This window comes from Paraburkholderia sp. CI3, from assembly GCF_050436505.1.
GTDB classification, from domain to species: Bacteria; Pseudomonadota; Gammaproteobacteria; order Burkholderiales; family Burkholderiaceae; genus Paraburkholderia; species Paraburkholderia tuberum.
Map to the genome: position 1 here is coordinate 2,590,001 of NZ_JBNDMI010000004.1, position 55,433 is coordinate 2,645,433.

Consider the following 55,433-nt stretch of genomic DNA (forward strand, 5'->3'; position numbering starts at 1 on the left):
GCCGCCCGCGCCCGGCATGATCCCGAGCTTGATTTCCGGTTGACCGAACTTCGCCGTGTCGGCGGCGAAAATGATGTCGCACATCATCGCCAGTTCGCAGCCGCCGCCGAGCGCGAAGCCCGCCACCGCGGCAATGATCGGCTTACGGATCGAGCGAACCGTTTCCCAATTTCGCGTGATGTAGTCGCCCTTGTAGACATCCATATAGGAGTACGACGCCATCAGCCCGATGTCCGCACCGGCCGCGAACGCTTTCTCGCTGCCCGTCACGACGATTGCGCCAATCGACTCGTCGCCGTCGAACTCGCGCAACGCTGCGCCTAGTTCGTCCATCAGCGCGTCGTTCAGTGCATTCAGAGCCTTCGGACGGTTGAGCGTAATCAGTCCGACCCGTCCCCGCGTCTCAACCAGAATGTTTTCGTAAGCCATGCCGCCTCCATAAGGGTTAATCGCACGCGAAAAACGCTTCGCGCATCGTCTGTGGTGATGCTACCATTCCCCAACCAACCGGTCGGTCAATTATTCGACAGGTATTTCCCCAACGTACAGCCGAGCCTCTTTGCCATGACACATCCGCTATTCACCAAGCACGAAGACACGCTGCACAAAGCGCTCGCCGCGCTCGAAACGCGCGGCTACTGGAGCCCGTTCGTCGAGATGCCCAGTCCGAAAGTGTACGGGGAAACAGCCAACGCGGACGGCGAAGCCGCGTTCAAGGCGCTTCTAGACAAAACGTTCGACCTGGACCAACCGTCGACGGGAGAGACCGTCGGCGCAGAGGTTTCGCCGTTCGGCTTCCAGCTCGGCGTGCGTTACCCGAAAGCCGACCCGAGCGCGCTCATCGCCGCATCTGCCGCGGCGCAACGCGATTGGCGCGCCGCCGGCTCGCAGGCATGGATCGGCGTGAGCCTCGAAATCCTCGCGCGCCTGAATCGCGCCAGCTTCGAGCTCGGCTACAGCGTGATGCACACGACCGGTCAGGCGTTCATGATGGCCTTCCAGGCAGGGGGCCCACACGCGCAGGATCGCGCGCTCGAAGCGGTCGCGTATGCCTGGGATCAGCTGCGCCGTATTCCCGCCGACGCGCACTGGGAAAAGCCGCAAGGCAAAAACCCGCCGCTCGCGATGCACAAGCGCTACACCGTCGTGCCGCGCGGCATCGGCCTCGTGCTCGGCTGCTGCACATTCCCGACGTGGAACGGCTATCCGGGCCTGTTCGCCGATCTGGCCACCGGCAACACGGTGATCGTCAAGCCGCATCCGGGCGCGATCCTGCCGCTCGCGCTGACCGTGCGCATCGCGCGTGACGTGTTGCGCGAAGCGGGCTTCGATCCGAACGTCGTCACGCTGCTGGCCACCGCCCCGAACGACGGCGCCCTCGTCCAGCAACTGGCCCAGCGCCCCGAGATCAAACTGATCGACTTCACGGGCAGCACCCAGAACGGCACCTGGCTCGAGCGCAACGCGCACCACGCGCAGGTCTACACCGAAAAAGCTGGCGTCAATCAGATCGTCATTGACTCGGTCGACGACATCAAGGCGGCCGCGCGCAACATCGCGTTCTCGCTGGCGCTCTACTCAGGCCAGATGTGCACCGCGCCGCAAAATATCTACGTACCGCGAGACGGCATTCGCACCGCGGAAGGCACGCTCAGCTTTGACGATGTCTCCCAGGCGCTTGCCGGCGCGGTGCAAAAGCTCGTCGCCGATCCGGCCCGCGCCGTCGAACTGCTCGGCGCGATCCAGAACGAAGGCGTCGTGCAGCGCATCGACGAAGCCGCCGGGCTCGGCCGCGTTCTCGTCGCGAGCCAGACGCTCGACCATCCGTCCTTTCCGGGCGCTCGCGTGCGCACACCGCTCGTATTGCAACTCGACGCCTCGACCGACCGCGCCCAGTTCACGAGAGAATGGTTCGGGCCGATCTCGTTCGTCATCGCGACGGACTCGACCGCGCAGTCACTCGACCTCGCTGGCGACATTGCTGCCGAGCACGGCGCGCTAACGCTGGCGGTCTACAGCACGGACGACGCCGTGCTCGACGCCGCGCACGAAGCGTCGATCCGCGGCGGCGTCGCACTGTCGATCAACCTGACCGGTGGCGTGTTCGTCAACCAGTCCGCGGCTTTTTCGGACTTTCACGGCACCGGCGCCAACCCGGCCGCGAATGCCGCGCTTGCCGATGCCGCTTTCGTCGCCAACCGCTTCCGTGTCGTTCAAAGCCGCGTTCATGTTGAACCGAAAGCGGCGCCCGCGGTAGCTGGCTGAACGGCATAAGAAGGCTTCAGCACAACGCACGACTTCGTCCTATGCCGTTCGGCGGATGGACCGAGTCGTGCGCTCTGACTAACATCAGACATCGGATCGGCATCACGCGCCGACGCTAGTCGAGCGACCGTGCCCATCGGCCAAAGAGAGTTTGAGGAGACACCCCATGTCATATGAAGCGATCCGGCTGGACATCGACTCATCGAGCCACGTCGCCATCATCACGCTGAACCGCCCGGACAAGCTCAACAGCTTCACGCGCGCGATGCATCAGGAACTCGGCGCGGCACTCGACCAGGTCGAAAAGTCCGGCGCCCGTGCGCTCGTGCTCACCGGCGCGGGACGCGGCTTCTGCGCCGGCCAGGATCTCGCCGACCTCGATTTCACGCCCGGCGCGATGACCGACCTCGGCGCCGTGATCGATGAATACTTCAATCCGTTGATCCGCCGTCTGCAAGCGCTACCGTTTCCGGTGATCGCCGCGGTCAACGGCACGGCCGCCGGCGCGGGCGCCAATCTCGCGTTGGCCTGCGACCTGGTGCTCGCAGCTCGCTCCGCGAGTTTCATCCAAGCGTTCGTGAAGATCGGCCTCGTGCCGGATTCGGGCGGGACGTGGTTCCTGCCGCAACGCGTTGGCATGGCACGCGCGCTCGGCCTCGCGATCACCGGCGACAAGCTCAGCGCCGACACAGCCGAAAGCTGGGGCTTGATCTGGCAAGCGCTCGACGACGCCGAACTGGCTCCGGCCGCGGCAAAACTCGCTGCCCAGCTTGCCCAGCAACCGACGCGCGCGATCGCCGCGATCAAGCAGGCGATGCGTGCCGGCACGACGCAAACGCTCGACCAGCAGCTCGATCTCGAGCGTGATCTGCAGCGCCAACTAGGCGCCTCGCACGATTACGCAGAAGGCGTGCAGGCATTTATCGAAAAGCGCGCGCCGCGCTTCGAGGGGCGTTGAGATGTCCACGCAAACCACCCGCCCCGACCAGATGACTGCCGACGAACTCGCCCGCGCGACAGCTGCCGCGATGTACGAAAGCGACGCCTGCAGTCGCGCGCTCGGGCTCGAGATTCTCGAAGTGCGCCCCGGCTATGCGCGGCTGCGCATGGCGGTGCGCGACGACTTCCTGAACGGCCATCAGATCTGCCACGGCGGCCTGATCTTCACGCTCGCCGATTCGACCTTCGCGTTCGCCTGCAACACCTACAACATCAATACGGTTGCCGCCGGCTGCTCGATCGAATACCTCCGGCCGGTCTACGGCGGCGACGTGCTGAGCGCCGAAGCGGTCGAGCAGACATCGAGCGGGCGCACTGGCATCTACGATATTCGCGTCACGAATCGCGCCGGCGAGACCGTCGCGATGTTTCGCGGCAAGTCGGCGCAAATCAAGGGCAACCTGATTCCCGCCGGCGACTAACATTGAGCGGCGGCAAGCCAGAGCCGCCCTCGCGGACAACTGTCTGCGCGGCTCTCTGACGCCAACGCGTTACATATCAGACTCAGATACTGAGGCAGCAAGGAGACATTCGATGAGCACCGCTCTTCCGCTCGATCCGATCGAGACCGCCAGCCGCGACGAGCTCGCCGCGCTCCAACTCGAACGGCTCAAATGGTCACTCACCCATGCGTATGAAAATTCGCCGGTGTACCGGCGCAAGTTCGACGAAGCCGGTGTTCATCCGGGCGATGTCAAGTCGCTCGCGGACCTCGCGCGCTTTCCGTTCACGACGAAGAAGGATTTGCGCGACAACTATCCGTTCGGCATGTTCGCGGTGCCGCAGGAGCAGATTTCGCGAATCCATGCATCGTCTGGGACGACCGGCAAGCCGACCGTCGTCGGCTATACGGCGCGCGACATCGACACGTGGGCGAATCTCGTCGCCCGTTCGATACGCGCCGCCGGCGCGAAGCGCGGCGACAAGGTGCACGTGAGCTACGGCTACGGCCTCTTCACGGGCGGCCTCGGCGCGCATTACGGCGCCGAACGCGCGGGGCTCACCGTGATTCCGTTCGGCGGTGGTCAGACCGAAAAGCAGGTGCAGCTGATCCAGGACTTCCGGCCGGACATCATCATGGTGACACCGAGCTACATGCTGTCGATCGCCGACGAACTCGAGCGCCAGGGTATCGACCCGGTTAGCTGCTCATTGCGCATCGGCATCTTCGGCGCTGAGCCGTGGACCAACGAAATGCGCGAGGCGATCGAAAAACGCATGGGCATCGACGCGGTCGACATCTACGGTCTCTCCGAAGTGATGGGGCCGGGCGTCGCCTCGGAGTGCGTCGAGACCAAAGACGGCCCGACGATCTGGGAAGACCATTTCTATCCCGAGATCATCGACCCCGAAACGGGCGAGGTGCTGCCCGATGGCGAACTCGGCGAACTCGTGTTCACGTCGCTGACGAAAGAAGCGCTGCCGATCATCCGCTACCGCACGCGCGATCTCACGCGCCTGCTGCCGGGCAGCGCCCGCACGATGCGGCGTATGGAAAAAATCACGGGCCGCTCGGACGACATGATGATCGTCCGTGGCGTCAATGTGTTTCCGACGCAGATCGAAGAGTTGCTGCTCAAGCAGCACGCGCTCGCGCCGCACTATCAGATCGTACTGACGAAGGAAGGGCCGCTCGACGTGTTGACGCTGAACGTCGAACCGTGCCCCGAAAGCGCGCCGGATACTTCCGCGCTAACCACCGCGAAAAACGCGCTGGCGTACGACATCAAGGCGCTGATTGGCGTAAGCGCGGTGGTGAACGTGCTGGCCGTGAATGGGATCGAGCGCTCGGTGGGCAAGGCGCGGCGGGTGGTCGACAAGCGCAGATCGGGGCTCTAAGTCAGGCAACCGGCAACGACGCGCAGCGTAAGAGCCCAACAAAAAACGGCGTCACGCACGGATCCTGATCCAAACGTGACGCCGATTTCCACGACTTCTATTAACGGCTTCGCGGCAGCCTCCAACCCGCCTCCCGAAAACCGCTGTAACTCAAACGGCAGCCACGCTTCCACCTGCGCCCCACCGCCTCACGAATTCGGCAGCAACAACCACATCCGGCCACCCTGCTTCATCTTGCCAGCCAGATCACCGGCATCGTCGCCGAGGCCCCAGAAGTAGTCGGCGCGCACGCCGCCTTTGATCGCGGTGCCCGTGTCCTGCGCGAACACGAGGCGGTTCATCGGCGAGTTCGTCAGCGGCCGCGTGGTCTGCAGGAACACCGGCGTGCCGAGCGGAATCGCGCTCGGGTCGACCGCAATCGAGCGCTCCGGCGTCAGCGGCACGCCGAGCGCGCCGATCGGGCCGTCCGCGCCGCCGCTCGGCATACGTTCGGCCGACGGCATCTCGCGAAAAAACACGAAGCGCGGATTGGTGTCGAGCAATCCATCGACGCGCGTCGGATTCGCGCGTGCCCATGCCTTGATGCCCTGCATCGTCGCCTGCGCGGGTGTGATCTCGCCATGATCGAGCAGCCAGCGCCCGATCGACTTGTACGGCTGATCGTTGGTACCGCCAAAGCCGACGCGCATCACACTGCCGTCTTCCATCACGATGCGCCCGGAGCCCTGCACCTGCAAAAAGAATGCTTCGATCGGGTCGTCGACCCACACGAGTTCGTTGCCGCTGAGCGCGCCCGAGCGTTCGAGTTGGGCGCGCGCCGGCAACGGCGCCCCCGCGCGATAGCCGGCGGGCCAGCGGTACAGCGCGGTCTGATATACCCCATGCCGCGTGCGCGAGCCCCGCAGCAGTGGCTCGTAGTAACCGGTGACCAGACCGTCGAGCGTGCCGTCGCTATTCGCGAGCTGGAACGGCGTGAAGTAGGCTTCGAAGAAGGCGCGCGCACCGGTGACGTCGAGATCGTCGATTTGCGCGGCGGCCGCGCATGCACGCGACCAGTTCGGCTGACGCGCGAGCCTCGTGCAGTTTTGCCGCAACGCGGCCGTCGCGCCGATCAGCGAGTCGTCCTGCCAGCCCGGCACCTGCTGCCACGCAACCGCGGTCAAGCGCGACGACGCGATCTGGCCGGGGATGATCGCCGCGCCGCTCGGCGGCGAAGGCCGGAGCGCGCCGCCGCCACCGCAGGAGGCAAGCAACACCGCAACCGACAATGCACCGACCCACGCGCCGGCTCGGCGGACAAACCGCATACAATGTTCGTTCTTGATGGAAACCGCCATGTCTGATTTGTTCGACGAATACCCGATGCTCATCTTCGCGCTGGAATCGCTGCTCGCGCTGTTCCTGCTCGTCTTTATCGTTGTGTGGACGTCGTCTGGCAAGAAAAAAGCGCGACGTGCCAAGCCGGCGGAACGGTCCCAACAGCAAAAGCCGCAGTGACCCCGGCCGGCGGGTTGCATACAGAACCGCGCAACCCCTCGTGCATCAAGCGCTCGTCTGAGCGCTCATCCAACCACCCACTCAACTGCCCGCCGCGCCGCGCGCCGATACGAACTCATTAAAGACCGCGCAACACCGCGCCGGTTCAATGCAACGTTCGCGGCATGCGCAACACGAACTCCGGCACCGGCGCCTCGAAGCGCTCACCATCCTCCGCCACGCAGAAGTAATCGCCGCGCATCGTGCCGACCGGCGTCGCGATCACTGCCCAACTCGTGTATTCGAAATGCTCGCCCGGCTTGAGCAGCGGCTGATGACCGACCACGCCCAGGCCTTTGACTTCCTGGACGGTGTTTTCGCTGTCGGTGATGATCCAGTGACGCGCGATCAACTGTGCGGGCACCTGGCCGGTGTTACGGATGGTCAGCGTGTAGGCAAAGGCGTACTGGCGACGCTCCGGGTCCGATTCTTCGGGCAGGTAGTGCACCTGCGCCGAGACGCTGAATTCGTACTGGCTCATCCTGATTCCGATCTGATCAAACGGGCTGTGAAAAATCGTGGAAGGCCCGAACGCCAATGGTCTGCGGGTGCAGCGGCGATGCGGCGCTCATGGAATGGCATTCTGCTTGATGCGCGGCATGGCCGCAACCGGATACGCCTTTCGGCCAGCTGTGTCTAAGACGTTGGGACACGGCTGCTTTGCCGCGCCCAGTCTCCATGTCGTTTTTGCGCCGGCACTTTGCGAAGTTTCATCGCGCGATTCCGCCACGCCAACCGCGGCCAGCGCCCCGGTCTGCAGGCGCAAAACCGGTAAAATGGCGCTTTCCCGCTTGCATCGGCCCCCTGTCATGACGCAATTTCGCATCGCCCCCAGCATTCTCTCCGCCGACTTCGCCCGCCTGGGCGAAGAAGTCCGCAACGTCGTCGCCGCCGGCGCCGACTGGATCCACTTCGACGTGATGGACAACCACTACGTGCCGAACCTGACCATCGGCCCGCTCGTATGCGAAGCGATCCGCCCGCACGTGGACGTGCCAATCGACGTGCACCTGATGGTGCGCCCCGTCGACCGCATCGTGCCGGACTTCGCGAAAGCCGGCGCGAACCTGATCAGCTTTCACCCGGAAGCGTCGGATCACATCGACCGCACGCTGTCGCTGATCCGCGACCACGGCTGCAAGGCCGGCCTCGTGTTCAATCCGGCGACGTCGCTGAACTATCTCGATCATGTGATGGACAAGGTCGATCTCGTGCTGATCATGTCGGTGAACCCGGGCTTCGGCGGCCAGTCGTTCATCCCCGAGGCGCTCAACAAGCTGCGCGAAGCGCGCAAACGCATCGACGCGTACACCGAGCGCACGGGCCGCGACATCCACCTCGAAGTGGACGGCGGCGTGAAGGTCGACAACATCGCGGAAATCGCGGCGGCCGGCGCGGACACGTTCGTGGCCGGCTCGGCGATCTTTGGCCAGCCCGATCACAAGGTCGTGATCGACAAGATGCGCGCCGCCCTCGCGACCGTCCAGCGTTAAAAGCCAGCGCCTCATGACCACTCCGTATCCCGCCCCGACGTTTACCGGCCCGCGCCTCGAAGCCGCGATCATCGACCTCGACGGCACGATGATCGACACGGCCGACGACTTCACCGCCGGCCTGAACGGTATGCTCGCGCAGCTCGACGCGGAGGAAACGACGCGCGAGGAAGTGGTCGGCTACGTCGGCAAGGGTTCGGAGCATCTGATCCGCAGCGTGCTTGCGCCGCGCTTCGAAGCCGAGCACGCGCAAGAGCGCTTCGACGAAGCGCTCGCGATCTATCAGGCCGAGTACGCGAAGATCAACGGCGTGCACACGCGGCTTTATCCAGACGTCGAGGCCGGTCTGCGCGCGCTGCGCGACGCGGGCCTGAAGCTCGCCTGCGTGACCAACAAGCCGCACCGCTTCGCGCTCGAATTGCTGCAGCAGTACCGGCTTGCACCGTATTTCAGCGTCGTGCTCGGCGGCGACAGTCTCGCGAAAAAGAAACCGGACCCGCTTCCGATGCTGACCGCCGCCGCGCAGCTCGGCGTCGAGCCGAGCGCCACGGTGGCGATCGGCGACTCCGAAAACGACGCGCTGGCGGGCCGCGCGGCCGGCATGGCGACGCTGACCGTGCCCTACGGGTACAACCACGGCCAAGCTATACAAACGATAAAATCCGATGGTATAGTTGCCTCGCTGCTCGACGCCGCCAGGGCGATCGCAGCGCATCAATCCACGACTTAACAGTCCTTCATCCTCATGTTTCTGAATAAAAAACGGAGTCTGATTAGCATCGACCGGGGAGCCTGGCCCTGGCGTCGCTGGTCGCGCTAACCTCGCCTGAGGTACGCTGAAGCTCGACTTCGGCAACCGTTTTTTACTTCGCTGCGCTCACGCGCTTTTTCCATCGATCTGTTTTTGCGCAGCTGCATCGGCTGATTGAGCCTGCGCGTACCCGCAAGGTACCGTTGCTCACCCGCACCGCTCGCACGCGCCGATGGAAGACCCGCGCCGGTCGGTATCATTGTGTCGAGAACGTCGACCCGCGCCCCGACCGAAGGCGCTTAGCCCCGCTTTGCCCGACGCTTGCTGCCGCCGGACCACCGTACAGGATCGGAACATGACCGAACTCGAATTCCAGTCCCTCGCCAACGAGGGTTTCAACCGCATCCCGCTGATCGCCGAAGCGCTCGCCGACCTCGAGACGCCGCTGTCGCTGTACCTGAAGCTCGCGCAGACCGAGCGCAACGGCGCGAACTCGTTCCTGCTGGAGTCGGTGGTCGGCGGCGAACGCTTCGGACGTTATTCGTTCATCGGCCTGCCGGCGCGGACTCTCATGCGCACGCGCAACGGCGTGTCGGAAGTGGTCCGCGACGGCAAGGTCGTCGAGACGCACGACGGCGATCCGCTCGCGTTCATCCAGCAATTCCAGGCGCGCTTCAAGGTCGCGCAACGCCCGGGGCTGCCGCGCTTCACGGGCGGTCTCGCCGGCTATTTCGGCTATGACGCCGTGCGCTACATCGAGAAGAAGCTCGCGCACAGCGCGCCGAAAGACGACCTCAGTCTGCCCGACATCCAGCTGCTGCTGACCGAGGAAGTCGCCGTCATCGACAACCTCGCCGGCAAGCTCTATCTGGTGGTCTACGCCGACCCGACCCAGGCTGAGGCCTACACGAAAGCGAAGCACCGTCTGCGCGAACTGCGCCAGCGGCTGCGCGTCACCGTCGAGCCGCCCGTCGTGTCGGCCAGCGTACGCACCGAGATCTACCGCGAGTTCGCGAAAGACGATTACCTGGCGGCCGTGCGCAAGGCGAAGGAATACGTCGCCGCCGGCGAACTGATGCAGGTGCAGGTCGGCCAGCGCCTGATCAAGCCGTACCGCGACAATCCGCTGTCGCTGTATCGCGCGCTGCGCTCGCTGAATCCGTCGCCGTACATGTACTACTACAACTTCGGCGACTTCCACGTGGTCGGCGCGTCGCCGGAGATTCTGGTGCGCCAGGAAAAGCGCGGCGAGGACCGTATCGTCACGATCCGCCCGCTGGCCGGCACCCGTCCGCGCGGCAACACGCCCGAGCGCGATGCCGCGCTCGCTACCGAGCTGCTGAACGATCCGAAGGAAATCGCCGAGCATGTGATGCTGATCGACCTCGCGCGCAACGACGTCGGCCGCATTGCGCAGATCGGCTCGGTGGTTGTGACCGACAAGATGGCGATCGAGAAGTACTCGCACGTGCAGCACATCGTCAGCTCGGTCGAAGGCAAGCTCAAGAACGACATGACCAATTTCGACGTGCTGCGCGCCACCTTCCCGGCCGGCACGCTGTCGGGCGCGCCGAAGGTCCGCGCGATGGAGCTGATCGACGAGCTCGAGCCCGTCAAGCGCGGCCTGTACGGCGGGGCGGTCGGCTATCTGTCGTTCACCGGCGAGATGGATCTGGCCATCACGATCCGCACAGGCGTGATCGCCAACGGCAATCTATATGTGCAGGCGGCCGCGGGCGTGGTCGCCGATTCGGTGCCCGAATCCGAATGGCAGGAGACCGAGAACAAGGCACGCGCGGTAATGCGCGCCGCCGAGCAGGTCCAGGACGGCCTCGATAGCGACTTCTGACCGGAGACACACCATGCTGCTCATGATCGACAACTACGACTCGTTCACCTACAACCTGGTGCAGTACTTCGGCGAACTCGGCGAAGACGTGCGCACCTACCGCAACGACGAAATCACGCTCGATGAAATCGCCAGGCTGAACCCCGAGCGCATCTGCCTGTCGCCGGGCCCGAGCAATCCGCAACACGCGGGCATCACGCTCGACGTGCTGCGCGAATTCGCCGGCAAGACGCCGATTCTCGGCGTGTGCCTCGGCCATCAGGCGATCGGCGAGGCGTTCGGCGGCCGCGTCGTGCGCGCGCAGACCATCATGCACGGCAAGGTCAGCACGATCGAAACCGACTGCAAGGGCGTATTCGAAGACCTGCCGAAGCACTTTACGGTAACGCGCTACCACTCGCTCGCGATCGAACGCGAATCGCTGCCCGACTGCCTCGAAGTATCGGCATGGACTGAAGACGGCGAAATCATGGGCGTGCGCCACAAGGAACTGGCCGTGGAAGGCGTGCAGTTCCACCCGGAATCGATCCTGTCCGAACACGGCCACGCGCTGCTCGAAAACTTCGTCAAGCAGTCAAAGCTCGCCGTCGCCGGCAAGGCCTCGCATCACGCGGCGCCGCGCAATGCCTGACACAAGGAGAGACGAGATCATGTCCATTACGCCCCAGGAAGCCTTGCAGCGGACCATCGAGCACCGCGAGATTTTTCACGACGAAATGCTGCATCTGATGCGCCTCATCATGCGCGGCGAGCTGTCGCCCGTGATGTCGGCGGCGATCATCACCGGCCTGCGCGTCAAAAAAGAGACCATCGGCGAAATCACCGCGGCCGCCACGGTGATGCGTGAATTTGCGCGGCACGTCGACGTGCAGGACAACTCGAACTTCGTCGATATCGTCGGTACCGGCGGCGACGGCGCGCACACGTTCAACATTTCCACCGCGACGATGTTCGTGTCGGCCGCGGCGGGCGCGAAGGTCGCAAAGCACGGCAATCGCGGCGTATCGAGCAAGTCGGGCAGCGCGGACGTGCTCGAAGCGCTCGGCGTCAACATCGATCTGCAGCCGGAGCAGGTTGCGGCATCGATTGCGGAAACGGGCATGGGCTTCATGTTCGCGCCGAACCATCATCCGGCGATGAAAAACGTCGCGCCGGTACGCCGGGAACTCGGCATCCGCACGATCTTCAATATCCTCGGGCCGCTCACCAATCCGGCCGGCGCGCCGAATCAGCTGATGGGCGTGTTTCACCCCGACCTCGTCGGCATTCAGGTGCGCGTGATGCAGCGCCTCGGCGCCAAACACGTGCTCGTCGTGTACGGGATGGACGGCATGGACGAAGTGTCGCTCGGCGGCGCCACGCTGGTCGGCGAGTTGCGCGACGGCGAGATCCGCGAGTACGAGATCCATCCGGAAGACTTCGGCATGCAGATGGTGTCGAACCGCACGCTCAAAGTCGCCGACGCGGGCGAGTCGAAGGTCATGCTGCTCGACGCGCTCAGCAATAAGCCCGGCGTCGCGCGGGAAATCGTCACGCTGAACGCCGGCGCGGCACTCTATTCGGCGAACGTCGCGGCCACGATTGCGGACGGCATCGAACTCGCGCGCGAAGCGATCGCGAGCGGCAAGGCACGCGCGAAGGTCGACGAACTGGTGCGCTTCACCCAGCAATTCAAGCAGTAATCACGTAGCGAGACATTTATGAGCGACATCCTCGACCGCATCATCGCGGTCAAACGCGAAGAAGTCCGGGCGGCCGAGCAAAGCGTGCCGCTCGAAGAACTGCGGCTCGAAGCGTCGTCGCGCGATCTCCGCGACTTCGTCGGCGCATTGCGCGCCAAGCACACGGCGGGTCTCGCCGCGGTGATCTCCGAAGTGAAGAAGGCGAGCCCGTCGAAGGGCGTGCTGCGCGAGCACTTCGTGCCGGCCGACATCGCGCGTTCGTACGAGAAGCACGGCGCGGCGTGTCTGTCCGTGCTGACCGACGTGCAGTTCTTCCAGGGCAGCGTCGCCTATCTGCAGCAAGCGCGCGCCGCGTGCCAGTTGCCGGTGATACGCAAGGACTTCATCGTCGATCCGTATCAGGTGGTCGAAGCACGCGCGATGGGGGCCGACGCGATCCTGCTGATCGCCGCCGCGCTCGAAACCGCCGAGATGCAGGACCTCGAAGCGCTCGCGCATTCGCTGGGTCTCGCGGTGCTCGTCGAAGTGCACGACAGCGATGAACTCAAGGAAGCGCTGACGCTGAAGACGCCACTGATCGGCATCAACAACCGCAATCTGCGCACCTTCGAAACCTCGCTCGACACGACGCTCGGTATGCTCGACGCGATTCCCGACGATCGCATCGTCGTGACCGAATCGGGCATCCTGTCGCGCGACGACGTCGAGCGCATGCGCGCACGGAACGTGCATACCTTCCTCGTCGGCGAAGCGTTCATGCGCGCGGACGAGCCGGGCGTGGAACTCGCGCGGATGTTTTTCTGAGCGTCGTATCGACGTATCGACGTATCGACGTATCGACGTATCGACGTATCGGCGTATCGGGCGCAGAGAAATCCGCGCAACAAGGACACCCAGCATGGGCATGGAACGCGAAATCAAGCTGGCGCTGCCGGCTTCGCAGGTGGAGGCGGCGACGCAGTGGTTCGCCGCGCGCGCCGGCAAGAACGGACGCGCGATCAAGCTCGTGAACATTTACTTCGATACGCCGCAGTTGACGCTGGCGTCGTCAAAGAGCGCACTGCGTCTACGGCAGACCCCGGACGGCTGGCTGCAGACCTTCAAGACGGTCGGCACGGCGACGAACGGCTTGCATAGCCGGCACGAATGGGAATTGCCGGTCGCGGGCGCGAAGCTCGAAATCGAATCGTTGCTGAGCGCTTGCGACGAACCCGCCGCCGCGGATGCACTGAAACAGGCCGCGCCTGCGCTGATCGAGCTGTTCCACACCAATTTCACGCGCACGCTATGGCTGCTCGACTCCAACGGCGCTCAGATCGAGGCGGCGATCGATCAGGGCGACGTGCTTGCCGAAGTCGACGATGAAGCGCGCCGCGCGCCGATCTCGGAGATCGAGCTCGAACTGAAATCGGGCGACGAAGCGGCGCTTCACACGCTTGCCGCCGAACTCGGCAAACGGATTGCCGGCCTCGCGCCGGATGACATCAGCAAGGCGCAGCGCGGGTATCGGTTGCGCGCCGGGTGAGCGCGTTGCCCGAAACCCGCGGCACCTCATGCGCTCGCTTGCCGCAACTTGAGCTAGTCCGCGTTTGCTGCGACACTTCCCCGCCATGACCTCCGCTTCCCGCACCCGCTCCAGTTTGCCGCAGGCATCGCTGTTCGACGAGGTCGCGCCCGCCCCGGCCTCCGCCGCCCCCACCGCCGCCCCGCCCACGCTCGAAGCACAATTCGCCGCGCTACCAGCGGCCTGGCGCGCACACCTGAAACCCTTCATCGACAGCGACACCTACGCGCCGCTGTGCCGCTTCGTCGACGGTGAGCGTGCCGCCGGCAAAACGATCTATCCGGCCGACGTGTTCCGCGCGCTCCGCCTGACGAGCCCCGACGAAGTGAAAGTCGTAATCCTCGGCCAGGATCCGTACCACGGCGAAGACCGCGGCACGCCGCAGGCGCACGGTCTCGCGTTTTCGGTCGCGCCGCACGTGCGGCCGCCACCGTCGCTGCGCAACATCTTCAAGGAAATCGCCGCGAGTCTCGGTCACCAGACGCCGCAGCACGGTTGCCTCGACAGCTGGGCCAAACAGGGCGTGCTGCTGCTGAACACGGTGCTGACCGTCGAGCGCGACAGCGCCGCGAGCCACGCGAAACGCGGCTGGGAGAAATGTACCGACACGCTGATCCACGAACTCGCGACGCGGCATCAGAACCTCGTCTTCATGCTGTGGGGCGCGCATGCGCAGGCGAAGCGCGCGCTACTCGGCGGCAAGTCGCACTATGTGCTGGAGGCGCCGCATCCGTCGCCGCTGTCCGCGCATCGCGGCTTTCTCGGTTGCGGGCATTTCGCGAAGGCGAACGAATATCTGTTGCAGCACGGCCGGGAGCCGATCGACTGGCGTCTACCGGACGACGCGCAAATGCTTGCGTGAGAGCGTCGTCGTCAGAAGATTGCGATACACAACGAAAACGCCACGGAGGGTGAACCCATCCGTGGCGTTATTCTTTTGACCGCTCGCGCCGCATCGAAGCTGCGCAATGCGGCAGGACAAACCCGCTTAGACCGCGGCGATCGCTTCGCGTGCCGAGCTCAGCGCGGCGTTCGCGGCGTCCGGACCCAGGTTCAGGCCTTCGGCGTAGATGAAGTTCACGTCGGTCATGCCGAGGAAGCCGAGGAAGCTCTTCAGATACGGCGTCTGGCTATCGTTCGGCGTGCCGAGATACTTGCCGCCGCGCGCCGACACGACGTGGACCTTCTTGCCCGTCACGAGGCCTTCCGGGCCGTTCGCGGTGTAACGGAACGTGATGCCCGCACGTGCGATGAAGTCGAAGTACGTCTTCAGTTGCGACGAGATGCCGAAGTTGTACATCGGCGCACCGATCACGATGACGTCGGCGGCTTGCAGTTCGGCGATCAGCGCTTCGCTGCGTGCGGCGATCGCGGCCTGTTCCGGGGTGCGCTGGTCGGCCGGCGTGAAGAACGCGCCGAGCACGGCGTCGTCGAGGTGCGGCAGCGGTTCGGCTTGCAGGTTACGGACGACGACTTGCGCGCCCGGATTCGACTGTTGCAGCTTTTCCGTCAGCTCGTTGACGAGAAGCGTCGAGTTCGCGCCTTGCGAACGGGCTGCCGAGTTGATTTGCAGGATCGTGGTCATGGTTGACTCCAGTAGGGGCGCGCAGTGTTGCGCGAGTGAAGTCATTGTGTTTTTTTACCGGCCGGCGAAAAAGCCGTCCGGCGGCGAAGGATTGTTGCATGGGTAGAACAATCAACCGCCCTCCTCCACCGATTGACGACGGGACAGGCGACGATCGGTGGACCGCCCGGTGCGGCCCACCACCACGCCGCTCACATCGTCAGCCAGCGCCCGAGGGCTTTGCGCGCGGCGGGACGGTGATCGCTGACCGTGAGCTTGTAGCGCGCCACTTCGGGACCGTCGAGCTTCACCTGCGTGACCCGCAGCTCGTCGCGGCGGAACGCGTGCACCTCGACCTTCGCACCCGGCTGATAGCGCGTCAGCAGAGCATCGATATTCCCGCCGGTCACGCGCAGACCATCGATCGCGATCAGCACGTCGCCAGCGGAGAGGCCCGCCTTCTGCGCGGCGCTGCCCTCGTGCACGGTCGCGAGCGCGCAATCCGCGCCGCCGCGTAGCCGCACGCCGAGCGACGGCTTGCCGTTCTTGTCGACGTCCGGCGCGAGCGCCACGCCGAACGGCGCGAGCAGCGCGTCGAGCGGCAGATCGCGCGTGCCGCGCACGCCCTCGGCGAACAGTTCGGCCAGTTGCGCGCCGCTCGCTTCCGCGAAAATCGCCTCGATCTCGCTTTCGTCGACGCCGACCGGCTTGCCTCGATAAAAATCACGGCCAAAGTGATTCCACAGCAGACGCATCACGTCGTCGAGCGATTTCTGGTTGCCGGTCTGCGCGCGGATCGTCAGGTCGAAGGCGAGCGCGATCAGCGAGCCCTTCGTGTAATAGCTGACGATCGCGTTCGGCGCGTTCTCGTCCTGCCGGTAGTACTTGACCCACGCATCGAACGAGCTTTCGGCGACGCTCTGCTTGAGGCGCCCGCTGCCGCGCTGCACCCCGCCGATCATCTTGCCGAGCAGGCCGAAATAGTCGTCCTGCGAGATCACACCGCTGCGTACGAGAATCAGGTCGTCGTAATACGACGTGAAGCCCTCGAACAGCCACAGCATCGACGTGTAGTTTTCGACGCCGAGGTCATACGGCGCGAACACGGCCGGCTTGATCCGCTTCACATTCCACGTGTGGAAATACTCGTGGCTGCACAGACCGAGATAGGTCCGGTAGCCCTCGCTCATCGGCTCGCGGCCCTGCACCGGCAGATCGGTGCGATTGCAGATCAGCGCGGTCGACGCGCGATGCTCGAGCCCGCCGTAACCGTCGGTGACAGCCTGCGTCATGAACACGTAGCGCTCGACCGGCGCCTTCTTCGACTTCGGTTCGAACAACGCGATCTGCGCTTCGCAGATGCGCTTCAGGTCCTTGCACAGACGCTCCATGTCGAGCCCGATCACGCGACCGCCGATCACGACGTCGTGCGGCACGCCGTGCGCCTTGAACGTCGCGAGCGCGAATTCCCCGAGCGTCACAGGATGGTCGATCAATTCGTCGTAGTTCTGCGCGCGGTATTCGCCGAAGCCGTAGCGCTTCGTGCCGCGCGCTTCCGGCAGCGCGGTCGCGACGCGCCAGCCGCGATACGCGGCGCCCTGCGGCTTCTGGATATCGACCACGCACTGCGCGTCCTCATGGCCGAGCGGTGACAGGAACACGCTGGTGCCGTTGAAAAAGCCGATCGTGTCGTCCAGATGCGCGGCGCGCACCGACAGGTCCCATGCGTACACCTCGTAGCGCAGCGTCAAGGCTCCCTTGACCGGCGCGGCCTGCCACGTGTGCTTGTCGATCTTCTCGACGCGCACCTTGCGGCCCGCGTCGTTCACCGCGCGCAGCGTGACGATGTTGCGCGCGAACTCGCGCACCATGTAGCTGCCCGGAATCCACACCGGCAGCATGAAACGCTGGCCGGCCGGATCGGGATCGGCGACGGTCACGGTGACTTCGAACAGGTGGGCGGCGGGGTTACCCGGAACGATGGTGTAGCGGATCGGCTTCATCGGCGGCGCTTGGGAGTGTCAGAAGAGTGACGCGGAGAAGTTCGGGGCTCGATGCGAAAGGAGGCGCTGCGTGCGCCTCCTTCAGTTTGAACCTTGCATCTGTTGCGCGCCCGGGGCGGGCGTGGCGCTGTGGCCAGCGCGCTGTTCAGTGCACGGCCGACAGTTCCTTGTCGAGCCGATCTGCCGGCACCGCGCCGGGCAGGCGGCGACCGTCGGCGAGAAACACCGTCGGCGTGCCTTCGACGTTCATCGAACGGCCGAGCGCGAGGTTCTTGTCGATCGCGGCGGTGTCGCAGGTGGCGGCGGCGGTCGGCGCCTGACGGTCCTGCATCCACGATTCCCACGCCTTCGCGCGATCGGCCGAGCACCAGATCGACTTCGACTTGGCCGTCGAATCGGGCGACAGCACCGGGTACAGGAACGTGTAGACCGTCACGTTGTCGATCGACAGCAGCGTTTTTTCGAGCTGCTTGCAGTACGGGCAGTTCGGATCGGAGAACACCGCGATCTTGCGCGCGCCGTTGCCGCGCACGACCTTCACCGCGTTGCCGAACGGCAGGCTCGCGAAGTCAATGCGGTTGGTTTCCGACAGGCGTGCCTCGGTCAGATTCTTGCGCGTCTTCGAGTCGACCATATCGCCGAGCATCAGGTAGTCGCCGCTCGCATCGCTGTAGACGATCTGCGTGCCGAGATTCACTTCGTACAGGCCCGCGATCGGCGTCTTCGACACGCTTTTGATCGTCACGTCGGAAAGACGGGTTTGCAAGGTGGCCTTGAGCTTGTCGGTGGTCTGGTCGGCCTGCGCCGAGCAGCCGAGCGTAGCGGCACCGATCGCGAGCGCGGCAGCGGCGATGCGGAAGGTCTTTTTCATGCTGGAGTCCTGGAGTCAGTCGCGCACCTGCGCGTTTTTTACGTTCCGGCCGCGAGTTTCGGCCGCCTATCTGTTCAATCAGGCTCGATCAGGTTCGATCGGGGGTCGGATAAGGGGCGGATCGCAGCGCTTCGATCCGGTCATGATACCTGTCCCGGGCGCCGGTGACCGGCCATCGGCTATCCGCCCGACGCCTCGTTGCGGTTTACCCCAGCGCGGCCGACACGAGCCAGCGCTTGATGAATGGCTGCGCGCCGACGAACGCCATGCCGGTATTGCGCACGGCGCGCGCGAGCGGACCGGGCACCGAGAACAGTTTCTGCAGACCGTCGGTGGCAATCATCAGCGCGCGAATGTCTTCGCGGCGCGCGCGTTCGTAGCGACGCAGCAGCACCATGTCGCCGAGATCGCGGAACGACTCCTTGCCGCCGATCGTGCTCGCGAGCGCGGCGACGTCGCGCAAGCCGAGGTTCATGCCCTGTCCTGCCAACGGATGGATCAGATGTGCGGCATCGCCGACCAGCGCGACCCGCGGGGCGACGAGCCGGTCCACGGTCTGCAACGCCAGCGGGAAGCCCTGCGCGGGCGTCACGCAGTCGAGCGCACCGAACTGTTCACCGCTCACGTGCTCGACTTCGGCGGCGAGCCGCTCGGGATCGAGCGCGAGCAACTGCTCGGCGTGTTCGGTGCGCGCCGACCAGACCAGCGACACGTGGCCGTCCGGCATCGGCAGCAACGCGATGATCTCGCCGTCGCGGAACCACTGATACGCGGTTTCGCCGTGCGGCTTCGCAGCCTTGAAATTGGCGACCACACCGATCTGTCTGTAATCGCGGCGCACCATCTTCGAGCCGATCTGCGCGCGCACCCACGAGTGCGCGCCGTCCGCGCCGACTACCAGATCCGCTTCGAGCACGCTGCCGTTCGCGAGGCCGACGCTCGCGTTGTCGACGGAGAAATCGAGCGCCTGCGCGCGCGCGTCGAACCACGTGAGATTCGGCTGGAAGCGCAGCGCGGCATCGAGCGCGCGCTCGATCACCGACGACTCGACGATCCACGCAAGCTGCGGTACCGATGCCTGAAACGCCGAGAAATGCAGCTCGGCGTGCGCGTCGCCGTAGACGCGCATGTCGTAGACGGGACCGAGCCGTGTGTGATCGAGCGCCTGCCAGACCCGCAGCCGCTCGAGCAAGGCCTGCGAACTCGACGACAACGCATAGACGCGCGAGTCGAAGACAGCACCGGCGGGCAGCACCGCGCAAGGCTGCGCGAGCAGTGCGACGCGCAGTCCGGCTTGCGTGAGCGCGAGCGCCGCGGTCTTGCCGACGAGCCCGCCGCCGATCACGGCGGCATCAAAGGTCTGGTGGTGTGCGTTCATGCGCGCATTATAGCCGCGGGGGTTGCGGGGGACGGATCGACGGGCGCGGCCGTTGGGCGGTGTGCGCGGGGCCTCGCGGGCTCGTGCCGGACATGGTGTGTGGGGTGAGAGCTTGAGGTTGTCGGCGGGACTGTGCGAGTCTGATGCCGACCGCTCGCGCAACCCGCACTTCATGCGTTGGCGGCCACGCGCATTTGAGTCCCGGGCCGGTGGCCGCGCGGCCTCGATGCGTCGTGCTAATGCGTCGCGGCGCTTGCCGCGAGCGCCGCGTTCGCCTCGCGCATGCGCATGAAGTCGCGATTGGACGAGAGGTTGCGCCACGCGGCCGCCTCAAGCTCCGCCTTGCGATCGCGCTGATCGCTGCGTACCGCGCAGTCGGGGAACACGCGGTCGAACACGCGCCATAGCGAGTCGTAGTCGTTCTTATCGGCGAACCGCGCGATGTCGGCGTGATCTTCGTGCGACAGGTGGGTCGTCAAACAATCGATGGTCTGCCGGTCCGTGGTGGCCTGCGCTTCGTCGAAATTCGGCGCGACCCATGTCGCGACCGAGCCCACCACGACCGCGGCGACGACGCCGATCCCAACCCATCTGATGATTCCCACGCTGCTCCCCCGGAAATTAAGCTCTGCCGGCTCTGAACTGACGATTCTACAGTGGCTTCGCGCCAATGCGCCGGCGGGTCCGCGCGGGCGAACGGGTTACAATTGCGCTTTCCGTGAAAACTCGCACTCAATCGTCGAGCCAACGCCCCGATTCGGTGTCTTGTCCGCTCCGCTGAGCCTGCCGCGCCCCACCTTGCGCGAAGGCTTTCCGAATCCGCGCGCAGCGTCGAGCGCATCACGCAACCTACTGATTCACTGAAGGATTTCCATGAGCCTCAAATGCGGCATCGTCGGCTTGCCCAACGTCGGCAAGTCCACCCTGTTCAACGCGCTGACTAAGGCGGGAATCGCCGCCGAAAACTATCCGTTCTGCACGATCGAGCCGAACGTCGGCATCGTCGAGGTGCCGGACGCGCGGCTGAAGGCGCTCGCCGACATCGTCAAGCCAGAGCGCATCCTGCCGGCCGTGGTCGAGTTCGTCGACATCGCCGGTCTGGTGGCCGGCGCGAGCAAGGGCGAAGGCCTCGGCAACCAGTTCCTCGCGAACATCCGCGAAACCGACGCGATCACGCACGTCGTGCGCTGCTTCGAAGACGACAACGTGATTCACGTCGCGAACAAGATCGATCCGCTGTCGGACATCGAGGTGATCAACACCGAGCTCGCGCTTGCCGACCTCGCCACCGTCGAGAAGGCGCTCGCGCGCTATTCCAAGGCGGCCAAGTCGGGTAACGACAAGGAAGCCGCGAAGAACGCGGCGGTGCTGGAGAAGGTCCGCGCGCAGCTCGACCAGGCGAAGCCGGTCCGCGCGCTCGATCTGACCGATGAAGAAAAGGCTACCCTCAAGCCGTTCTGCCTAATCACCGCCAAGCCCACGATGTACGTCGCCAACGTGAAGGAAAACGGCTTCGAGAACAACCCGCACCTCGACGCGATCACGAAGTTCGCGGCTGCAGAAGGCGCGCCGGTCGTGGCCGTGTGCGCGGCGGTCGAAGCGGAAATCGCCGACCTCGACGAAGCCGACATGGAAGTCTTCCTCGCCGACATGGGCATGCATGAGCCGGGCTTGAACCGCGTGATCCGCGCGGGCTTCAAGCTGCTCGGCCTGCAGACCTACTTCACGGCCGGCGTGAAGGAAGTGCGCGCGTGGACGATCCACGTCGGCGATACGGCGCCGAAGGCGGCCGGCGCGATCCACACCGACTTCGAGCGCGGCTTCATTCGCGCGCAGACGATCAGCTTCGACGACTACATCACCTACAAGGGTGAACAAGGCGCGAAGGAAGCCGGCAAGATGCGCGCGGAAGGCAAGGAGTACGTCGTGCATGATGGCGACGTGATGAACTTTTTGTTCAACGTGTAAGCGCGAAGCAGCGCAAACTGCGCTGCGCGCTCAAGGCCCGCGAACCCTCAGGGGTTGCGGGCTTTTTTGTTTGCGCGCTACGACTTCCGCAACGCGTCGAGACAACGGGCCTTGATATGCGGATTTGCAGTCGTGACCGCCGAAACAGCGCGCAACGCTTTGGCCTTGTAGTTTTTCGGCGCATCGACAATAAACGGAATGCCGCACACACGCGATATCGCGAGAACGTGACTGTCGCCTTCGAGAGGGTCTACGACCTTCAGCACAGCTGCGGGATTTCTCGGCAACGCCTAGGCAAGAGCGATTCCCAAACCTTCCGCGTTCGCGCCGTCGGCCCCTATGGCCAGTTTGGGCGCAAGTGCAACCTAATCTGCGCGGCCTGTCCCGATCCGTTCGAAAAGCCTATCGACAACTGCTTCGTCCAGCGACCTGAAAAACGCGCTTGCCCCTTGCCGGCGGATCGCCGCCGATACCTCAGCAGGCGTGTTGCCTGGCACGGCCCCCACTGCTCCTGACTCGCACACCAAGATCAGCGGCGCAAGGAATTTTTTCATCGTTCCACCCGAAGCACCATTGCCCGAATATCCGCGAGCGACCAGGTTGCCGTCTCGGGACAGGTTTCCCGAAGTCTGGCGATACGTCCAAGTCATGTTGGACACCTCAATATCAGATCGAGCGATCGAGCTTACGGTATCGCCAGATGGGCGAATGTCGAAAGTGGGCATGGTCCGGGGAGCGCATCTATGCGGCACCACTCCATGACCTGCATCACCCGTGATCTTGCCGAATAGATTGCCGTTTATTTCTTTTCCCTGACAGCCAATGCTAAATTTCGGCTTCCGGCGCGCCACCACCCTTGGTCTGCGCCGCCCGGCATCCGCCGCCGGAATGTCATCGAACACAACTAGAATCGCGCGATTCGCGTCCGCGCCCCTTCCGAACCGGAGACAAATCGATGAATTACAAGCCGCTGTTCCGTTCACTTTCCGTCGCCGCTGTATTGAGCATCGGCGTCAGCCAGGCGGCTCACGCCGCGACCGAAATCCAGTTCTGGCACGCCATGGAAGCCGCACTGGGTGAACGTCTGAACGACATCGCGAACGACTTCAACAAATCGCAAAACGACTACAAGATCGTGCCCGTGTTCAAGGGCACCTACGACCAGACCCTCGCCGCCGGCATCGCCGCCTATCGCAGCGGCAATGCGCCGGCCATCCTGCAGGTCTACGAGGTCGGCACCGCGACGATGATGCAGGCGAAGAAAGCCATCGTCCCGGTCACGCAGGTATTCAAGGACGCGGGCCTGCCGCTCGATCAGAAAGCCTTCGTGCCGACCATCGCGGGCTATTACAGCGACTCGAAAACCGGCGAACTGATCTCGATGCCGTTCAACAGCTCGACGCCGGTGCTCTACTACAACAAGGATGCGTTCAAGAAGGCTGGCCTCGATCCCAACCAGCCGCCGAAGACCTGGGCCGAGTTGCACGCCGATGCGCAGAAGCTGAAGGCCTCGGGCATGTCGTGCGGCTACTCGTCGGGCTGGCAAAGCTGGATTCAGCTCGAGAACTACAGCGCGTGGCATGCGGCGCCGTTCGCGTCGCGTAACAACGGCTTCGACGGCATGGACGCGCAGCTCGAATTCAACAAGCCGCTGCAGGTCGCGCACATCCAGTTCCTGCAGAACATGGCGAAGGACGGCACGTTCACCTATGTCGGCCGCAAGGACGAACCGGTGTCGAAGTTCTATAGCGGCGACTGCGGCATCATCACGAACTCGTCAGGCTCGCTCGCGACGATCAAGAAATACGCGAAGTTCAACTTCGGCACCGGCATGATGCCGTACGACGACAGCGTGAAGGGCGCGCCGCAGAACGCGATCATCGGCGGGGCGAGCCTGTGGGTGCTGTCGGGCAAGGACCCGGCCGTCTACAAGGGCGTCGCGAAGTTCCTCGCCTATCTGGCCACGGCGCCAGTCGCCGCGAAGTGGCATCAGGACACCGGCTATCTGCCGGTCACGACCGCCGCGTATGACCTGACGCGCCAGCAGGGCTTCTACGACAAGAACCCCGGCAGCGACACCGCGATCCGCCAGATGCTGAACAAGCCGCCGCTGCCGTTCACGAAGGGCCTGCGTCTGGGCAACATGCCGCAGATCCGCACCGTGATCGACGAAGAACTCGAACAGGTGTGGGCGGACAGGAAGACGCCGCAACAGGCGCTCGACTCGTCCGTCGCGCGCGGCGACGACCTGCTGCGCCGCTTCGAAAAGGCCAGTAACTAAGCATCGCCTGCAGGCAGGGTTCCGGCGCTCCCGCGCGGGAACCCGTCGTTGCAGCACACTCTGGACATTCCGATGGAAAAGCGCTCCTACTTCGGCACCAGTGCGCTGCCCTACCTGCTCGTCGCGCCGCAGTTGCTCATCACGCTCGTGTTCTTCCTGTGGCCGGCGGGCGTCGCGCTCTGGCAATCGACGCAAACCCAGGACGCGTTCGGTACGTCGAGCGCGTTCGTCGGACTCGCGAACTTCAAACAGCTGTTCGCAGACCCGCTGTATCTGGCGTCGTTCAACACGACGATCGTGTTCTGCACGCTCGTCACCGTGTCGGGCCTCGTGATCTCGCTGCTGCTCGCGGTCTGCGCGGACCGCGTGACGCGCGGCGCGAAGGCCTATCAAACGCTGCTGATCTGGCCGTACGCGGTCGCGCCCGCGATCGCCGCGGTGCTGTGGTCGTTCCTGTTCAACCCGAGCATCGGCCTCGTCACGTATGCGCTCGCGAAACACGGCATCGTGTGGAATCACGCGCTGAACCCCGGTCAGGCGATGTTCCTCGTCGTGCTCGCGTCGGTCTGGCAGCAGATCAGCTATAACTTCCTGTTCTTCTATGCGGGCCTGCAGGCGATTCCGCGCTCGCTGATCGAAGCGGCCGCGATCGACGGCGCCGGTCCGGTGCGCCGCTTCTTCGGCATCGCCCTGCCGCTGCTGTCGCCGACCACGTTCTTTCTGCTGGTGATCAACATCACCTACGCGTTCTTCGACACCTTTCCCGTGATCGACGCGGCGACCGGAGGCGGCCCAGGCCAAGCCACCCGCACGCTGATCTACAAGATTTTCGCCGAAGGCTTCCAGGGGCTCGACATCGGCAGCTCGGGCGCGCAGTCGGTCGTGCTGATGATCATCGTCGTGGCACTGACCGTCGTGCAATTCCGCTTCATCGAACGCAGGGTTCAATACTCATGATCGAGAACCGACGCGGTTTCGACCTGTTCTGTCACGCGGTGCTGATCATCGGCGTCGCGCTGGTGGTGTTTCCGGTGTACGTCGCGTTCTGCGCGGCGACGATGAGCGAGCACGAGGTGTTCACGGTGCCGCTGTCGCTCGTGCCGAGCACGCATCTGTTCGAGAACATCGTCACGATCTGGACGCAGGGCACCGGCAACGCCGCGGCGCCGTTCAATCGCATGCTGTTCAACAGCCTCGTGATGGCGCTCGTCATCGCGATCGGCAAGATCGCCGTGTCGATGATCTCCGCGTACGCGATCGTCTACTTCCGCTTTCCGTTTCGCACGCTCGCGTTCTGGCTGATCTTCATCACGCTGATGCTGCCGGTCGAAGTGCGGATTTTCCCGACCGTGCAGGTGGTGTCGTCGATGCATCTGAGCAATACGTACACCGGTTTGACGCTGCCGCTAATCGCGTCGGCGACCGCGACGTTCCTGTTCCGCCAGTTCTTCAAGACGCTGCCGGACGAGCTGATGGAAGCCGCGCGCATCGACGGCGCGGGCGCGCTGCGCTTCTTCTGGGACGTCGTGCTGCCGCTGTCGCGGACCACGATGGCGGCACTCTTCGTGATCACGTTCATCTACGGCTGGAACCAGTATCTGTGGCCGATCCTGATCACCAGCCAGCAGTCGCTGATCACCGCGGTGATCGGCATCAAGGGGATGATCGCCTCGGGCGATACCGCGACCGAATGGCATCTGGTGATGACGGCCACGCTGCTCGCGATGCTGCCGCCGCTCGCCGTCGTGCTGACGATGCAGCGCTGGTTCGTGCGCGGCCTCGTGGATTCGGAAAAATGATCCGGTATGGCGGACAGCGATAAGCACTCGAAATCAAAGGCTAGAACGGCATGGCTGCACTGACTCTGCAAAGCGTTAAGAAAACCTACGACGGCAAACAGTTCGTGTTGCACGGCATCGACGTCGACGTCGCCGACGGCGAATTCGTCGTCATGGTCGGCCCGTCCGGCTGCGGCAAATCGACCTTGCTGCGGATGGTCGCCGGGCTCGAGCGCATCTCCGACGGCAGCATTTCGATCGCCGGCAAGGTCGTCAACGAGTTGGAGCCGAAGGATCGCAACATCGCGATGGTGTTCCAGAACTACGCGCTGTATCCGCATATGAGCGTGGCCGAGAACATGGGTTACGCGCTGAAGATCGCGGGCGTCGATCGTGCGCAGATCGCGAAACGCGTCGAAGCCGCCGCGCATATTCTCGAGCTCGGCGCGCTGCTGCAGCGCAAGCCGCGCGAGTTGTCGGGCGGGCAGCGGCAGCGCGTCGCGATGGGCCGCGCGATCGTGCGCGAGCCGGCGGTGTTTCTGTTCGACGAGCCGCTGTCGAATCTCGACGCGCGTCTGCGCGTGCAAATGCGCCTCGAAATCCAGCGTCTGCATGCGCGCCTCAAGACCACGAGTCTGTACGTCACGCACGATCAGATCGAAGCGATGACGCTGGCGCAGCGCGTGATCGTGATGAACCAGGGCCACGCCGAGCAGATCGGCGCGCCGACCGAAGTCTACGAGCGGCCGGCCACGGTGTTCGTCGCGAGCTTCATCGGCTCGCCGGGGATGAACCTGCTCGAAGGCCGTGTCGCGGACGACGGCTCGACCTTCGACGTCGCCGGCAACGGCCCGAAGCTGCCGCTCGCGGGCGTGCCGTCGATCGGCCGCGAAGTCGCGACAGGCCGCGAGTGGACGCTCGGCATTCGCCCCGAGCATCTGAGCCCGGGCACGGCCAACGCACCGTTCGCGACACTGAGCGTCGATTCTTGCGAAATTCTCGGCGCGGACAATCTCGCGCACGGCCGCTGGGGCAAGCACGATGTGACCGCGCGGCTGCCGCACGCGCGTCGTCCCGCGGCCGGCGAGGCGCTGCAGGTCGTGCTGCCCACGCAGCATCTGCACTTCTTCGATCCGGCGACTGGACGGCGCGCGAACTGAGACGCCCGCGGAGCGCCGCGACGGCGGCCCGCCGCCGGAGCCCCCCTGCCGCCCGGCCCTCGCCGCGAAGTACAATGCCACCTGAACCACATGCCGCGCGCGGCAGCGTGCGCCGGCCGGCGCCGGGTGTTCCGCCCGGCCCTCACACCGATTACCCATTCACCCCCGACTGCCCGCCCGCACGCGGCCGGCGTCGTCAACGTCTACTGCAAGCTAATGGCCCAATACGTTTTCACCATGAACCGGGTCGGCAAAATCGTGCCGCCCAAGCGCCAGATCCTGAAAGACATTTCGCTATCGTTCTTCCCCGGTGCGAAGATCGGCCTGCTCGGCCTGAACGGCTCGGGCAAGTCGACCCTGATCCGCATCATGGCCGGTGTGGACACTGAGATCGAAGGCGAAGCGACACCGATGCCGAACCTGAACATCGGCTATCTGCCGCAGGAGCCGCAACTCGATCCGCAGAAAACCGTGCGTGAAGCGGTCGAGGAAGGCCTCGGCGACGTGTTCAAAGCGCAGAAGAAGCTCGACGAAATCTACGCGGCCTACGCGGAGCCGGACGCCGACTTCGACGCGCTGGCCGCCGAGCAGGCGAAGTACGAAGCGATCCTCGCAACGACCGACGGCAGCGCCGAGCAGCAGATCGAAATCGCCGCCGACGCACTGCGCCTGCCGGCATGGGACGCGAAGATCGAGCATCTGTCGGGGGGCGAAAAGCGCCGCGTCGCGCTGTGCAAGCTGCTGCTGCAAAAGCCCGACATGCTGCTGCTCGACGAGCCGACCAACCACCTCGACGCGGAATCGGTCGAATGGCTCGAGCAGTTCCTGACGCGCTTCCCGGGCACCGTGGTCGCCGTCACGCACGATCGCTACTTCCTCGACAACGCCGCCGAGTGGATTCTCGAACTCGACCGCGGTCACGGCATTCCGTGGAAGGGCAACTACAGCAGCTGGCTCGATCAGAAGGAAGAGCGTCTGAAGCAGGAAGAAGCATCGGAGTCCGCGCGCCAGAAGGCGATCAAGAAGGAACTCGAGTGGGTGCGCCAGAACCCGAAGGGCCGCCAGGCGAAGTCGAAGGCGCGTATCGCGCGCTTCGAGGAACTGAACAGCCAGGACTACCAGAAGCGCAACGAAACGCAGGAAATCTTCATTCCGGTCGGCGACCGCCTCGGCAATGAAGTGATCGAGTTCAAGAACGTCAGCAAGTCGTACGGCGACCGGCTGCTGCTCGATAACGTCAGCTTCAAGATCCCGGCCGGCGCGATCGTCGGCATCATCGGTCCGAACGGCGCCGGCAAATCGACGCTGTTCCGTATGCTGACCGGCCGCGAGCAACCCGATTCGGGCGAAATCGTGCAGGGTCCGACCGTCAAGCTCGCGTACGTGGACCAGAGCCGCGAAGCGCTCGCAGGCACCAAGACCGTGTTCGAAGAAATCTCCGGCGGCGCGGACGTGCTGACGGTCGGCAAGTACGAAACGCCGTCGCGCGCGTATATCGGCCGCTTCAATTTCAAGGGCGGCGATCAGCAGAAGATCGTCGGCAATCTGTCCGGCGGCGAGCGCGGTCGTCTGCATCTGGCGAAGACGCTGATCGCGGGCGGCAACGTACTGCTGCTCGACGAACCGTCGAACGACCTCGACGTCGAAACGCTGCGCGCGCTCGAAGACGCGCTGCTCGAATTCGCGGGCTCGGTGCTCGTGATTTCGCACGATCGCTGGTTCCTCGATCGCATCGCGACGCATATCCTCGCGTTCGAAGGCGACTCGCAAGTCACGTTCTTCGACGGCAACTACCAGGAATACGAAGCGGACAAGCGCGCGCGTCTCGGCGAGGAAGGCGCGCGGCCGAAGCGCCTGCGCTACAAGCCGATCTCGCGTTAAGAAGCGGGCGGACGACGGCCCGTCTGGCGCGATGCCGGACGGGCCGCGGGGCATGCGCGTTGCTAACCGTCGCTAGATGGAGGCGCGCGTGAAAGTCTCGCGCACGCGACAGACGGTCAACACAGCGCCGCGCGACGCGGCGACGAGGAGACGGGCATGGCGATGTCGAAGGGCAGGCGCTGGATCGTCATCGTGGGCGGAACGCTTTTGGCGTTGGTTCTGATCGCGATCGGCGCGATGCGATTCGCGCAACAGGAAGTCAAGAATCGCGTCAGCGCGGCGCTCGGGCCGCTCGGCAGCGCCGACAGTATCGACGTCGGCCTCACCTCGGTACGCCTCACCCACGTCGTGCTAAAAGCGCCGCCTGGCTGGCCAGCGGGTGAACCGCTACGCGCCGACGAAATCACGATCACCCCGGACGTGCGCGATCTGATCGCGCGGCGCATGCATATCCGCGAGGTCGTCGTGCGCGGCTTCGACATGGCCGTGTTACGCACGAAGGACGGCTCGCTGAATCTGCTGCCGAACCTGCGCGAATCGCTGAACCGCGGCGATCAGCCGGGCAACGCCGGCACGGCGCCGCCGATCCCGCGCGAAAAGCTGGTCGACCATGTCCGCTTCGAACACGGCAACTTCCATTTCTACGACATGACTGTCGGGCCGCCGCCGTTCAAGGTCACGGTCAGCGACGCGAACGCGAGCGTCGACCATCTGCATCTGCCGGCGCTTACCGAACCGACCCATGTCAGCGTTCGCGGCTCGATGAAGGGGCCGGCGCATACGGGCACCGTGACGTTCGACGGCTGGATCAAAATCGCCAGCCGCGATTCGCAGACGACCAGCACGCTGCACGGCGTCGATATTGCGATGCTCGATCAGTATCTGCTGAAGAAGGCCGGCACGCGCGCACAGGTGACGGGCGGCACCGTCGATCTGACGATCGAATCGACGGTGCGGAACTATCATCTCCATGCGCCCGGCACGGTGACAGTCCACAATCTGCAGCTCGCCGAATCCGACAATCCGCTCGAGACGTTCATGTCGATTCCGACCCGCGCCGCCGTCGCGGCGCTGAAGACGCATAACGGCAATATCACGCTGCATTTCGTGCTCGACGGCGATCTGCGCGATCCGAAGTTCTCGGTGCGCGAAGGGATCCTCACGCGCATCGGCGCGGGGTTTGCGCAGGCGCTCGGGGTCAGCGTCGAGGGCGTCGCGAAGGGTGCGGGCGAGACCGTCAAGGGTCTCGGCAATGCGCTGAAGAATCTGCTGGGGCAGTAGCGGCGGCGGTCAGCTCAAACCGGCAAGCCCAACTCGCGCAGCTCGGCTTCCGTTTGCGCGGCGCTCGTGTGATGCACGCCGTGCCAGCCGAGCGCCGTCGCGGCTTCGGCGTTCTTCGCGTTGTCGTCGATGAAGACGAGTTCGGCCGGCTCGACACCGGGCATTTGCAGTTCGATGCGCCGGCGCATCTCCGCGAAGATCGCCGGGTCGGGCTTCACGAGTTTCACGCGCCCCGACACGACGACGTCGCGAAACCGCCGCAGCACCGGATAGTGCTCCCACGCGTACGGAAACGTCTCGGCCGACCAGTTGGTCAGCCCGAAGAGCGGCACCTCGGCCGCTTCGAGCTTTTCCATCAGCGCGATACCGTCGTCGAGCACACCCGCCACCATCTGGTGCCAGCGCTCATAGAACGCGCGGATCAGCGGTTCGTGATCGGGAAACCGCGCGATCAGCTCGTCGGTGGCTTCGACGATCGGCTGACCGCCATCCTGGCAGATCACCCAGTCCATCGAGCAGACGTGCGTGAGGAACCAGCGGCGCTCGACTTCGTCGGGAATCAGCTCGCGGTACAGGTACTCGGGACTCCAGTCGATCAGCACACCGCCGAAATCGAACACCACTGCCTTGATCGCCATGCACCACGCTCCTTTGGAAGGTCGTCGCTATGCTCAGATGGGTTGCGTGCGCAGTTCCAGCCACGCTTTCGCGTCGCCCGATACATGCGGCGCGAGGCGCGCGCGCACCGTCTCGTGATACGCGTTGAGCCACGCGCGCTCGTCGTCGCGCAGCAGCGACAGCTCGATGCAGCGCGCGTCGATCGGGCACAGCGTCAGCGTTTCGAACTTCAGGAAGTCGCCGAATTCGGTTTTTTCCGCGGCCACGTTCAGCACGAGGTTTTCGATTCGCACGCCCCACTTGCCCGGCCGATACAGACCCGGCTCGTTCGACGTGATCATGCCCTCCTCCATCGCGGTCCACGGTTCGGCCGGCGCGTAGTGCGAGATCACCTGCGGGCCTTCGTGCACGTTCAGGAAGTAGCCGACCCCGTGACCGGTGCCGTGGCCATAGTCGGCGCCGGCCTGCCAGATCGGTGCGCGCGCGATCGCGTCGAGCATCGGCGAGCGGATGCCGCGCGGGAATTGCGCGCGTGACAGCGCGATCATGCCCTTCAGCACGACGGTGAAATCGCGGCGCTGTTCGCTGCCCGGCGTGCCGACCGGGACGACGCGTGTGATGTCGGTCGTGCCGCTCAGATACTGGCCGCCCGAATCGATCAGCAGCAGGCCGTTGCCTTCGATCACCGAATGCGACTCCTCGGTCGCGCGATAGTGCGGCATCGCGCCGTTCGCATTGAAGCCCGCGATCGTCGCGAAGCTCAGCGACACGAAGCCGGGACGGCGCGCGCGAGCTGCCGTCAGACGCTCGTCGATCGTCAGCTCGGTGATGCGCTCGCGGCCGAGCGCGCTTTCGAACCACGCGAAGAATTCGGCGAGCGCGGCGCCGTCCTGCTCCATCGTCTCACGCACGTGCGCGGCATCGGCGGCGGTCTTGCACGACTTCAGGAAAGTGGACGGATTGACCGCCTCGACCACCTTGACCGACGACGGCACCGCCTGCAGCGAGCCGTACGTGATGCGGCGCGGATCGATCAGCAGCGTGCCGCCGGCTGGCAGCGCGGCAAGCGCGTCGGCGGTTTTCGCGTACGGCTCGACGCCGATGCCGTCGCGCGCGAGCACTTCGGCGAGCGCCGGCGACACCTTGCCGTCGGCGATAAATAACGACGCCCGATCCACGCCGATCAGCGCGTGCGCGACGAACACCGGGTTGTAGCTGACGTCGGCGCCGCGCAGATTCAGCAGCCAGGCGAGGTCGTCGAGCGTCGAGATGAAGTGCCACTGCGCGCCTTTCTCGACCATCGCGCGACGCACCTGCGCAAGCTTGTCCGCACGTGTGACGCCCGCTTGCGGCGCGGCGTGCTCGAAGACGGCGTCGGCGGGCAGCGCCGGGCGCTGCGCCCAGATCGCGTCGAACAGGTCGAGGTCGGTGCGCAATTGCACGCCGCGCGCGTTCAGTGCGGCGCTCAACGCGCGCGCGGCCGCGACGCCCAGCACCGCGCCGTCCACACCGACCGTGCCGCCGCTCGCGACGTTCTGCGCGAGCCATTCGAAATGCGGCGTCGTGAGCTGGCCGCCGGTCATCTTCATCAGCTCGACACCGCTGCCGGCGAGCTGCGCGCTTGCCTGCTCCCAGTAGCGGCTGTCGGTCCAGACGCCGGCGAAATCGGCGGTGACGATCAGCGTGCCGGCCGAGCCGGTGAAGCCCGACAGCCACTGGCGGCCTTGCCAGCGCCCTGGCAGATACTCGGACAGATGCGGATCCGCCGACGGCACGAGGTAAGCGGCAATGCCTTCGCGCGCCATCGCGGCGCGCAGGCTCGCGAGGCGCTCGGGAATGGAGGAGGTTTCGGGAAGTCGGGCGTTCATGGAGTTACCTGCAAGGATTCATCGACGGATTGACCGGCGCGTTGATTGACGCGACAAGAGGCCGACCGTCACGGCGACGGCGATGAGCGCGACGGCGGTGCATACCGGCCATTCGAGCATGTCGCCGTCATGGAAGAGACTTGTCACATTGCCGGCCATCCGCGCGACGCTCGTGCCGAGCACACCGGCCAACAGGGCGGCCCACCAGCGGGCGCGGCTCGCGCGGCGCTGCGGATGCAACCACCAGCCCGCGAGGCCGATCACCGCGCCGAGTACGAGAATGCCTGGCCAACCCATCAGGCGTCGACTCCAGACTGGGCGCTCAAACACGGCAAGATCAATTTCGGATTCGTCTCATAGGCGAAAGGAGCCGCCAACGCTAGCATTTTTGCCTCCTCAACTATACAAGTTCAGCACGGCGCTTTCCGCATAGCGGTTGAGTTTAGGGATCGGGGTGTGCTTAGGCAAGTTGTAAGTCTGACGAAAACGCCTCATGCTTCGCCCGTTGCCAGGCTGACGCAGCGCCATGCGCATCGCCCTTATCGAACCCGACGTGCAACACGCCAAACTGGTTGACCGGCTCATTTTCGCCGGCGGCCACGCGTGCCAGCACTTCACCACTAGCGCCACCTTCCTGCAGCGCGCTACCGACGAATTTTTCGACCTGTTGATCACCGAAAGTTGGGCCGGCGACCATTGCGCCGAAGACGTGATCCCGCGCGCGCGCTCCATTCTGCCGGGCCTGCCCGTCATGATGCTGCTGAGCGCACCGCGCGAATGCCAGATTGTCGCCGCGCTGCATGCCGGCGCCGACGACTGTCTCAGCAAGCCAGTGCGCGGCCCCGAAATGCTCGCGCGTGTCGAGGCGCTGCAGCGCCGTGCGGGCCTGCGGCGGCCGCCCAACCGTCGACGCGACGTGATCGGCGGCTATACGTTCGACGCGGCGAATTTGGCCGTGACATTCCGCGACCTGACCGTGATCCTGACGCCGAAGGAATTCCGCCTCGCGCTGGTGCTGTTCAACAATCTCGCGCGGCCGGTGTCGCGCGCGCATATTCTCGAAACCGTGTGGGCTCGCCGCCGTGACGTAAAGTCGCGCACCATCGACACCCACGCGTCGCGCGTGCGCAGCAAGTTGCAACTGCGCCCGGAGCTTGGCTACACGCTGACGCCGGTCTATGGTTACGGTTACCAGCTCGACGCGATCCCGCCGGAGAGCCTGACAGGCGCGAACTGACGCATGCGGGATATATGGCGGGCAGAATGTGAGTATCGTGGAAACGCTATAATATATGGCTGAACGATAGCTCCCCCAAATGCAGCTTCTAACGATCGGAATCAACCATCACACTGCGCCTGTCGCCTTGCGCGAACGCGTGGCGTTTCCGCTCGAACAGATAAAGCCCGCTCTGGATACGTTCAAAGGCATCTGGCTGGGCCACATGGCCCCCAACGCGCCCGAGGCGGCAATTCTGTCCACCTGCAACCGCACTGAACTCTACTGCGCGACCGACGACCTCGCCGCGCGCGAAGCGTCGGTGCAGTGGCTGTCGAAGTACCACAACCTCCCGATCGATGAACTCGCGCCGCACGTCTATGCGCTGCCGCAGTCCGAAGCCGTGCGCCATGCGTTCCGCGTCGCGTCGGGGCTCGATTCGATGGTGCTCGGCGAAACGCAGATCGTCGGACAAATGAAGGACGCGGTGCGCACCGCCTCCGAAGCCGGCGCCCTCGGCACCTACCTGAATCAGCTATTCCAGCGCACCTTCGCCGTCGCGAAGGAAGTGCGCAGCACCACCGAGATCGGCGCGCAGTCCGTGTCGATGGCCGCCGCCGCGGTACGCCTCGCCCAACGCATTTTCGACAAGATCGCGAACCAGCGCGTGCTGTTCATCGGTGCTGGCGAAATGATCGAGCTTTGCGCGACGCACTTCGCGGCGCAGCATCCGCGGGAACTCGTCGTCGCGAACCGAACCGCCGAGCGCGGCATGCGGCTCGCCGAGCGCTTCAACGGCCGCGCCATTCCGCTCTCCGAGCTCCCCGCGCGGATGCACGAATTCGACATCATCGTGTCGTGCACGGCGTCCACGTTGCCGATCATCGGTCTTGGCGCGGTCGAGCGCGCGGTCAAGGCGCGCCGTCACCGGCCGATTTTCATGGTCGACCTCGCGGTGCCGCGTGACATCGAACCCGAAGCCGGCCAGCTCGAAGACGTGTTCCTGTACACCGTCGACGACCTCGGTGCGATCGTCCGCGAAGGCAATGCGTCGCGCCAGGCCGCGGTCGCGCAGGCCGAAGCGATCATCGAAACGCGCGTACAGACCTTCATGCAGTGGCTTGATGCGCGCAGCATCGTGCCGGTGATCCGCCACATGCACACGCAGGCCGACACGCTGCGCCGCGCAGAGGTCGAACGCGCGCAGAAAATGCTCGCGCGCGGCGACGATCCGGCCGCAGTCCTCGAGGCACTGTCGCAATCGCTCACCAACAAGCTGATCCATGGTCCTACGCACGCGCTGAATCGCGCGAGCAGCGACAACCGCGACAAGCTGATCGAGCTGATGAGCGGCTTCTACAAACACCCCGGCTCTACCGAGCGTTAGCGGCGCAGTGCTCGCCGCACCCCCGCGCGCCACCGCCGTGGCTCGCAAAGTGCTTCCGCCCCGGGCATTCGCCCGTTCCCCTGGCCGCATCCATTCCGGAGTCCGCTCCGCTACCCGCCCGATGAAAACGAGCATGCAACGCAAGCTCGACCAGCTGACCACCCGGCTGGCCGAACTGAACGACCTGTTGAGCCGCGAGGACATCACCGCCAACCTCGACCAGTACCGCAAGCTGACGCGCGAACACGCGGAGCTCGGCCCGGTCGTCGAGCATTATGGGCTGTGGCGCCAGGCGCAGAACGACGCCGCCACCGCGCAGGAACTGCTCGCCGACGCGTCGATGCGCGATTTCGCCGAAGAGGAAATCCGCGCAGCACGCGATCGTATGGAGACGCTCGGCGTCGAACTGCAGAAAATGCTGCTGCCGAGAGACCCGAACGACGAGCGCAACATTTTCCTCGAAATCCGCGCGGGCACCGGCGGCGACGAATCCGCACTGTTCGCGGGCGATCTGCTGCGCATGTATCTGCGCTATGCCGAGCGCAACCGCTGGCAGGTCGAGATGATGTCGGCGAGCGAATCGGACCTCGGGGGCTATCGCGAAGTGATCGTGCGAATTGCCGGCGATGCCGCGTATTCGAAGCTGAAGTTCGAGTCGGGCGGGCATCGCGTGCAGCGCGTGCCGGCCACTGAAACGCAGGGCCGCATCCATACCTCGGCGTGCACGGTCGCGGTGATGCCGGAAGCGGACGAGATCGGCGAAGTCGAGATCAATCCGGCCGATCTGCGTATCGACACGTTCCGCGCGTCGGGCGCGGGCGGCCAGCACATCAACAAGACCGACTCGGCGGTGCGCGTGACGCATTTGCCGACGGGCATCGTCGTCGAATGTCAGGACGACCGCTCGCAGCACAAGAACAAGGATCGCGCGCTGAAGGTGCTCGCCGCGCGCATCAAGGACAAGCAGGCGCACGAGCAGCAGGCGAAGGAAGCGGCGACGCGCAAGAACCTGATCGGCTCGGGCGACCGTTCGGAGCGCATCCGCACGTACAACTTCCCGCAGGGGCGCCTCACCGATCACCGCATCAACCTGACGCTGTATCGCCTCGACGCGATCATGGACGGCGATCTCGAAGAACTGATCGCGGCGCTCGTCAGCGAGCATCAGGCCGAACTGCTGGCTTCGCTCGGCGACGCCGACTAACGCCCCGACAATGACCGACGCCTGCCCGGCTCCGCTCGACCCCACCGCTCTGCCCCCCACGGCCGAGGCGCTATTGCGCGCATCGCCGCTGCCGCCGCTCGAAGCGCGGATTCTGCTCACGCATGTGCTCGGTTGGCGGCGCACGCAGCTGATCACGCGCGGCGAGGAGCCGCTCGAACGCGCAAGCGTCGAGCGTTATCGCACGCTCGAGGCGCGGCGCACGGCCGGCGAGCCGGTCGCGCAGCTCGTCGGTGCGCGCGAGTTCTTCGGGCTCGAATTCGAAGTGACGCCGCACGTGCTGATTCCGCGTCCTGAGACCGAGCTGCTGGTGGAGACCGCGCTCGCGGCGATCGAACCTCGGCCGCGCCCACGTGTGCTCGATCTCGGCACCGGGACCGGCGCAATCGCGGTGGCAATCGCGTCGATGCGGCCCGACGCGCAGGTCTGGGCGCTCGACCGCTCGGCCGACGCGCTCGCCGTCGCCGCGCGCAACGGCGCGCGCCTGCTCGACGTGAAACGCCCGGGGGGCGCCGTCGTTTTCCTGCCCAGCGACTGGTACGGCTCGCTCGACGCCGCGTTGCGCTTCGATGCGATCGTCAGCAATCCACCGTATATCGCGAGCGGCGACCCGCATCTGCGTGAGGGCGATCTGCGCTTCGAGCCGCGCGGCGCGCTCACCGACGAGGCCGACGGCCTCAGCGCGATCCGCGCGATCGTTGCCGGCGCCCCCGAGCGTCTCGCCGCCGACGGCACGCTTTGGATCGAACATGGCTACGACCAGGCCGAAGCCGTGCGCGCATTGTTGAGCGAACGCGGTTTCGCCGAGGTCCGCTCGGCGCGCGATCTCGCCGGCATCGAGCGGATCAGCGGCGGCGTGCTGCGCGCCGCTGCGGCCTGAGCGCGGTCGCCGAGGCTAAAACCCCAGGCGCGACGTGGCTGCGGCCGCCCGTAGCGAAATCCGCTATCATTTCAGCCTATTCCCATCCTTTATCGGAACCGCAAGGTCAGTCATGGATACGCAACAACGCATCAAGCAAATCGTCGACGGCAACAACGTCGTTCTCTTCATGAAGGGCACGGCCCAGTTCCCGATGTGCGGTTTTTCCGGCCGCGCCATCCAGATCCTGAAGGCGTGCGGTGCCGGTGAAATCAAGACCGTCAACGTGCTCGAAGACGACGAAATCCGTCAGGGCATCAAGGTGTTCTCGAACTGGCCGACCATTCCGCAGCTTTACGTGAAGGGGGAATTCATCGGCGGCTCGGACATCATGATGGAGATGTACGAATCGGGCGAACTGCAGCAGCTGTTCGCCGCGGCCTGAGCGTTCTACGCTTCGTTCGCTTCATCAGGCGCCGCAAGCCATGCAGCAAGCACGCACCGCGGTGCCTCGCCGGCTGGTCGTCGCGATCACCGGCGCCACCGGCGCCATCTACGGCATCCGGCTGCTCGAGACGCTGCGGCGGCTCGGCGGCGTCGAGACCCACCTGCTGATTTCGAGCGCGGGTTGGCTCAACATCCAGCATGAACTCGAGTTGGGCAAGGAAGACGTGCATCCGCTCGCGGATGTCGTCCATTCGGTGCGCGATGTCGGCGCGAGCATCGCGTCCGGCTCGCTCGCGACCGACGGCATGATCGTCGCGCCCTGCTCGATGAAAACACTCGCGAGCATCGCGCACGGTTTCGCCGACAACCTGATCACCCGCGCCGCCGACGTCACACTGAAGGAGCGTCGCCGTCTCGTGCTGCTGGTGCGCGAAACGCCGTTCAATCTCGCGCATCTGCGCAATATGACGGCCGTCACCGAAATGGGCGGAGTGATCTTCCCGCCGCTGCCCGCGTTCTATAACCGGCCTGCATCGATCGACGAGATGGTCGACGACACTGTCGCACGCGTGCTCGATCTGTTTGCGCTGGGGCCGGCGTTGTCGCCGGCGTGGGAAGGATTGCGCGGCGCGCAGGATTAACCGCGACAACGCGGATTAACAACGGCTGCGACGCAATCAATTCCCGCCGAACCCATTTATCAAGCTGGCGTGTGGACCCATATTGGTAGCAACCCAATTTCTCCGTGCCGTGCTTACACGGCCGCGTTGCTGTCATGAACCGCTTACCTTCGCTTTTCCTGTCTCACGGCGCACCCACGTTGCCGATCGATCCGTCGATGCCGTCCGCCGAGTTCGGCGCGCTCGGCACGCAATTGCCGCGTCCCGAGGCAATCCTGATGTTGTCGGCGCACTGGGGCACCGCGCAGCCACTCGCGAGCATCGCGACGGCGCCTGAAACCATCCACGATTTTTATGGTTTTCCGCGCCAGCTCTATGAAATCCAATATCCGGCGCCGGGCGCGCCCGACATCGCACGTAGCGCCGCCGCGCTGCTCGGCGCGAGCGGCATCGTCGCGGACGTGCAGCCGCACGGACTCGACCACGGCGCATGGGTGCCGATGCTGCTGATGTTTCCACGAGCGGACGTGCCGATCGCGCAACTGTCGATCCAACCGCACAAGGACGCCGCGCATCATTTCCGCGTCGGCCGCGCGCTGCGTGCGCTGAAAGACGAAGGCGTGATGGTGATCGGCTCCGGCCAGATCACCCATAACCTGCGCGCCGCCGATTTCTCCGCGCGCCCGGAAGACGCCGATCCGCGTGTGGCCGAATTCACCGACTGGTTCGAGGACAAGCTCGTCGCGCGCGATATTGACGCGCTGCTCGACTATCGCCGCCAGGCGCCGCACGCGGTGTTGATGCATCCGACCGACGAGCATCTGTTGCCGGTATTCGCCGCGCTCGGTGCCGCCGACGACGACTATTCGCTCGCGATCCAGTCGCTCGGCACCTACCAACGCTCGCTCGCGATGACGAACTACGTGTTCGGGACCGCCTGATCCGGCGCGGGGGTCGCGCACAAAAGTCAACAAAAAGCCCGCCTGATCATTGATCAGGCGGGCTTTTTATCGGCCCCGAAAGACCCGCGTCGAGCGGATCTTCGGTTTCGACCGGCGCTCAATGCGCGCCGATGCCTTCGAGCACTTCGTCGTGCACGAGCTGCTCGTCCAGATACTCCGAACGATAGCCGCTGTTCACGCCCCAGAAGTAGAACACCAATGAGAAGGCGATCACGACGAGCATGTCCCAGCCGTACGGCAGAATGCCGAAGCCGCCAAACTCCTTGCTGCCGATCAGCGACAGGATCGCCATGATCGGCAGATACGCGACCAGCCACCAGGCAGCCTTCAGGTCACGGCCCCAGCCCTCGAAGCCCGACTTGGCCTGGAAGTAGAAATACACCGGCAGCGCGACGACCATCAGCAGAATGATTTCGCCGGTCAGCGGCCACCTCGCCCAGTACAGGATCAGCGACGCGCAGACGAACGCGAACGGCGCGATCACCTTCATGCCGGCGATGTGCAGCGGGCGCTCGAGATCGGTTGCCGCGCGGCGCAGTGCCATCAGGCTGATCGGGCCGGTCAGGTACGAGATCACGGTCGCGACCGAAATCACCGCCGCGAGCGAACTCCAGCCGCGGAAGAAGAACAGGAAGATGAACGAGACGAGCAGGTTGAACCACATCGCGTTGCGCGGAACGCCATAGAACGGGTGCACGTTACCGAACATCTTCGGCATCGTGTTGTTGCGCTCCATCGCGTAGATCATGCGCGAGGTGGTTGCCATGTAGGTCGTACCGGTGCCGCTCGGGCTCACGAACGCGTCGACGTACAGCAGGATCGCCAGCCAGTTCAGGTTCAGCGCAATCGCCAGTTCCGCGAACGGCGAAGCAAAGCTGAAGTGGCTCCAGCCCTTCATCACGTCGGCCGGATTCACGGCGCCGATGTATGCGATCTGCAGCAACACGTAGATCACGAGCGCGAGCAGGATCGAGCCGATCACCGCGAACGGCACGCTCCTGGCCGGATTTCGCGCTTCACCGGCCAGGTTGATCGGGCTCTGGAAACCGTTGAATGCGAACACGATACCGCTCGTCGCGACCGCGGTCAGCACCGCCGACCAGCCGTACGGCGCGAACGTGGTCGTCTGACCAAAGTTCTCGGTGTGGACGCCTGTCATCATCAGGCCGACGATCGTTGCGCCCGGGATCAGGAACTTGAAGATCGTGATCGCCGAGTTGGCGCGCGCGAACAGCTTGACGCCCCAGTAGTTGAGCAGGAAATAGATGATGACGAGCCCGGCGGACAACAGCAGGCCGTTGGTCGACAACGACCCGTCGACGAACAGCGCATGCGCCCAGGGATAGGGCCAGGTACTCATATATTGAATCGATGCTTCGGCCTCGATCGGGATCACCGACACGATCGCGATCCAGTTGGCCCACGCGCTGATGAAACCGACCAGCGCGCCGTGCGAGTAGCGCGCATAGCGCACCATCCCGCCAGATTCCGGAAACATCGCGCCAAGTTCCGCGTAGGTCAGCGCAATCGCGAGAATCACGACCGCACCGATGATCCATGCGCAAATCGCAGCCGGACCGGCAATTTTTGCAGCCTTCCACGCGCCGAACAGCCAACCCGAACCGATGATCGAGCCCAGACCGGTCAGCATCAGCGCGAATGGCCCGATGTTCCGTTGTATAGAACTTTTCAAGTCTTCTCCTAAATCAGAACCATGTCGGCACCGCGTGACATCGCTTGTGGCGGTGGGGACGGGATGACGCGCATGTAAGCGCGTCCAGATGCGGAATAGGTGCAACCGACGCGCGGCGCGTAGTTTAACGGTTGCACCGTGTTACTGCAGCGAAACCGCAGCCGAACCAAGGGTTCTTCCTAGCAAAAAGTTGTCCCCCTGCGCAAGCTTTGTAAGAAAATTTCGGATCAGTCCGGCAAAGTTTCGTCTAGGCTGTTGACCTTCGTCCGAATTCGCCGTATAACGTTCGGGCAGGATTTCAAGTGGCGAGTGAAGTGGTTCTTTCGTAGTTCGCCCATCAACGGTACTCCGGTTGGTCCCATTACCCCCTTCCTTGATTTTCATGCACCCCGGGCTTCGGCCTTATTCACCATCTTTAGGAAAAAGTAATATGGAAACCGGTACCGTCAAGTGGTTCAACGACGCTAAGGGCTTTGGCTTCATCACTCCGGACGGCGGCGGTGAAGATCTGTTCGCGCATTTCTCGGAAATTCGCACTGAAGGCTTCAAGACGCTGCAAGAAAACCAGAAGGTCACGTTTGAAGTGAAGACGGGCCCGAAGGGCAAGCAAGCGGCTAACATCAAGCCGGTGTAAGCTCCGCGCTTCCTTCTGGACGCAAAAAAACCCCGCCTTGGCGGGGTTTTTTATTATGGCGGCCAATCTGAATGCGCCGATTAACTTCGCATGACTTCGCAATTCGCGGCGGATTATTTGCTGATTATCCGGGATTATCCGAATACGCGCCGCGCATGAATACCGAGGCCAGTCGCCACGCTCGCGAGACGATCGCCGAACACCGCTTGCGCGTCTGGAAACGCCGCGGCCAACGCGCCCGACAGAAACGCGAGGCCGGTCGACCCGCCGGTGAAATAGATCGCGTCGACATCGCGCGGCGCGACGCCCGCCGCCTGCAGCGTGTCGCGCGCGGCCTGCACGATGCGTCGCGTTTCTTCCTCGCCTGCTTTGACGAGCTGCGCTTCGTCGAACGCGAGACGCAGATCCTCTTCCACCTGCTCGAGATCGATCACGGTTTCGCCGCCCGCCGCCACGCCGATCTTCGCCTCTTCCGCGTGGGCGGCGAGCGCGTGCCCGAAACGCTGCTCGACCACGCGCATCAGCCGGTCGTGGTGCTTCGTCTCCGTGAAAAGGTGCCGCATCAGCGCGAGTTCGCTGACGCGCTTCGGCGTGTAGACGGTGTTGATCAGGTGCCAGGTCGCGAGATCGAAATAAATCCGGTTCGGGATTTCGCGCCCTTGCGGATCGAGCGACTGGTAGCCGAGTTCGCGCAGTATCGTGGTGAGTTCGACGCGGCGGTCGAAGTCCGTACCCGCGACGTGCACGCCGTGGTGCGCGAGCACATCGTCCTTGCGCTCGACGCGCTTCATCCGTTCCGGCCCCACTCGCACGAGCGAAAAGTCCGACGTGCCGCCGCCGATGTCCGCCACAAGCACGAGCCCCTCGGCGCTCAGGTGCGATTCGTAGTCGAACGCAGCTGCGATCGGTTCATACTGAAAGTGGATGTCGCGCAAGCCGGCCGTGCGCGCAGCGGCTTCGAGCTGTTGCTGCGCCATCTGGTCGGCGCGCGGGTCGTCGTCGACGAAGAACACCGGGCGGCCCAGCACTGCGCGGTCGATCGCGCCGCCGGCGCTCGCCTCGGCCGCGCGCTTCAGGTGAGTCAGGAACGTCGCGATCACGTCGGTGTACTTGATCGCACTGCCGTCGCCGAGATCGGTCGTATTCTCGGCGAGCGGCGAGCCGAGAATGCTTTTCATCGAGCGCATCAGCCGGCCGTCGAAACCGTCGATGTAAGCAGCGAGCGCCGCGCGCCCGAATTCGCTGGTGTGTTCGTCGGTATTGAAGAAGACCGCGGTGGGCAGCGTCGTGTACGCGCCTTCGACCGGCGCCAGCTTCAGCTGCGGGCCGATCGGAACCGCGACGGCCGAATTGGAAGTACCGAAGTCAATCGCGCAATAGTTCATGGCAGGAATGGCCGCTCACGGCTGGCGCGCAAAGAAAGGGGAGCGGCTTTGTATCACGAAAACTCCGGCAGCATCAACTGAAGCTGCCGGGACGGCCGCAAGATCGTTTGAAATCATGGCGCGGAATGGATCTTGCTGCGTCCGACCGGATATGCCGCCCCATTTCGCCACCGAGGAGACTTCGCGTCATGAGCGTGCCGCCCACCGCCGCCGTCGATGAACGTCACGCCACGCTGATCGAAACCGATCTGCCGTCGCGACTGGACCGCCTGCCCTGGGGCCGCTTTCATACGCTAATCGTAGTCGCGCTCGGCGTGACGTGGCTGCTCGACGGGCTCGAGGTGACGCTTGCCGGCGCCGTCGCGAGCGCGCTGAAAACGAGCCCGGCGCTGCGCTTTTCGAATGCCGACGTCGGCCTCGCAGGCAGCGCGTACATTGCCGGCGCGGTGCTCGGCGCGCTCGGTTTCGGCTGGCTGACCGACCGGCTCGGCCGCCGCAAGCTGTTTTTCATCACGCTGACGCTGTATCTGGCCGCGACCGCGGCGACCGCGCTGTCGTGGAATCTGATGAGCTTCATGCTGTTCCGCTTCCTGACCGGCGCGGGTATCGGCGGCGAATACACGGCGATCAACTCGACGATCCAGGAATTCACGCCGGCACGCGTGCGCGGCTGGACCGACCTCGGCATCAACGGCACGTTCTGGGTGGGCGCGGGGCTCGGCGCCGCAGGCTCGCTGGTGCTGCTCGATCCGCACCTGCTGCCTTCCGACTGGGGCTGGCGCGCGTGTTTTTTCATCGGCGCGGTGCTCGCGCTGGCGATCCTGCCGATGCGCATCTGGATACCCGAAAGCCCGCGCTGGCTACTCACGCACGGCGACGAGCGCGACGCCCGCACGATCGTCGAGGGCATCGAGACGCGTTTTCGCAACGACGGCCACACGCTTGCCGACGACGCCCTCACGCGGCTGCGCCTGCGCGCGCGCGACCATACGCCGTTGCGCGAGGTGTTCCACACGCTGTTCAACGTGCACCGGCGCCGCGCGCTGGTCGGTCTTACGTTGATGACCGCGCAGGCATTCTTCTACAACGCGATCTTTTTCACCTACGCGCTCGTCCTCACCGACTTCTATCACGTGCCGGGCGACGACATCGGCTGGTATCTGCTGCCTTTCGCGCTCGGCAATTTCCTGGGGCCGCTCGTGCTCGGGCGGCTGTTCGACGTGATCGGCCGACGCAAGATGATCGCCGCGACCTACGCGATGTCGGCGATCCTGCTGACGCTGTCCGGCTACCTGTTCGAGCAGCAACTGCTGAGCGTCGTCACGCAGACGGTCGCCTGGATGGTCATTTTCTTCTTTGCGTCGGCAGCCGCGAGTTCCGCGTATCTGACCGTGAGCGAATCGTTTCCGCTCGAAATCCGCGCGCTCGCGATCGCGGTTTTCTATGCGTTCGGCACCGCGCTCGGCGGCATCATCGGGCCGGCGTTTTTCGGTCGGCTGATCGATACGCATCAGCGCAGCGAGGTGTTTTCGGGCTATCTGGTCGGCTCGGCGTTGATGCTCGCGGCGGCGCTCGTCGCGGCGATCTGGGGTGTCGACGCGGAGCGCAAGTCGCTCGAACATGTGGCCGCGCCGCTGTCCAGCGTGATGGATGGTGAGAACGGCATGGACGGCGCTGCATGAAAAACGCGCGGACCGTGCCGCGCGTGCCTGACTGCTTCGTTGCTCATCGACTGCTTTCTTCGCTTTACGCGAAATCGCGCGGCAAGCGCGGCGAATCCATCGCTCAGAACGCCTTCTTCCAGGCGCCGGCGTACGCGATATCCGCGAGCGCCGCGCGTTGACGCGGCGCCTTCTCGCGTTCGCGCAGGACCGGGTCCAGTTTGTCGACGTCGCCGTAATGGCCGAGCGAGATCATCGCGATCGGCTCGACGTCCTTTGGTAGTTCGAAGGCGGTACGGAACGCGTTCACGTCGAAGCCGCTCATCTGGTGCGCGGCGAGGCCGAGCGCGTGCGCCTGCAGCACCAGCGACATCGCCGCCGCGCCGGCGTCGTAGAACGCGCAGCGGTTTACGTCGCCCTTGTTGGTCATGGTGTGCGCGGTCACCGCGATCAGCACCGGCGCGAGCGCATTCCAGCCCTGGTTGAACGGCACCAGCGTGGCGAAAGCCTTCTTGAACGCGACTTCGTCGACGCTGCGATCGAATACGACAAAACGCCAGGGCTGCGCGTTATATGAAGACGGCGCCCAGCGCGCCGCTTCTAGCACGGCGCGCAACTGATCGCGGCTCACCGGCTCGCTCGAATACGCGCGAGGGCTCCAGCGGCCTGCAATCAGCTCGTGAATGGCAACTTCGGTTGAGGCGGGTTTGGTGGCCATGCGCTTCTCTCGGTAGAAATTCATGATCGTCGGGCGGCTGCCCGAGGCCACATAGCATAACGGGCTTTCGGTGCGCGCTCCAAGTTGCGGCGCGGCGCTATGCGTGCTGGCTGAGAAAACGCGCACGGCCCCGTTATGGGGCCGTGCGTCGTTGCTTCGCTGACGGTGAATCTGCGCGGCGCGCGAGGGCGCCTCAGATTGCCTGCGGCGTCGGCACCTTGGCTGGGCGGTTGATGCGCAGCACGATCACCGCGGCGATCAGACACAAGCCGCCGGAAATCATCGATGCGACCGTGTAGGTGCCAAGACTCGCACGCAGCATGCCCGCGCCGAGCGCCGCGAACGCCGCGCCGAGCTGGTGGCCCGCGACCACCCAGCCGAACACGATCGGCGCCGATTCCTTGCCGTAGACGTCGGTCGCAAGACGCACGGTCGGCGGCACGGTGGCGATCCAGTCGAGACCGTAGAACACCGCGAACAGCGGCAGTCCGAAAAAGTCGATGCCGAACGCGTGCGGCAGATACATCAGCGACAGCCCCCGCAGCCCGTAATACCAGAACAGCAGCACGCGGCTATTGAAGCGGTCCGACAGCCAGCCCGACATCGTCGTGCCGAACAGGTCGAACACGCCCATCGCCGCGAGCAACGACGCGCCCTGCACTTCGGTCATCCCGTAGTCGCCGCACATCGCGATCAGATGGGTGCCGACATAGCCATTGGTGCTCGCGCCGCAAATGAAGAAGCTGAAGAACAGCAGCCAGAAGTCGCGCGTTTTGCTCGCCGACGCGAGCGTGCCGAATGCGATCGCGAGCGGATTCTGCCTGGTGACGGTCGTCGTGACGGGCGCGTCATGCGGTTCGCCGTACGGGCGCAGCTGCATGCTGGCCGGATGCTCGGGCAGCAGGAACGCGACGAGCGGAATCACGACCCCTGCCGCGAGCGCGACGACCCACACGACCTGACGCCAGCCGTAATGCTCGGCGATGGCCGCGAGCAGCGGCAGAAACACCAGCTGGCCGGTCGCCGAGCTGGCGGTCAGGATACCCATCACGAGACCGCGGCGTGTCGTGAACCAGCGCGTCACGACCGTCGCCGACAGCGACAGCGCCGCTACCCCCGTCGAGCCGCCAACCATCACGCCCCAGATCAGCACCATTTGCCACGGATGCGTCATCAGCGACGACAGCGCGACACCCGCGGCCATGGTGCCGAGCGCGCTCAGCAGCGTGGGGCGCACACCGAAGCGCTGCATCGCGGCGGCCGCGAAAGGCCCCATCAACCCGTACAGCGCGATGTTCACCGAGATCGCGAGCGAGATCGTCGCGCGGCTCCAGCCGAATTGGTGCTCGAGCGGCACCATCATCACGCTCGGTGTCGCTCGCGTACCCGCCGCCGCGAGCAACACCAGGAACACCACGGCGACGGTCAACCAGCCATAGTGGAAGCGTCCGCCTATCAGTCGCGCAGCCCAGTTCATCGGTTCTCCCATCGACGCGGCCCGGGTGGCGGCGTCGTTCGTATTATTACGGCCTCGGTGAATGACTTGTGACAGATCGGTCACAATAGTTGCGATCTTAGTTACTGGTCGGTAACATGTCAAGGCGTCAATCTCATTCGGGTGACTTGCCATGTCCGACAGCGAAACCCCCAAGCCCGCCCCTACTCGTGCGCGGCGCGCGCGCGGCGCACAGACCGCCGGGCCGCAGGCGCAGCTGCATCTGCTGCGCGCGGCCAGCGAGTTGTTCTATCGCGAGGGCGTGCGCACGGTCGGCGTCGATGCGGTGGTCGAGCGCGCGGGCGTGAACAAGATGAGTCTGTACCGGCAGTTTTCGTCGAAGGCCGAGCTCGTGATGGCGTATCTGGAGCAGAAGGACGAGCAGTTCTTCCGCTACGCCGAGAAGAGCTTCGCGAAGCATCCGGGCGAGCCGGCGAAGCAGCTTCAGCAGTACTTCGACGACCTCGCGGTGCGCGCCTCGGTCGACGATTACCGCGGCTGCCCGTTCGTGAACGTGTCGGTGGAGTTTGCGGATACCGCGCATCCGGCGCGGCAGTTCGTGTTCCGCAACAAGCAGCGCTTGATGGCGCGCCTCGTCGAACTGTCGACAGCGGCCGGCGCCGGCGATCCGCAAACGCTGGCCGATGGGCTCGGTCTGCTGATCGAGGGCGTGTACGCGGCGAGCCAGACTTACGGGCCGGGCTGCGGGCCGATCCTCGCCGCGCCGAAAGTCGCCGCGCAGTTGATAGCCGCCGCTTGCGCGGAGAAGCCGGTTCGCTGAGCCAGTCCGTCAGCTGGGTCCTTTAGAATTGCGCGTTTTCCCGTCACATCCGTCCGCCATGCCGTTGCCCGCCGAATCCCACGATGCCGTTATCGCCGCGACCCGTCATTGGCTGACGGAGGCCGTGATCGGCCTGAACCTGTGTCCGTTCGCGAAGGCCGTGCATGTGAAGGGGCAGATTCGCTATGCGGTCAGCGAAGCGGACACGCTCGAAGCGGTGCTGACCGACCTGGAAGCCGAGCTCCAGACCCTCGTCGCCGCCGACCCCGCCGCCATCGACACGACGTTGCTGATCCTGCCGCGCGCGTTCGAGGACTTTCTCGGCTTCAACGACTGCCTGTTCTTCGCCGACCGGCTGGTCCAGCAGCTACGGCTCGAAGGCGTCATCCAGATCGCGAGCTTTCATCCGCATTACCAGTTCGAAGGCAGCGAGCCCGACGATATCGAAAACTACACGAACCGGGCGCCCTATCCGATCTTGCATCTGCTGCGCGAGGACAGCATCGAGCGGGCCGTGCAGGCCTTTCCCGACGCGGAAGAGATCTACGAGCGCAATCAGGAAACGCTGCGGCGAATTGGCCTCGCGGGCTGGGATGCGTTGATGAAGCGCTAAATGAAGCGCCAGGCCGCGCCTCAGGCCGGCACGAAAAATCGCTCCTTCAGCGCATCGAGCCCGAGCGCGTCCAGCACTTCGCCGAGCCGCTCAGCGGGCCGGCGCCGCGGCAGGTCCTTGTACTGCGCGATGATCAACTCGTTTTTCATCGAGTGTTCCCAGCCGACCAGCTCGGTCACGCTGACCTGATAGCCATGCGCTTCGAGCTGCAGGCAACGCAGCACGTTCGTGATCTGGCTGCCGAATTCGCGCGTGTGCAGCGGATGCCGCCAGATTTCCGTCAGCGCGTTCTTCAGAGCCTTGCCCTTGTTCTGCCGCAGCACGCCGGCCACCTCGGCCTGGCAGCACGGCACGACGACGATGTACTTCGCGTGCTTTTCGAGCGCGAAACGGAGCGCGTCGTCGGTGGCGGTATTGCACGCATGCAGCGCGGTCACGATGTCGATTTCGGCGGGCAGCCGCGTCGACGTGATCGACTCCGCCACCGACAGATTCAGAAACGACATCCCCTTGAAGCCGAGCCGCGCCGCCAGCTCTTCGGACTTCGTCACCAGCTCTTCGCGCGTTTCAATGCCGTAAATGTGCGAAACCCCACCAGCCACGTCCTGAAACTCCTTGAAAAACAGGTCGTACAGGATAAAACCGAGATATGACTTGCCCGCGCCGTGATCGACGAGCGTCAGCGCCCCCTGCTGGTCCTTCAGGTCCTTGAGTAGCGGCTCGATGAACTGGAACAGATGGTAGACCTGCTTCAGCTTGCGACGGCTGTCCTGATTCATCTTGCCGTCGCGCGTGAGGATGTGGAGCTCTTTGAGCAGTTCGACGGACTGGTTGGGACGGATTTCGTGGGTTTTGCCGGACATGTATGGGCCGCCATCAATTGCAGTGCGAACGTGCGACAGATGACGGAAAAAGAGAAAAGTTGCTGCCAGTTTACCCAAAGTGCGGCAATCCCAGCGAGTACGCCGTCCGGATCACGCGAGACAGGCGGTCCACTGGGAACACTTCCTGCTCGCAATGCGCTGCGCGGAAGTGTCTCGAGAATGGCCGAAAACAGCTTGAGCGCCGGCTGAGCCTGCGGGTGCAAGCCGCGTCGCCGAAAACAGGAAGCTGTCCGGCCGTGCAACCGGACACGCGAACCGGATGCATGTGGGAAGAGCGGTCCCGCAACAAGGGGCGAACGTTACGTAACCAGCAGCGGCCGGCTTTGCAACGGGTCGCGCGCTCGGATGATCACAGAAGAGGCGGCAATGGATACGGTACCCAACGGAAATGTCGAACAGAAGTTTCAGGAAATGATGGCGAAGCTCACCGCCGCGCCGGCATGGTCGGAGAAACAGCAACTCGAACTGGAGATGGCTCGCGACATCTCCACGGAAATGCTGCGGCTCGCCGAGGTTATGCGTGACGGCAACGTCGACCTCGAGACCTGCCTGACGATGCTCAAGTACGCCAAGGTGCTCGACTTCGTGATGACGACGCTCGCGTCGCGACGCGACATCAAGCCGCAGACGTTGCGGGTGATCTTCAAGCTCGCCGGGCTGAAGGTCGATGAGGCGTATCCGGGTTAGCGCGTCGGCATCCTGGTTAGATTGGCTTGGTATCGCGTTTCTCGTGTCACCACAAGACTGCTGCAACACGCCCGCACGCGGGCGGCTGGATGCCGCTCGCGACGCGGGCTTCCACACTCCCCTTCCACGGGTGTCTCAAGCGTGCCGCGCCTCGACGGGCGGCGTTCCCTCATGAAATAGCGTCTTCAGCTGCTCGCGCAGCTCCGGCGAATCCGCGTGCTTGTGAACGCTGACGGCATGCTGGACCGCGGCTTCGAGCAGTTCGCCGTCGCTGTCGGCGGATAGCGCGACAGTGCAGTTCGTTTCGCTCGGAAACTCGCGACAGTCGATATATTTGCGGGTCATGGCAATCTCCTTGAACCAGACGATCGACTCTTCCACCGAATTAACAGGTGATTCGCGTCCGCTGCCGGCGCGCGGCAGTGAAGCGCGCCGCAGCGGCTGCGTCGCAAGCGACGTGATTGGGGATTGACGCGAGGAACGACGCGAACGGCGTCCGATGGAAGATGTTTGAAAAGTATAGGTCGCGTGCGGCACGAGCCAAGCGGTGAACGCGATGCGCAACGGCCGGGAGAAAGACTGAATCCAGTATTTTCCGGTCTGGGGCGATCGAGCCCGGTCGCCTGGCCGAATAGCCGCCTATTTGCCAGTACCGGGCACAGTTCGACAGAGTTTGTCGGCGTTTGCCGCGCGCCGCGCGCGGTGTGACAATAGCGCCCTTCGCGCCGCATATCCGTTCGGTCACCGCGGCGCACCGCCTTTTCTCCCCGTTGATCCGCTGAACCGCATGTCAATCTCGCTCGATTCCGCCCGCGTCGCCGTGATCGGCGGCGGCCCCGCCGGCCTGATGGCCGCGGAGACGCTTGCCGGGCGCGGCGTGCAAGTCCACGTATATGACGCGATGCCGTCGGTCGGCCGCAAATTCCTGATGGCGGGCAAAGGCGGCATGAACATCACGCATTCGGAAGCCCTCGCGCCGTTTCTCGACCGCTACGGCTCGCGCCGCGAGCGCATCGCGCCGTTACTCGACGCGTTCGGTCCCGACGCGCTGCGCACATGGTTGCGCGAGTTGGGCGTCGAGACGTTCGTCGGCAGTTCGGGGCGCGTATTTCCGTCCGACATGAAGGCCGCGCCGATGCTGCGCGCGTGGCTGCATCGGCTGCGCGAAGCGGGTGTGCAGTTTCATATGCGTCACAAGTGGAGCGGCTGGGCGTCAACATCCGAAGACGGTGCCGCCCACGCGTTGCGCTTCGACACGCCCAACGGTGAGCAGACGATCAGCTGCGACGCGGTCGTGTTCGCGCTCGGCGGCGCCAGTTGGCCGCGTCTCGGCTCCGACGCCGCGTGGGTGCCGCTGATGACGTCGCGCGACGTGCCGGTGACGCCGCTGCGTCCCGCGAACTGCGGCTTCGACGCGGACTGGAGCCCGTATCTGCGCGAGCGTTTCGCGGGTCAGCCGATCAAGACGGTCGCGATTTCCGTCACCGGTGTAGACGGAAAAGTCCACAATCGACAAGGTGAAATACTTTTGACCGAAACGGGCCTCGAAGGGAGCCTGATTTACGCGTTGTCGGCGCCGATCCGCGAGCGGATACTCGCCGGCGGCGAGGTCACGATCGCGCTGGATCTCGCGCCAGGCTTGCCGCTCGAGCGAGTCGTGGAGGAAGTGACGCGGCCGCGAGGCTCACGCTCGATCGCGAGTCATCTGCACGGGCGAATCGGAATCGGCGGGGTCAAGCTGGCGTTGTTGCACGAGATTCTGTCGAAAGAAGCCTTCGCCGATGCGCGCGGCCTCGCCCACGCGATCAAGGCGCTGCCGATGCGACTGCTGCGCGCGCGACCGATCGAGGAAGCGATCAGTACGGCGGGCGGAATCCCGTTCGAGGCATTGGACGCGCATCTGATGATCGACCGGATGCCCGGCGCATTCTGCGCGGGCGAAATGCTCGATTGGGAGGCGCCGACCGGTGGTTATCTGTTGACCGCCTGCTTTGCCAGCGGGCTGGTCGCTGGCCGGGGCGCGTGCGCGTATCTGGAAGCGCACGGCACGTCGGCGTGACGCGCGCAGTCGCCGTCACCGCGCCTTGAGCCGCCACAACGACGTGACCTCGGCCGCTCGCGCAACATACAACGGATCGTTCTGATCGCTGGCCTTCGGATGCCGTGGACGAATGTCCTCGCGTCCCACGACACTGAGCCCCGCGTGCTCGATCGCCGCGAGCAGCCACTCGCGCGTACGCAGCCCAAGGTGCTCGGCGAAATCCGAAATGATCAGCCAGCCCTCGCCGCCCGGCGTCAGATGATCGGCGAGGCCGTTCAGGAAGCCGACCAGCATGCGGCTGTCCGGATCGTAGACCGCGTATTCGAGCGGCGACGCGGGCCGCGCCGGCACCCACGGCGGATTGCAGACGACGAGCGGTGCCCGACCGTCCGGAAACAGATCGGCCTGCACGATCTCGACCTGCTCGGCGTAACCAAGACGCGCGAGATTTTCACGAGCACACGCAAGCGCGCGCGCATCCTGGTCCGTCGCGACGATCTTGCGCACGCCGCGTTTGGCCAGCAGCGCGGCCAGCACGCCAGTGCCGGTGCCGATATCGAACGCGAGGTCCAGCGACGGCAGCGGCGTGCGCGCGACCAGATCGACGTACTCGCCGCGCACCGGTGAGAACACACCGTAGTGCGGATGGATGCGCTCGCCGAGCGCCGTAATCTCGACGCCCTTCTTGCGCCATTCGTGCGCGCCGATCAAACCGAGCAACTCGCGCAACGACACGACCGACGCGTCGCCGCTCACCGGTCCATAAGCTTCGATGCAGGCCTGCCGCACGTCGGGCGCGCGACGTAGCGGAATGGCGTAGTCGGCATCGAGCGGAATCAGGATCATGCCGAGCGTGCGCGCGCGCTGCGACTGCGCCTGCCGATGCTGGTTGAACGCGTCGAGCGGTGTGGCTCCCTGTTTGCGCGGCTTGCGTTCGAGCCGGCGCGTGACGGCCTGCAGCAGTTGGCGCGCGTTCTGGAAGTCGCCGCGCCACAGCAGCGCGGTGCCTTCGCAGGCGAGGCGGTAGGCCGAATCGGCGGTGGTGCGGTCGTCGGCGACGACGACGCGCTTCGGCGGCGGCACGGCCGCTTCGGAACGCCAGCGTGCGGTGCACGGGCCGTCGGCTTCTGGCCAGGTGAGAGTTGCGGGGCTGGTCATGGTGCAATGGAGTCGATGTGACGTCGCCGGCGACGTGGACCGCGACAGCGGACCGGAATGTCCGGCGGCTGCCCGCCATCCCGGGCGACGCCCGAATAGTACCGTACCGCCGCCGTGCGGATTCGCGGCGCAGCATGAATTGGTGACGGTGATGAGGTGAGTCTAGACGCACCGAAAGTAGACAATAATGTCTACAATCGACAAGGTGAAAGAGATATCGTGGTTTTTGAGCCATCGCGCGGCTCACCTCGCGCTGCCTTCGCACGTTTTGACGTGCGTGAAACCCTCGTCGTAAACAAGCCGGGCCAAGGCTTCGGTGATCGGCATCAGCAACGATCCGGGCAATTTCCACCGAAAAAGAAAAACCCCGCCAAAGCGTGTGCTTCGACGGGGTTTTCTAGCATTTCCAGTTACTGCTGATAAAGCAATCTGGTGCCGGCTGCAGGACTCGAACCCGCCACCTCATGATTACAAGTCAAGCGCTCTACCTGATGAGCTAAGCCGGCATGAGGCCGTGATTCTACTTCATTTCACGATCTTAAGGCGAGCCCTTCCGCCGCCTTTCGAGCCATCGTCGTCGGGCTGCGGTTTGTCGTCGGCGTCTGTGGCCTCGGCAGGGTCGGCGGGGGCGGTTTCGACGGCGCGCGGAGCCGCCGGCGTGTCAGCTTCGTCCGCGGCATCCGCGCCCGAATCCTGAGCCTCGCCGCCCGCCGATTCGACCGGGAACGCCATACCCTGGCCGTTCTCGCGCGCGTAGATCGCAAGAATATTGGCGACCGGCACTTCGATCTTGTGAGACTTGCCGGAGAAGCGCGCGTTGAACTCGATCCACTCGTTGCCCATCTGCAGCTGGCTGGTCGCCTCGAAGCTGATGTTCAACACGATCTCGTTGTCGCGCACGAACTGACGTGGCACGCGCGTCTGATTGTCGACGCGGACCGCAATATGCGGTGTGTAGCCGTTATCCGTGCACCACTCGTAGAGCGCGCGCAACAGATAAGGTTTCGTGGAAATCTCTTGCATCAACAGTCCTCTTGCGGGCGCGGGCGCGCATCGAAGCGATGCGACGTCCGCGCTCCAAAGCCAAACTCAACGACGCATCACCTTTTCCGACGGCGTCAGCGCTTCGATATAAGCCGGGCGGCTGAAAATGCGCTCGGCGTACTTCATCAGCGGCGCGGCGTTCTTCGACAGCTCGATACCGTAGTGGTCAAGGCGCCAGAGCAGCGGAGCGATCGCGACGTCGAGCATCGAGAACTCTTCGCCGAGCATGTACTTGTTCTTCAGGAAGATCGGCGCGAGCTGCGTCAGGCGATCGCGGATCGCGAGGCGCGCCTTCTCGTGATTCTTCTCCGCTGCCTTGCCCTTCTCGTTTTCGAGCGTGCCGACGTGGACGAACAGCTCTTTCTCGAAGTTGAGCAGGAACAGGCGGGCACGCGCGCGCTGGACCGGATCGGCCGGCATCAGCTGCGGGTGCGGGAAGCGCTCGTCGATGTACTCGTTGATGATGTTCGATTCGTACAGAATCAGGTCCCGTTCGACGAGAATCGGCACCTGACCATACGGATTCATCACGGCGATGTCTTCCGGCTTGTTGAACAGGTCGACGTCGCGGATCTCGAAGTCCATGCCCTTTTCGAACAACACCAGCCGGCAACGCTGGGAGAACGGGCAAGTAGTGCCGGAATACAGAACCATCATGTTTACGTTTCCTCAAAAAGCTGAAGGGCCAGCGCGCGGAAAAACCGTTCAGCAGGTCTTTCCTGGCGCCGGCCCCACGCCATGTAGCGGCGTGATTATTTGATATGTTTCCAGTACGCGGCGTTCAGTCGCCAGGCGAAAAAGCTCAGGATACCGAGGAACAACAGCACCCACACGCCAAGTTGCTTGCGGGTTTGCTGCGTCGGTTCGGACATCCATGACAGGTACGACACGAGGTCGGCCACAGCAGAATCATAATCTACCGGCGACATCGTCCCCGGAGTCAGTTGCTGGAAGCCGAGGAATTTGTGTACTTTTTCGCCGGTTTTTTCGTCGGTTTCGTCGCCGAATTTCGCCGCACGCTGCCCCTGAAGCTGCCACAGCACGTGAGGCATGCTCACGTTTTGGTACACCAGATTGTTCCAGCCGGTCGGCCGCGTATCGTCGCGATAAAAACTCCGCAGATACGTGTAAAGCCAGTCCGTGCCGCGCGCCCGCGCCTCCACCGACAGATCCGGCGGCGTCGCCCCAAACCACGCTTTCGCGTCCTCCGGGCGCATCGCCACGGTCATCGTGTTGCCCACCTTGTCGGTGGTGAACAGCAGGTTCGCCTGGATTTCGTTCGGCGTGATGCCGAGAT

The 55,433-nt window shown here is 64.5% G+C and carries 55 protein-coding genes and 1 tRNA gene (2 of these 56 running past the window's edge); 33 read left to right on the top strand and 23 right to left on the bottom strand.

Going from position 1 to position 55,433, the window contains the following annotated elements:
- A protein-coding gene (locus OKW29_RS33360) for an enoyl-CoA hydratase (protein WP_429293991.1) crosses the window boundary here: on the bottom strand, positions 1 to 429 show its 5' portion. It extends 348 nt beyond the left edge of the window; the window shows 429 of its 777 coding nt (coding positions 1-429); the start codon lies at positions 427 to 429; the stop codon falls past the left edge of the window.
- 135 nt (positions 430 to 564) lie between these two features.
- Between OKW29_RS33360 and paaN the strand changes: the two genes are divergently transcribed.
- From paaN to paaK, 4 genes are all read left to right on the top strand, one after another.
- Positions 565 to 2,265 carry a phenylacetic acid degradation protein PaaN gene (gene paaN / locus OKW29_RS33365; RefSeq protein WP_184070514.1) on the top strand — a complete coding sequence of 567 codons (1,701 nt, stop codon included), beginning with the start codon at positions 565 to 567 and terminating at the stop codon, positions 2,263 to 2,265.
- 166 nt (positions 2,266 to 2,431) lie between these two features.
- Positions 2,432 to 3,223 carry a 2-(1,2-epoxy-1,2-dihydrophenyl)acetyl-CoA isomerase PaaG gene (gene paaG / locus OKW29_RS33370; RefSeq protein WP_184070516.1) on the top strand — a complete coding sequence of 264 codons (792 nt, stop codon included), beginning with the start codon at positions 2,432 to 2,434 and terminating at the stop codon, positions 3,221 to 3,223.
- A gap of 1 nt (position 3,224) precedes the next feature.
- Entirely contained in the window at positions 3,225 to 3,686 is a 462-nt protein-coding gene (paaI, locus tag OKW29_RS33375) for a hydroxyphenylacetyl-CoA thioesterase PaaI (protein WP_184070518.1), read from the top strand.
- Between the two features lie 112 nt (positions 3,687 to 3,798).
- Positions 3,799 to 5,103 (top strand): phenylacetate--CoA ligase PaaK, encoded by a 1,305-nt coding sequence (gene paaK / locus OKW29_RS33380; protein WP_184070520.1) that lies wholly within the window; start codon positions 3,799 to 3,801, stop codon positions 5,101 to 5,103.
- Between the two features lie 188 nt (positions 5,104 to 5,291).
- Here the strand turns inward: paaK and mltA are convergent, their stop codons facing one another.
- The gene (mltA, locus tag OKW29_RS33385) at positions 5,292 to 6,410 is read right to left on the bottom strand and encodes a murein transglycosylase A (protein WP_429293992.1); all 1,119 of its coding nucleotides are present in this window, start codon (positions 6,408 to 6,410) and stop codon (positions 5,292 to 5,294) included.
- Between the two features lie 16 nt (positions 6,411 to 6,426).
- On the opposite strand from mltA, the gene OKW29_RS33390 reads away from it, so the two are divergent.
- The gene (locus OKW29_RS33390) at positions 6,427 to 6,600 is read left to right on the top strand and encodes a hypothetical protein (RefSeq protein ID WP_167368587.1); all 174 of its coding nucleotides are present in this window, start codon (positions 6,427 to 6,429) and stop codon (positions 6,598 to 6,600) included.
- Positions 6,601 to 6,745: 145 nt separating this feature from the next.
- Here OKW29_RS33390 and apaG read toward each other — a convergent pair whose 3' ends face one another.
- A complete protein-coding gene (apaG, locus tag OKW29_RS33395) occupies positions 6,746 to 7,120 on the bottom strand; it encodes a Co2+/Mg2+ efflux protein ApaG (protein ID WP_184009102.1) in 375 nt (124 codons plus the stop codon).
- A gap of 328 nt (positions 7,121 to 7,448) precedes the next feature.
- Here apaG and rpe point away from each other — a divergent pair, with 328 nt between their 5' ends.
- From rpe to OKW29_RS33435, 8 genes are all read left to right on the top strand, one after another.
- On the top strand, positions 7,449 to 8,132 hold the full coding sequence (gene rpe, locus OKW29_RS33400; protein ID WP_018420129.1) for a ribulose-phosphate 3-epimerase: 684 nt from the start codon (positions 7,449 to 7,451) through the stop codon (positions 8,130 to 8,132).
- 13 nt (positions 8,133 to 8,145) lie between these two features.
- The gene (locus OKW29_RS33405; RefSeq protein ID WP_184052422.1) at positions 8,146 to 8,862 is read left to right on the top strand and encodes a phosphoglycolate phosphatase; all 717 of its coding nucleotides are present in this window, start codon (positions 8,146 to 8,148) and stop codon (positions 8,860 to 8,862) included.
- A gap of 376 nt (positions 8,863 to 9,238) precedes the next feature.
- Positions 9,239 to 10,732, top strand: a complete 1,494-nt coding sequence (gene trpE, locus OKW29_RS33410; RefSeq protein WP_429293993.1) for an anthranilate synthase component I — start codon at positions 9,239 to 9,241, stop codon at positions 10,730 to 10,732.
- A gap of 13 nt (positions 10,733 to 10,745) precedes the next feature.
- Complete coding sequence (locus tag OKW29_RS33415; RefSeq protein WP_184065689.1) at positions 10,746 to 11,363, top strand: aminodeoxychorismate/anthranilate synthase component II; 618 nt, start codon at positions 10,746 to 10,748, stop codon at positions 11,361 to 11,363.
- 19 nt (positions 11,364 to 11,382) lie between these two features.
- Entirely contained in the window at positions 11,383 to 12,414 is a 1,032-nt protein-coding gene (trpD, locus tag OKW29_RS33420; protein ID WP_184070524.1) for an anthranilate phosphoribosyltransferase, read from the top strand.
- An 18-nt stretch (positions 12,415 to 12,432) separates the two neighbouring features.
- A complete protein-coding gene (gene trpC / locus OKW29_RS33425) occupies positions 12,433 to 13,218 on the top strand; it encodes an indole-3-glycerol phosphate synthase TrpC (protein WP_090802017.1) in 786 nt (261 codons plus the stop codon).
- Between the two features lie 94 nt (positions 13,219 to 13,312).
- On the top strand, positions 13,313 to 13,939 hold the full coding sequence (locus tag OKW29_RS33430; RefSeq protein ID WP_429293994.1) for a CYTH domain-containing protein: 627 nt from the start codon (positions 13,313 to 13,315) through the stop codon (positions 13,937 to 13,939).
- 85 nt (positions 13,940 to 14,024) lie between these two features.
- A complete protein-coding gene (locus tag OKW29_RS33435; RefSeq protein WP_429293995.1) occupies positions 14,025 to 14,840 on the top strand; it encodes a uracil-DNA glycosylase in 816 nt (271 codons plus the stop codon).
- A gap of 126 nt (positions 14,841 to 14,966) precedes the next feature.
- Here the strand turns inward: OKW29_RS33435 and OKW29_RS33440 are convergent, their stop codons facing one another.
- The 5 genes from OKW29_RS33440 to OKW29_RS33460 all read right to left on the bottom strand — a co-directional run bounded on the left by OKW29_RS33440 (position 14,967) and on the right by OKW29_RS33460 (position 20,399).
- Positions 14,967 to 15,563 carry an FMN-dependent NADH-azoreductase gene (locus OKW29_RS33440; protein WP_018420121.1) on the bottom strand — a complete coding sequence of 199 codons (597 nt, stop codon included), beginning with the start codon at positions 15,561 to 15,563 and terminating at the stop codon, positions 14,967 to 14,969.
- A 191-nt stretch (positions 15,564 to 15,754) separates the two neighbouring features.
- Positions 15,755 to 17,545 carry a M61 family metallopeptidase gene (locus tag OKW29_RS33445; protein WP_429293996.1) on the bottom strand — a complete coding sequence of 597 codons (1,791 nt, stop codon included), beginning with the start codon at positions 17,543 to 17,545 and terminating at the stop codon, positions 15,755 to 15,757.
- A gap of 145 nt (positions 17,546 to 17,690) precedes the next feature.
- Entirely contained in the window at positions 17,691 to 18,416 is a 726-nt protein-coding gene (locus tag OKW29_RS33450) for a DsbC family protein (protein ID WP_184035963.1), read from the bottom strand.
- Positions 18,417 to 18,621: 205 nt separating this feature from the next.
- Positions 18,622 to 19,794 carry a UbiH/UbiF family hydroxylase gene (locus tag OKW29_RS33455; protein WP_429293997.1) on the bottom strand — a complete coding sequence of 391 codons (1,173 nt, stop codon included), beginning with the start codon at positions 19,792 to 19,794 and terminating at the stop codon, positions 18,622 to 18,624.
- 236 nt (positions 19,795 to 20,030) lie between these two features.
- Positions 20,031 to 20,399, bottom strand: coding sequence for a hypothetical protein (locus OKW29_RS33460; protein WP_429293998.1), 369 nt, complete (start codon positions 20,397 to 20,399; stop codon positions 20,031 to 20,033).
- 268 nt (positions 20,400 to 20,667) lie between these two features.
- Between OKW29_RS33460 and ychF the strand changes: the two genes are divergently transcribed.
- Positions 20,668 to 21,762: a redox-regulated ATPase YchF gene (ychF, locus tag OKW29_RS33465; RefSeq protein WP_429293999.1), complete on the top strand. Its 1,095-nt coding sequence runs from the start codon at positions 20,668 to 20,670 to the stop codon at positions 21,760 to 21,762.
- A 365-nt stretch (positions 21,763 to 22,127) separates the two neighbouring features.
- On the opposite strand, the gene OKW29_RS33470 is transcribed toward ychF, so the two are convergent.
- The gene (locus OKW29_RS33470; RefSeq protein WP_429294000.1) at positions 22,128 to 22,664 is read right to left on the bottom strand and encodes a hypothetical protein; all 537 of its coding nucleotides are present in this window, start codon (positions 22,662 to 22,664) and stop codon (positions 22,128 to 22,130) included.
- 53 nt (positions 22,665 to 22,717) lie between these two features.
- Between OKW29_RS33470 and ugpB the strand changes: the two genes are divergently transcribed.
- The 6 genes from ugpB to OKW29_RS33500 all read left to right on the top strand — a co-directional run bounded on the left by ugpB (position 22,718) and on the right by OKW29_RS33500 (position 30,143).
- Positions 22,718 to 24,043: a sn-glycerol-3-phosphate ABC transporter substrate-binding protein UgpB gene (ugpB, locus tag OKW29_RS33475; RefSeq protein ID WP_429294001.1), complete on the top strand. Its 1,326-nt coding sequence runs from the start codon at positions 22,718 to 22,720 to the stop codon at positions 24,041 to 24,043.
- A 72-nt stretch (positions 24,044 to 24,115) separates the two neighbouring features.
- Positions 24,116 to 25,000, top strand: a complete 885-nt coding sequence (gene ugpA, locus OKW29_RS33480) for a sn-glycerol-3-phosphate ABC transporter permease UgpA (protein ID WP_090802034.1) — start codon at positions 24,116 to 24,118, stop codon at positions 24,998 to 25,000.
- Positions 24,997 to 25,842, top strand: coding sequence for a sn-glycerol-3-phosphate ABC transporter permease UgpE (gene ugpE / locus OKW29_RS33485; protein WP_184070540.1), 846 nt, complete (start codon positions 24,997 to 24,999; stop codon positions 25,840 to 25,842). The genes ugpA and ugpE overlap by 4 nt, the downstream gene beginning before the upstream one ends.
- 50 nt (positions 25,843 to 25,892) lie before the next feature.
- Positions 25,893 to 26,981: a sn-glycerol-3-phosphate import ATP-binding protein UgpC gene (locus OKW29_RS33490; RefSeq protein ID WP_429294002.1), complete on the top strand. Its 1,089-nt coding sequence runs from the start codon at positions 25,893 to 25,895 to the stop codon at positions 26,979 to 26,981.
- A gap of 216 nt (positions 26,982 to 27,197) precedes the next feature.
- On the top strand, positions 27,198 to 28,862 hold the full coding sequence (ettA, locus tag OKW29_RS33495; protein ID WP_184035945.1) for an energy-dependent translational throttle protein EttA: 1,665 nt from the start codon (positions 27,198 to 27,200) through the stop codon (positions 28,860 to 28,862).
- Positions 28,863 to 29,018: 156 nt separating this feature from the next.
- Positions 29,019 to 30,143, top strand: a complete 1,125-nt coding sequence (locus OKW29_RS33500) for a DUF748 domain-containing protein (protein WP_429294003.1) — start codon at positions 29,019 to 29,021, stop codon at positions 30,141 to 30,143.
- 14 nt (positions 30,144 to 30,157) lie between these two features.
- On the opposite strand, the gene OKW29_RS33505 is transcribed toward OKW29_RS33500, so the two are convergent.
- The 3 genes from OKW29_RS33505 to OKW29_RS33515 are packed head-to-tail and all read right to left on the bottom strand — an operon-like array spanning position 30,158 to position 32,926.
- Positions 30,158 to 30,781: an HAD family hydrolase gene (locus OKW29_RS33505; protein ID WP_429294004.1), complete on the bottom strand. Its 624-nt coding sequence runs from the start codon at positions 30,779 to 30,781 to the stop codon at positions 30,158 to 30,160.
- A gap of 33 nt (positions 30,782 to 30,814) precedes the next feature.
- Positions 30,815 to 32,629, bottom strand: coding sequence for an aminopeptidase P family protein (locus OKW29_RS33510; RefSeq protein ID WP_429294005.1), 1,815 nt, complete (start codon positions 32,627 to 32,629; stop codon positions 30,815 to 30,817).
- Positions 32,630 to 32,647: 18 nt separating this feature from the next.
- Positions 32,648 to 32,926: a hypothetical protein gene (locus OKW29_RS33515; protein WP_184009140.1), complete on the bottom strand. Its 279-nt coding sequence runs from the start codon at positions 32,924 to 32,926 to the stop codon at positions 32,648 to 32,650.
- Positions 32,927 to 33,155: 229 nt separating this feature from the next.
- Here OKW29_RS33515 and OKW29_RS33520 point away from each other — a divergent pair, with 229 nt between their 5' ends.
- From OKW29_RS33520 to OKW29_RS33550, 7 genes are all read left to right on the top strand, one after another.
- A complete protein-coding gene (locus tag OKW29_RS33520; RefSeq protein ID WP_184035932.1) occupies positions 33,156 to 33,866 on the top strand; it encodes a response regulator transcription factor in 711 nt (236 codons plus the stop codon).
- Between the two features lie 79 nt (positions 33,867 to 33,945).
- Entirely contained in the window at positions 33,946 to 35,232 is a 1,287-nt protein-coding gene (gene hemA, locus OKW29_RS33525) for a glutamyl-tRNA reductase (RefSeq protein WP_184035929.1), read from the top strand.
- 121 nt (positions 35,233 to 35,353) lie between these two features.
- Positions 35,354 to 36,436 carry a peptide chain release factor 1 gene (gene prfA, locus OKW29_RS33530; RefSeq protein ID WP_429294006.1) on the top strand — a complete coding sequence of 361 codons (1,083 nt, stop codon included), beginning with the start codon at positions 35,354 to 35,356 and terminating at the stop codon, positions 36,434 to 36,436.
- A 10-nt stretch (positions 36,437 to 36,446) separates the two neighbouring features.
- Positions 36,447 to 37,334, top strand: a complete 888-nt coding sequence (prmC, locus tag OKW29_RS33535; protein ID WP_429294007.1) for a peptide chain release factor N(5)-glutamine methyltransferase — start codon at positions 36,447 to 36,449, stop codon at positions 37,332 to 37,334.
- A 112-nt stretch (positions 37,335 to 37,446) separates the two neighbouring features.
- Positions 37,447 to 37,758, top strand: coding sequence for a Grx4 family monothiol glutaredoxin (gene grxD / locus OKW29_RS33540; protein WP_018420101.1), 312 nt, complete (start codon positions 37,447 to 37,449; stop codon positions 37,756 to 37,758).
- A 40-nt stretch (positions 37,759 to 37,798) separates the two neighbouring features.
- Positions 37,799 to 38,401: a UbiX family flavin prenyltransferase gene (locus OKW29_RS33545; RefSeq protein WP_429294008.1), complete on the top strand. Its 603-nt coding sequence runs from the start codon at positions 37,799 to 37,801 to the stop codon at positions 38,399 to 38,401.
- 134 nt (positions 38,402 to 38,535) lie between these two features.
- Positions 38,536 to 39,321 (top strand): DODA-type extradiol aromatic ring-opening family dioxygenase, encoded by a 786-nt coding sequence (locus tag OKW29_RS33550; protein ID WP_184070559.1) that lies wholly within the window; start codon positions 38,536 to 38,538, stop codon positions 39,319 to 39,321.
- A 118-nt stretch (positions 39,322 to 39,439) separates the two neighbouring features.
- Here the strand turns inward: OKW29_RS33550 and OKW29_RS33555 are convergent, their stop codons facing one another.
- Positions 39,440 to 41,035: an APC family permease gene (locus OKW29_RS33555; RefSeq protein ID WP_429294009.1), complete on the bottom strand. Its 1,596-nt coding sequence runs from the start codon at positions 41,033 to 41,035 to the stop codon at positions 39,440 to 39,442.
- 430 nt (positions 41,036 to 41,465) lie between these two features.
- Here OKW29_RS33555 and OKW29_RS33560 point away from each other — a divergent pair, with 430 nt between their 5' ends.
- Entirely contained in the window at positions 41,466 to 41,669 is a 204-nt protein-coding gene (locus tag OKW29_RS33560; RefSeq protein ID WP_007180251.1) for a cold-shock protein, read from the top strand.
- 134 nt (positions 41,670 to 41,803) lie between these two features.
- Here the strand turns inward: OKW29_RS33560 and OKW29_RS33565 are convergent, their stop codons facing one another.
- Entirely contained in the window at positions 41,804 to 43,054 is a 1,251-nt protein-coding gene (locus OKW29_RS33565; RefSeq protein WP_429294010.1) for an Hsp70 family protein, read from the bottom strand.
- Positions 43,055 to 43,242: 188 nt separating this feature from the next.
- Here OKW29_RS33565 and OKW29_RS33570 point away from each other — a divergent pair, with 188 nt between their 5' ends.
- Positions 43,243 to 44,736, top strand: a complete 1,494-nt coding sequence (locus OKW29_RS33570; RefSeq protein WP_429294011.1) for an MFS transporter — start codon at positions 43,243 to 43,245, stop codon at positions 44,734 to 44,736.
- Positions 44,737 to 44,839: 103 nt separating this feature from the next.
- On the opposite strand, the gene OKW29_RS33575 is transcribed toward OKW29_RS33570, so the two are convergent.
- Together OKW29_RS33575 and OKW29_RS33580 are read right to left on the bottom strand one after the other, a co-directional pair.
- Positions 44,840 to 45,433 carry a nitroreductase family protein gene (locus OKW29_RS33575; RefSeq protein ID WP_429294012.1) on the bottom strand — a complete coding sequence of 198 codons (594 nt, stop codon included), beginning with the start codon at positions 45,431 to 45,433 and terminating at the stop codon, positions 44,840 to 44,842.
- Between the two features lie 193 nt (positions 45,434 to 45,626).
- Positions 45,627 to 46,910, bottom strand: a complete 1,284-nt coding sequence (locus tag OKW29_RS33580) for an MFS transporter (protein WP_429294013.1) — start codon at positions 46,908 to 46,910, stop codon at positions 45,627 to 45,629.
- A gap of 151 nt (positions 46,911 to 47,061) precedes the next feature.
- Here OKW29_RS33580 and OKW29_RS33585 point away from each other — a divergent pair, with 151 nt between their 5' ends.
- Positions 47,062 to 47,709, top strand: coding sequence for a TetR/AcrR family transcriptional regulator (locus OKW29_RS33585; protein WP_429294014.1), 648 nt, complete (start codon positions 47,062 to 47,064; stop codon positions 47,707 to 47,709).
- Between the two features lie 58 nt (positions 47,710 to 47,767).
- Positions 47,768 to 48,322 carry a DUF1415 domain-containing protein gene (locus tag OKW29_RS33590; protein ID WP_429294015.1) on the top strand — a complete coding sequence of 185 codons (555 nt, stop codon included), beginning with the start codon at positions 47,768 to 47,770 and terminating at the stop codon, positions 48,320 to 48,322.
- Positions 48,323 to 48,342: 20 nt separating this feature from the next.
- Here OKW29_RS33590 and OKW29_RS33595 read toward each other — a convergent pair whose 3' ends face one another.
- Positions 48,343 to 49,185 carry a class I SAM-dependent methyltransferase gene (locus OKW29_RS33595; protein ID WP_429294016.1) on the bottom strand — a complete coding sequence of 281 codons (843 nt, stop codon included), beginning with the start codon at positions 49,183 to 49,185 and terminating at the stop codon, positions 48,343 to 48,345.
- Between the two features lie 387 nt (positions 49,186 to 49,572).
- Here OKW29_RS33595 and OKW29_RS33600 point away from each other — a divergent pair, with 387 nt between their 5' ends.
- A complete protein-coding gene (locus OKW29_RS33600) occupies positions 49,573 to 49,893 on the top strand; it encodes a DNA-binding protein (RefSeq protein ID WP_090802066.1) in 321 nt (106 codons plus the stop codon).
- A 135-nt stretch (positions 49,894 to 50,028) separates the two neighbouring features.
- Here OKW29_RS33600 and OKW29_RS33605 read toward each other — a convergent pair whose 3' ends face one another.
- Positions 50,029 to 50,238, bottom strand: coding sequence for a DUF1059 domain-containing protein (locus OKW29_RS33605; RefSeq protein WP_090805487.1), 210 nt, complete (start codon positions 50,236 to 50,238; stop codon positions 50,029 to 50,031).
- Positions 50,239 to 50,680: 442 nt separating this feature from the next.
- Between OKW29_RS33605 and OKW29_RS33610 the strand changes: the two genes are divergently transcribed.
- Complete coding sequence (locus OKW29_RS33610) at positions 50,681 to 51,952, top strand: TIGR03862 family flavoprotein (RefSeq protein WP_429294017.1); 1,272 nt, start codon at positions 50,681 to 50,683, stop codon at positions 51,950 to 51,952.
- A 15-nt stretch (positions 51,953 to 51,967) separates the two neighbouring features.
- Here OKW29_RS33610 and OKW29_RS33615 read toward each other — a convergent pair whose 3' ends face one another.
- The 5 genes from OKW29_RS33615 to OKW29_RS33635 form a co-directional block, all read right to left on the bottom strand.
- Positions 51,968 to 53,092 carry a methyltransferase gene (locus OKW29_RS33615; protein WP_429294018.1) on the bottom strand — a complete coding sequence of 375 codons (1,125 nt, stop codon included), beginning with the start codon at positions 53,090 to 53,092 and terminating at the stop codon, positions 51,968 to 51,970.
- A gap of 430 nt (positions 53,093 to 53,522) precedes the next feature.
- Positions 53,523 to 53,598 (bottom strand) — tRNA-Thr (locus OKW29_RS33620).
- Between the two features lie 19 nt (positions 53,599 to 53,617).
- Positions 53,618 to 54,115, bottom strand: a complete 498-nt coding sequence (locus tag OKW29_RS33625; RefSeq protein ID WP_187612902.1) for a ClpXP protease specificity-enhancing factor — start codon at positions 54,113 to 54,115, stop codon at positions 53,618 to 53,620.
- A 66-nt stretch (positions 54,116 to 54,181) separates the two neighbouring features.
- A complete protein-coding gene (locus tag OKW29_RS33630; RefSeq protein ID WP_006052302.1) occupies positions 54,182 to 54,793 on the bottom strand; it encodes a glutathione S-transferase N-terminal domain-containing protein in 612 nt (203 codons plus the stop codon).
- Between the two features lie 95 nt (positions 54,794 to 54,888).
- Positions 54,889 to 55,433 carry the 3' portion of a cytochrome c1 gene (locus tag OKW29_RS33635; protein ID WP_429294019.1) on the bottom strand. The gene runs 211 nt beyond the window's last position, so 545 of the gene's 756 nt are visible here — the last part of the coding sequence; its start codon lies beyond the right edge, outside the window — the gene reads right to left on this strand; its stop codon occupies positions 54,889 to 54,891.

What these genes read in the sequence shown, in the direction of transcription:
- OKW29_RS33605 (WP_090805487.1), bottom strand. Translation starts at nt 50,238, where the DNA reads ATGACCCGCAAATATATCGACTGTCGCGAGTTTCCGAGCGAAACGAAC.
- OKW29_RS33550 (WP_184070559.1), top strand. Translation starts at nt 38,536, where the DNA reads ATGAACCGCTTACCTTCGCTTTTCCTGTCTCACGGCGCACCCACGTTG.
- trpD (WP_184070524.1), top strand. Translation starts at nt 11,383, where the DNA reads ATGTCCATTACGCCCCAGGAAGCCTTGCAGCGGACCATCGAGCACCGC.
- OKW29_RS33455 (WP_429293997.1), bottom strand. Translation starts at nt 19,794, where the DNA reads ATGAACGCACACCACCAGACCTTTGATGCCGCCGTGATCGGCGGCGGG.
- trpC (WP_090802017.1), top strand. Translation starts at nt 12,433, where the DNA reads ATGAGCGACATCCTCGACCGCATCATCGCGGTCAAACGCGAAGAAGTC.
- grxD (WP_018420101.1), top strand. Translation starts at nt 37,447, where the DNA reads ATGGATACGCAACAACGCATCAAGCAAATCGTCGACGGCAACAACGTC.
- OKW29_RS33390 (WP_167368587.1), top strand. Translation starts at nt 6,427, where the DNA reads ATGGAAACCGCCATGTCTGATTTGTTCGACGAATACCCGATGCTCATC.
- mltA (WP_429293992.1), bottom strand. Translation starts at nt 6,410, where the DNA reads ATGCGGTTTGTCCGCCGAGCCGGCGCGTGGGTCGGTGCATTGTCGGTT.
- apaG (WP_184009102.1), bottom strand. Translation starts at nt 7,120, where the DNA reads ATGAGCCAGTACGAATTCAGCGTCTCGGCGCAGGTGCACTACCTGCCC.
- OKW29_RS33595 (WP_429294016.1), bottom strand. Translation starts at nt 49,185, where the DNA reads ATGTCCGGCAAAACCCACGAAATCCGTCCCAACCAGTCCGTCGAACTG.
- OKW29_RS33510 (WP_429294005.1), bottom strand. Translation starts at nt 32,629, where the DNA reads ATGAACGCCCGACTTCCCGAAACCTCCTCCATTCCCGAGCGCCTCGCG.
- OKW29_RS33430 (WP_429293994.1), top strand. Translation starts at nt 13,313, where the DNA reads ATGGGCATGGAACGCGAAATCAAGCTGGCGCTGCCGGCTTCGCAGGTG.
- OKW29_RS33565 (WP_429294010.1), bottom strand. Translation starts at nt 43,054, where the DNA reads ATGAACTATTGCGCGATTGACTTCGGTACTTCCAATTCGGCCGTCGCG.
- paaG (WP_184070516.1), top strand. Translation starts at nt 2,432, where the DNA reads ATGTCATATGAAGCGATCCGGCTGGACATCGACTCATCGAGCCACGTC.
- OKW29_RS33590 (WP_429294015.1), top strand. Translation starts at nt 47,768, where the DNA reads ATGCCGTTGCCCGCCGAATCCCACGATGCCGTTATCGCCGCGACCCGT.
- OKW29_RS33615 (WP_429294018.1), bottom strand. Translation starts at nt 53,092, where the DNA reads ATGACCAGCCCCGCAACTCTCACCTGGCCAGAAGCCGACGGCCCGTGC.
- hemA (WP_184035929.1), top strand. Translation starts at nt 33,946, where the DNA reads ATGCAGCTTCTAACGATCGGAATCAACCATCACACTGCGCCTGTCGCC.
- OKW29_RS33505 (WP_429294004.1), bottom strand. Translation starts at nt 30,781, where the DNA reads ATGGCGATCAAGGCAGTGGTGTTCGATTTCGGCGGTGTGCTGATCGAC.
- ugpA (WP_090802034.1), top strand. Translation starts at nt 24,116, where the DNA reads ATGGAAAAGCGCTCCTACTTCGGCACCAGTGCGCTGCCCTACCTGCTC.
- OKW29_RS33500 (WP_429294003.1), top strand. Translation starts at nt 29,019, where the DNA reads ATGGCGATGTCGAAGGGCAGGCGCTGGATCGTCATCGTGGGCGGAACG.
- ychF (WP_429293999.1), top strand. Translation starts at nt 20,668, where the DNA reads ATGAGCCTCAAATGCGGCATCGTCGGCTTGCCCAACGTCGGCAAGTCC.
- OKW29_RS33445 (WP_429293996.1), bottom strand. Translation starts at nt 17,545, where the DNA reads ATGAAGCCGATCCGCTACACCATCGTTCCGGGTAACCCCGCCGCCCAC.
- OKW29_RS33625 (WP_187612902.1), bottom strand. Translation starts at nt 54,115, where the DNA reads ATGCAAGAGATTTCCACGAAACCTTATCTGTTGCGCGCGCTCTACGAG.
- paaN (WP_184070514.1), top strand. Translation starts at nt 565, where the DNA reads ATGACACATCCGCTATTCACCAAGCACGAAGACACGCTGCACAAAGCG.
- OKW29_RS33405 (WP_184052422.1), top strand. Translation starts at nt 8,146, where the DNA reads ATGACCACTCCGTATCCCGCCCCGACGTTTACCGGCCCGCGCCTCGAA.
- OKW29_RS33545 (WP_429294008.1), top strand. Translation starts at nt 37,799, where the DNA reads ATGCAGCAAGCACGCACCGCGGTGCCTCGCCGGCTGGTCGTCGCGATC.
- OKW29_RS33490 (WP_429294002.1), top strand. Translation starts at nt 25,893, where the DNA reads ATGGCTGCACTGACTCTGCAAAGCGTTAAGAAAACCTACGACGGCAAA.
- OKW29_RS33515 (WP_184009140.1), bottom strand. Translation starts at nt 32,926, where the DNA reads ATGGGTTGGCCAGGCATTCTCGTACTCGGCGCGGTGATCGGCCTCGCG.
- trpE (WP_429293993.1), top strand. Translation starts at nt 9,239, where the DNA reads ATGACCGAACTCGAATTCCAGTCCCTCGCCAACGAGGGTTTCAACCGC.
- paaK (WP_184070520.1), top strand. Translation starts at nt 3,799, where the DNA reads ATGAGCACCGCTCTTCCGCTCGATCCGATCGAGACCGCCAGCCGCGAC.
- OKW29_RS33415 (WP_184065689.1), top strand. Translation starts at nt 10,746, where the DNA reads ATGCTGCTCATGATCGACAACTACGACTCGTTCACCTACAACCTGGTG.
- prmC (WP_429294007.1), top strand. Translation starts at nt 36,447, where the DNA reads ATGACCGACGCCTGCCCGGCTCCGCTCGACCCCACCGCTCTGCCCCCC.
- OKW29_RS33520 (WP_184035932.1), top strand. Translation starts at nt 33,156, where the DNA reads ATGCGCATCGCCCTTATCGAACCCGACGTGCAACACGCCAAACTGGTT.
- OKW29_RS33440 (WP_018420121.1), bottom strand. Translation starts at nt 15,563, where the DNA reads ATGACCACGATCCTGCAAATCAACTCGGCAGCCCGTTCGCAAGGCGCG.
- OKW29_RS33435 (WP_429293995.1), top strand. Translation starts at nt 14,025, where the DNA reads ATGACCTCCGCTTCCCGCACCCGCTCCAGTTTGCCGCAGGCATCGCTG.
- OKW29_RS33630 (WP_006052302.1), bottom strand. Translation starts at nt 54,793, where the DNA reads ATGATGGTTCTGTATTCCGGCACTACTTGCCCGTTCTCCCAGCGTTGC.
- OKW29_RS33610 (WP_429294017.1), top strand. Translation starts at nt 50,681, where the DNA reads ATGTCAATCTCGCTCGATTCCGCCCGCGTCGCCGTGATCGGCGGCGGC.
- OKW29_RS33600 (WP_090802066.1), top strand. Translation starts at nt 49,573, where the DNA reads ATGGATACGGTACCCAACGGAAATGTCGAACAGAAGTTTCAGGAAATG.
- OKW29_RS33560 (WP_007180251.1), top strand. Translation starts at nt 41,466, where the DNA reads ATGGAAACCGGTACCGTCAAGTGGTTCAACGACGCTAAGGGCTTTGGC.
- paaI (WP_184070518.1), top strand. Translation starts at nt 3,225, where the DNA reads ATGTCCACGCAAACCACCCGCCCCGACCAGATGACTGCCGACGAACTC.
- rpe (WP_018420129.1), top strand. Translation starts at nt 7,449, where the DNA reads ATGACGCAATTTCGCATCGCCCCCAGCATTCTCTCCGCCGACTTCGCC.
- OKW29_RS33570 (WP_429294011.1), top strand. Translation starts at nt 43,243, where the DNA reads ATGAGCGTGCCGCCCACCGCCGCCGTCGATGAACGTCACGCCACGCTG.
- ettA (WP_184035945.1), top strand. Translation starts at nt 27,198, where the DNA reads ATGGCCCAATACGTTTTCACCATGAACCGGGTCGGCAAAATCGTGCCG.
- OKW29_RS33585 (WP_429294014.1), top strand. Translation starts at nt 47,062, where the DNA reads ATGTCCGACAGCGAAACCCCCAAGCCCGCCCCTACTCGTGCGCGGCGC.
- OKW29_RS33580 (WP_429294013.1), bottom strand. Translation starts at nt 46,910, where the DNA reads ATGAACTGGGCTGCGCGACTGATAGGCGGACGCTTCCACTATGGCTGG.
- ugpB (WP_429294001.1), top strand. Translation starts at nt 22,718, where the DNA reads ATGAATTACAAGCCGCTGTTCCGTTCACTTTCCGTCGCCGCTGTATTG.
- OKW29_RS33575 (WP_429294012.1), bottom strand. Translation starts at nt 45,433, where the DNA reads ATGGCCACCAAACCCGCCTCAACCGAAGTTGCCATTCACGAGCTGATT.
- OKW29_RS33450 (WP_184035963.1), bottom strand. Translation starts at nt 18,416, where the DNA reads ATGAAAAAGACCTTCCGCATCGCCGCTGCCGCGCTCGCGATCGGTGCC.
- ugpE (WP_184070540.1), top strand. Translation starts at nt 24,997, where the DNA reads ATGATCGAGAACCGACGCGGTTTCGACCTGTTCTGTCACGCGGTGCTG.
- prfA (WP_429294006.1), top strand. Translation starts at nt 35,354, where the DNA reads ATGAAAACGAGCATGCAACGCAAGCTCGACCAGCTGACCACCCGGCTG.